The sequence below is a fragment of the Bradyrhizobium sp. WSM1253 genome, assembly GCF_000244935.1.
GTDB classification, from domain to species: Bacteria; Pseudomonadota; Alphaproteobacteria; order Rhizobiales; family Xanthobacteraceae; genus Bradyrhizobium; species Bradyrhizobium canariense.
In genome coordinates this window covers 2,281,603-2,336,500 of record NZ_JH600073.1, presented here as the reverse complement: position 1 = coordinate 2,336,500, position 54,898 = coordinate 2,281,603, and the positions used below count along the sequence as shown (strand labels likewise).

52 protein-coding genes and 2 pseudogenes (1 of these 54 cut by a window edge) are annotated in these 54,898 nt (G+C 61.8%); 39 read left to right on the top strand and 15 right to left on the bottom strand.

Annotation, left to right across the window (positions count from 1 at the left end; translation table 11 throughout):
• Together BRA1253DRAFT_RS12645 and BRA1253DRAFT_RS45860 are read left to right on the top strand one after the other, a co-directional pair.
• A pseudogene (locus BRA1253DRAFT_RS12645) lies at positions 1-826 on the top strand (IS5/IS1182 family transposase); the annotation flags it as partial.
• 13 nt (positions 827-839) lie between these two features.
• Positions 840-974: a hypothetical protein gene (locus tag BRA1253DRAFT_RS45860; RefSeq protein ID WP_256375803.1), complete on the top strand. Its 135-nt coding sequence runs from the start codon at positions 840-842 to the stop codon at positions 972-974.
• A gap of 20 nt (positions 975-994) precedes the next feature.
• Here the strand turns inward: BRA1253DRAFT_RS45860 and BRA1253DRAFT_RS12640 are convergent, their stop codons facing one another.
• Both BRA1253DRAFT_RS12640 and BRA1253DRAFT_RS12635 read right to left on the bottom strand, forming a co-directional pair.
• Complete coding sequence (locus BRA1253DRAFT_RS12640) at positions 995-2,674, bottom strand: DNA polymerase/3'-5' exonuclease PolX (protein WP_007594567.1); 1,680 nt, start codon at positions 2,672-2,674, stop codon at positions 995-997.
• Positions 2,674-2,874: a hypothetical protein gene (locus BRA1253DRAFT_RS12635; RefSeq protein ID WP_007594566.1), complete on the bottom strand. Its 201-nt coding sequence runs from the start codon at positions 2,872-2,874 to the stop codon at positions 2,674-2,676. The genes BRA1253DRAFT_RS12640 and BRA1253DRAFT_RS12635 overlap by 1 nt, the downstream gene beginning before the upstream one ends.
• A gap of 356 nt (positions 2,875-3,230) precedes the next feature.
• On the opposite strand from BRA1253DRAFT_RS12635, the gene ligD reads away from it, so the two are divergent.
• From ligD to BRA1253DRAFT_RS12620, 4 genes are all read left to right on the top strand, one after another.
• Positions 3,231-4,121, top strand: a complete 891-nt coding sequence (gene ligD, locus BRA1253DRAFT_RS12630; protein WP_157158581.1) for a non-homologous end-joining DNA ligase — start codon at positions 3,231-3,233, stop codon at positions 4,119-4,121.
• Positions 4,122-4,155: 34 nt separating this feature from the next.
• Positions 4,156-4,461, top strand: a complete 306-nt coding sequence (locus BRA1253DRAFT_RS12625; RefSeq protein ID WP_007594564.1) for a hypothetical protein — start codon at positions 4,156-4,158, stop codon at positions 4,459-4,461.
• Between the two features lie 171 nt (positions 4,462-4,632).
• On the top strand, positions 4,633-4,827 hold the full coding sequence (locus BRA1253DRAFT_RS41400) for a hypothetical protein (RefSeq protein WP_157158580.1): 195 nt from the start codon (positions 4,633-4,635) through the stop codon (positions 4,825-4,827).
• Between the two features lie 76 nt (positions 4,828-4,903).
• Entirely contained in the window at positions 4,904-5,089 is a 186-nt protein-coding gene (locus tag BRA1253DRAFT_RS12620; protein ID WP_007594560.1) for a DUF3606 domain-containing protein, read from the top strand.
• 44 nt (positions 5,090-5,133) lie between these two features.
• Here the strand turns inward: BRA1253DRAFT_RS12620 and BRA1253DRAFT_RS12615 are convergent, their stop codons facing one another.
• A complete protein-coding gene (locus BRA1253DRAFT_RS12615; protein WP_007594559.1) occupies positions 5,134-5,397 on the bottom strand; it encodes a hypothetical protein in 264 nt (87 codons plus the stop codon).
• Positions 5,398-5,662: 265 nt separating this feature from the next.
• Between BRA1253DRAFT_RS12615 and BRA1253DRAFT_RS12610 the strand changes: the two genes are divergently transcribed.
• The 8 genes from BRA1253DRAFT_RS12610 to BRA1253DRAFT_RS12575 all read left to right on the top strand — a co-directional run bounded on the left by BRA1253DRAFT_RS12610 (position 5,663) and on the right by BRA1253DRAFT_RS12575 (position 18,853).
• The gene (locus BRA1253DRAFT_RS12610; protein ID WP_007594558.1) at positions 5,663-6,706 is read left to right on the top strand and encodes an IS110 family transposase; all 1,044 of its coding nucleotides are present in this window, start codon (positions 5,663-5,665) and stop codon (positions 6,704-6,706) included.
• Between the two features lie 656 nt (positions 6,707-7,362).
• Positions 7,363-8,325, top strand: coding sequence for an ArdC family protein (locus tag BRA1253DRAFT_RS12605; protein ID WP_035995155.1), 963 nt, complete (start codon positions 7,363-7,365; stop codon positions 8,323-8,325).
• Positions 8,326-8,421: 96 nt separating this feature from the next.
• Positions 8,422-10,539 carry a ParB/RepB/Spo0J family partition protein gene (locus tag BRA1253DRAFT_RS12600; RefSeq protein WP_007594556.1) on the top strand — a complete coding sequence of 706 codons (2,118 nt, stop codon included), beginning with the start codon at positions 8,422-8,424 and terminating at the stop codon, positions 10,537-10,539.
• A 183-nt stretch (positions 10,540-10,722) separates the two neighbouring features.
• Positions 10,723-15,045: a strawberry notch-like NTP hydrolase domain-containing protein gene (locus BRA1253DRAFT_RS12595; RefSeq protein WP_198288242.1), complete on the top strand. Its 4,323-nt coding sequence runs from the start codon at positions 10,723-10,725 to the stop codon at positions 15,043-15,045.
• Positions 15,045-16,106 (top strand): toprim domain-containing protein, encoded by a 1,062-nt coding sequence (locus BRA1253DRAFT_RS12590; protein ID WP_007594554.1) that lies wholly within the window; start codon positions 15,045-15,047, stop codon positions 16,104-16,106. The genes BRA1253DRAFT_RS12595 and BRA1253DRAFT_RS12590 overlap by 1 nt, the downstream gene beginning before the upstream one ends.
• 331 nt (positions 16,107-16,437) lie before the next feature.
• Positions 16,438-17,361: an SLOG family protein gene (locus tag BRA1253DRAFT_RS12585; RefSeq protein ID WP_007594553.1), complete on the top strand. Its 924-nt coding sequence runs from the start codon at positions 16,438-16,440 to the stop codon at positions 17,359-17,361.
• A 134-nt stretch (positions 17,362-17,495) separates the two neighbouring features.
• Positions 17,496-17,978 (top strand): hypothetical protein, encoded by a 483-nt coding sequence (locus BRA1253DRAFT_RS12580; protein WP_007594551.1) that lies wholly within the window; start codon positions 17,496-17,498, stop codon positions 17,976-17,978.
• Positions 17,979-18,532: 554 nt separating this feature from the next.
• Complete coding sequence (locus tag BRA1253DRAFT_RS12575) at positions 18,533-18,853, top strand: DUF736 domain-containing protein (protein ID WP_007594548.1); 321 nt, start codon at positions 18,533-18,535, stop codon at positions 18,851-18,853.
• A 254-nt stretch (positions 18,854-19,107) separates the two neighbouring features.
• Here the strand turns inward: BRA1253DRAFT_RS12575 and BRA1253DRAFT_RS12570 are convergent, their stop codons facing one another.
• Positions 19,108-19,335, bottom strand: coding sequence for a helix-turn-helix domain-containing protein (locus BRA1253DRAFT_RS12570; RefSeq protein ID WP_007594546.1), 228 nt, complete (start codon positions 19,333-19,335; stop codon positions 19,108-19,110).
• Between the two features lie 230 nt (positions 19,336-19,565).
• Here BRA1253DRAFT_RS12570 and BRA1253DRAFT_RS41390 point away from each other — a divergent pair, with 230 nt between their 5' ends.
• From BRA1253DRAFT_RS41390 to BRA1253DRAFT_RS12505, 12 genes are all read left to right on the top strand, one after another.
• A complete protein-coding gene (locus BRA1253DRAFT_RS41390) occupies positions 19,566-19,838 on the top strand; it encodes a hypothetical protein (protein ID WP_007594544.1) in 273 nt (90 codons plus the stop codon).
• 165 nt (positions 19,839-20,003) lie between these two features.
• The gene (locus BRA1253DRAFT_RS12560; RefSeq protein WP_007594542.1) at positions 20,004-20,198 is read left to right on the top strand and encodes a transcriptional regulator domain-containing protein; all 195 of its coding nucleotides are present in this window, start codon (positions 20,004-20,006) and stop codon (positions 20,196-20,198) included.
• Between the two features lie 169 nt (positions 20,199-20,367).
• Positions 20,368-20,778, top strand: a complete 411-nt coding sequence (locus tag BRA1253DRAFT_RS12555; RefSeq protein ID WP_245285909.1) for a DUF2285 domain-containing protein — start codon at positions 20,368-20,370, stop codon at positions 20,776-20,778.
• Between the two features lie 131 nt (positions 20,779-20,909).
• Positions 20,910-21,191 carry an AlpA family transcriptional regulator gene (locus BRA1253DRAFT_RS12550; RefSeq protein ID WP_007594540.1) on the top strand — a complete coding sequence of 94 codons (282 nt, stop codon included), beginning with the start codon at positions 20,910-20,912 and terminating at the stop codon, positions 21,189-21,191.
• A gap of 21 nt (positions 21,192-21,212) precedes the next feature.
• Entirely contained in the window at positions 21,213-22,094 is an 882-nt protein-coding gene (locus BRA1253DRAFT_RS12545; RefSeq protein ID WP_007594534.1) for a replication initiator protein A, read from the top strand.
• A gap of 289 nt (positions 22,095-22,383) precedes the next feature.
• Positions 22,384-22,848 (top strand): DUF2840 domain-containing protein, encoded by a 465-nt coding sequence (locus BRA1253DRAFT_RS12540; protein ID WP_007594532.1) that lies wholly within the window; start codon positions 22,384-22,386, stop codon positions 22,846-22,848.
• Positions 22,845-23,357, top strand: coding sequence for a S26 family signal peptidase (locus BRA1253DRAFT_RS12535; protein ID WP_007594530.1), 513 nt, complete (start codon positions 22,845-22,847; stop codon positions 23,355-23,357). Before BRA1253DRAFT_RS12540 ends, BRA1253DRAFT_RS12535 begins: the two co-directional genes overlap by 4 nt.
• A gap of 152 nt (positions 23,358-23,509) precedes the next feature.
• Positions 23,510-24,190: a lytic transglycosylase domain-containing protein gene (locus BRA1253DRAFT_RS12530; protein ID WP_051058526.1), complete on the top strand. Its 681-nt coding sequence runs from the start codon at positions 23,510-23,512 to the stop codon at positions 24,188-24,190.
• Positions 24,191-24,518: 328 nt separating this feature from the next.
• Entirely contained in the window at positions 24,519-25,607 is a 1,089-nt protein-coding gene (locus BRA1253DRAFT_RS12525; protein ID WP_007594526.1) for an IS110 family transposase, read from the top strand.
• 556 nt (positions 25,608-26,163) lie between these two features.
• Entirely contained in the window at positions 26,164-27,927 is a 1,764-nt protein-coding gene (locus BRA1253DRAFT_RS12515) for a DUF3363 domain-containing protein (protein ID WP_007594524.1), read from the top strand.
• A 35-nt stretch (positions 27,928-27,962) separates the two neighbouring features.
• Positions 27,963-29,948 (top strand): conjugal transfer protein TraG, encoded by a 1,986-nt coding sequence (locus BRA1253DRAFT_RS12510; protein ID WP_007594521.1) that lies wholly within the window; start codon positions 27,963-27,965, stop codon positions 29,946-29,948.
• Positions 29,949-29,954: 6 nt separating this feature from the next.
• Positions 29,955-30,380, top strand: a complete 426-nt coding sequence (locus BRA1253DRAFT_RS12505; protein ID WP_007594519.1) for a CopG family transcriptional regulator — start codon at positions 29,955-29,957, stop codon at positions 30,378-30,380.
• 183 nt (positions 30,381-30,563) lie between these two features.
• On the opposite strand, the gene BRA1253DRAFT_RS12500 is transcribed toward BRA1253DRAFT_RS12505, so the two are convergent.
• The 7 genes from BRA1253DRAFT_RS12500 to BRA1253DRAFT_RS12470 form a co-directional block, all read right to left on the bottom strand.
• Entirely contained in the window at positions 30,564-31,370 is an 807-nt protein-coding gene (locus BRA1253DRAFT_RS12500) for an SDR family oxidoreductase (RefSeq protein WP_007594517.1), read from the bottom strand.
• A 33-nt stretch (positions 31,371-31,403) separates the two neighbouring features.
• Complete coding sequence (locus BRA1253DRAFT_RS12495; RefSeq protein ID WP_007594515.1) at positions 31,404-32,678, bottom strand: MFS transporter; 1,275 nt, start codon at positions 32,676-32,678, stop codon at positions 31,404-31,406.
• Between the two features lie 65 nt (positions 32,679-32,743).
• Entirely contained in the window at positions 32,744-32,935 is a 192-nt protein-coding gene (locus tag BRA1253DRAFT_RS46185; RefSeq protein WP_371261315.1) for a hypothetical protein, read from the bottom strand.
• 95 nt (positions 32,936-33,030) lie between these two features.
• On the bottom strand, positions 33,031-33,849 hold the full coding sequence (locus tag BRA1253DRAFT_RS12485; RefSeq protein WP_051058418.1) for a hypothetical protein: 819 nt from the start codon (positions 33,847-33,849) through the stop codon (positions 33,031-33,033).
• 143 nt (positions 33,850-33,992) lie between these two features.
• A complete protein-coding gene (locus BRA1253DRAFT_RS12480) occupies positions 33,993-36,821 on the bottom strand; it encodes a winged helix-turn-helix domain-containing protein (protein ID WP_007594509.1) in 2,829 nt (942 codons plus the stop codon).
• Positions 36,822-37,581: 760 nt separating this feature from the next.
• Complete coding sequence (locus tag BRA1253DRAFT_RS12475) at positions 37,582-38,343, bottom strand: SDR family oxidoreductase (RefSeq protein WP_007594507.1); 762 nt, start codon at positions 38,341-38,343, stop codon at positions 37,582-37,584.
• Positions 38,344-38,438: 95 nt separating this feature from the next.
• Positions 38,439-39,665, bottom strand: a complete 1,227-nt coding sequence (locus tag BRA1253DRAFT_RS12470) for an MFS transporter (RefSeq protein WP_007594505.1) — start codon at positions 39,663-39,665, stop codon at positions 38,439-38,441.
• 168 nt (positions 39,666-39,833) lie between these two features.
• Here BRA1253DRAFT_RS12470 and BRA1253DRAFT_RS12465 point away from each other — a divergent pair, with 168 nt between their 5' ends.
• The 12 genes from BRA1253DRAFT_RS12465 (at position 39,834) to BRA1253DRAFT_RS41375 (ending at position 50,791) form a co-directional block, all read left to right on the top strand.
• A complete protein-coding gene (locus BRA1253DRAFT_RS12465; RefSeq protein ID WP_007594503.1) occupies positions 39,834-40,769 on the top strand; it encodes a LysR substrate-binding domain-containing protein in 936 nt (311 codons plus the stop codon).
• Positions 40,770-41,250: 481 nt separating this feature from the next.
• A complete protein-coding gene (gene trbB, locus BRA1253DRAFT_RS12460) occupies positions 41,251-42,165 on the top strand; it encodes a P-type conjugative transfer ATPase TrbB (protein ID WP_198288240.1) in 915 nt (304 codons plus the stop codon).
• Between the two features lies 1 nt (position 42,166).
• On the top strand, positions 42,167-42,490 hold the full coding sequence (locus BRA1253DRAFT_RS12455) for a TrbC/VirB2 family protein (RefSeq protein WP_007594499.1): 324 nt from the start codon (positions 42,167-42,169) through the stop codon (positions 42,488-42,490).
• Entirely contained in the window at positions 42,490-42,753 is a 264-nt protein-coding gene (locus tag BRA1253DRAFT_RS12450; protein WP_007594498.1) for a VirB3 family type IV secretion system protein, read from the top strand. The genes BRA1253DRAFT_RS12455 and BRA1253DRAFT_RS12450 overlap by 1 nt, the downstream gene beginning before the upstream one ends.
• Before the next feature lie 10 nt (positions 42,754-42,763).
• On the top strand, positions 42,764-45,205 hold the full coding sequence (trbE, locus tag BRA1253DRAFT_RS12445) for a conjugal transfer protein TrbE (RefSeq protein ID WP_007594496.1): 2,442 nt from the start codon (positions 42,764-42,766) through the stop codon (positions 45,203-45,205).
• Positions 45,202-45,933, top strand: coding sequence for a P-type conjugative transfer protein TrbJ (trbJ, locus tag BRA1253DRAFT_RS12440; protein WP_007594494.1), 732 nt, complete (start codon positions 45,202-45,204; stop codon positions 45,931-45,933). The genes trbE and trbJ overlap by 4 nt, the downstream gene beginning before the upstream one ends.
• Positions 45,933-46,301: a putative entry exclusion protein TrbK-alt gene (gene trbK-alt, locus BRA1253DRAFT_RS41380; protein WP_007594492.1), complete on the top strand. Its 369-nt coding sequence runs from the start codon at positions 45,933-45,935 to the stop codon at positions 46,299-46,301. The genes trbJ and trbK-alt overlap by 1 nt, the downstream gene beginning before the upstream one ends.
• Positions 46,298-47,524 (top strand): P-type conjugative transfer protein TrbL, encoded by a 1,227-nt coding sequence (gene trbL / locus BRA1253DRAFT_RS12435; protein WP_007594490.1) that lies wholly within the window; start codon positions 46,298-46,300, stop codon positions 47,522-47,524. Before trbK-alt ends, trbL begins: the two co-directional genes overlap by 4 nt.
• A 98-nt stretch (positions 47,525-47,622) precedes the next feature.
• Positions 47,623-48,306 carry a conjugal transfer protein TrbF gene (gene trbF, locus BRA1253DRAFT_RS12430; protein WP_007594488.1) on the top strand — a complete coding sequence of 228 codons (684 nt, stop codon included), beginning with the start codon at positions 47,623-47,625 and terminating at the stop codon, positions 48,304-48,306.
• Positions 48,303-49,337 carry a P-type conjugative transfer protein TrbG gene (gene trbG, locus BRA1253DRAFT_RS12425; protein WP_007594486.1) on the top strand — a complete coding sequence of 345 codons (1,035 nt, stop codon included), beginning with the start codon at positions 48,303-48,305 and terminating at the stop codon, positions 49,335-49,337. Before trbF ends, trbG begins: the two co-directional genes overlap by 4 nt.
• Positions 49,334-50,542 carry a TrbI/VirB10 family protein gene (locus BRA1253DRAFT_RS12420; protein WP_007594484.1) on the top strand — a complete coding sequence of 403 codons (1,209 nt, stop codon included), beginning with the start codon at positions 49,334-49,336 and terminating at the stop codon, positions 50,540-50,542. The genes trbG and BRA1253DRAFT_RS12420 overlap by 4 nt, the downstream gene beginning before the upstream one ends.
• A 3-nt stretch (positions 50,543-50,545) precedes the next feature.
• Positions 50,546-50,791 carry a DUF2274 domain-containing protein gene (locus tag BRA1253DRAFT_RS41375; protein ID WP_007594481.1) on the top strand — a complete coding sequence of 82 codons (246 nt, stop codon included), beginning with the start codon at positions 50,546-50,548 and terminating at the stop codon, positions 50,789-50,791.
• On the opposite strand, the gene BRA1253DRAFT_RS12415 is transcribed toward BRA1253DRAFT_RS41375, so the two are convergent.
• The 3 genes from BRA1253DRAFT_RS12415 to BRA1253DRAFT_RS12405 all read right to left on the bottom strand — a co-directional run bounded on the left by BRA1253DRAFT_RS12415 (position 50,758) and on the right by BRA1253DRAFT_RS12405 (position 53,250).
• Complete coding sequence (locus tag BRA1253DRAFT_RS12415) at positions 50,758-51,717, bottom strand: LysR family transcriptional regulator (protein ID WP_007594479.1); 960 nt, start codon at positions 51,715-51,717, stop codon at positions 50,758-50,760. The two genes, BRA1253DRAFT_RS41375 and BRA1253DRAFT_RS12415, sit on opposite strands and share 34 nt — an antisense overlap.
• Positions 51,718-51,801: 84 nt before the next feature.
• Positions 51,802-52,434 carry an acyl-homoserine-lactone synthase gene (locus BRA1253DRAFT_RS12410; protein WP_007594478.1) on the bottom strand — a complete coding sequence of 211 codons (633 nt, stop codon included), beginning with the start codon at positions 52,432-52,434 and terminating at the stop codon, positions 51,802-51,804.
• Between the two features lie 87 nt (positions 52,435-52,521).
• The gene (locus BRA1253DRAFT_RS12405; protein WP_007594477.1) at positions 52,522-53,250 is read right to left on the bottom strand and encodes a LuxR family transcriptional regulator; all 729 of its coding nucleotides are present in this window, start codon (positions 53,248-53,250) and stop codon (positions 52,522-52,524) included.
• Positions 53,251-53,561: 311 nt separating this feature from the next.
• On the opposite strand from BRA1253DRAFT_RS12405, the pseudogene BRA1253DRAFT_RS45190 reads away from it, so the two are divergent.
• Positions 53,562-53,810, top strand: a pseudogene (locus BRA1253DRAFT_RS45190) (dihydrolipoyl dehydrogenase); the annotation flags it as partial.
• Positions 53,811-54,857: 1,047 nt separating this feature from the next.
• On the opposite strand, the gene BRA1253DRAFT_RS12400 reads toward BRA1253DRAFT_RS45190, so the two are convergent.
• Positions 54,858-54,898, bottom strand: the 3' end of a protein-coding gene (locus tag BRA1253DRAFT_RS12400) for an HlyD family secretion protein (protein WP_007594476.1). It continues 862 nt past the right edge of the window; 41 of the gene's 903 nt are visible here — the last part of the coding sequence; its start codon lies beyond the right edge, outside the window; its stop codon occupies positions 54,858-54,860.

Below are 54,898 nucleotides of genomic sequence, written 5' to 3'. Positions count from 1 at the left end.
CCTGGCGAGAAGGCACGCCGTCAGGCTGCGGCAATCCTATTCTCGTGTGGCCAAGACCGCCGCGATGATGGCGGGCCGCTACGCCCATGCCAAACAGTTCAGCCGGCATCAGCGGCAGTTGCGCATTCTGCGCAGCCGGCTCGGCCGCATCATCCGCGACATCCGCCGCAAGATCGAGGGCCAGCCGGCATTGGAGGAGGCATTCGCCTCCCGCTTGGCCGGGCCCGTGCAAATCCGCTCGCAGCAGCAGCGCCAACGCGGCTGGAAGCTTTATTCCTTCCATGCCCCGGAGGTGGAATGCATCGGCAAAGGCAAGGCCGCCGCGCCTTACGAGTTCGGCGTGAAGGCCTCCATCGTCACCAACAACCGCCGGGCGCCCGGTGGCCTGTTCGTACTGCACGCCAGGTCGCTGCCCGATAATCCCTACGACGGTCATACCCTGCGGGACGTCATCGACCGCACCGAGGCGCTCACTGGCTGTCCGATCGAGCGGGCCTATGTCGACAAGGGATATCGCGGCCACGACACGCAAAATCCCCGTCGCGTCTTCATTTCGGGCCAGAAGCGCGGCGTGTTCGGCGCCATCAAGCGCGAGCTCCGGCGCCGCTCCGCCATCGAGCCCATCATCGGACATCTGAAGGCCGAAGGTCACCTTGGCCGCTGCTATCTCAAAGGCCGCGCCGGCGACGCCGCCAACGTCGTGCTCTCAGCAGTCGGCCACAACTTCCGCCGTATCCTCGCCTGGCTCAGAGAACTCTTGTGCCTCTTCCTGATCCAGCTATCGCATACGCTTGCCTGTCCGCTCCCGCTCAATTCGGCTTCTTAACGGACGACTATCGGTGCCGGACGAAGGCCCCGGCGTGGGCATCGCCGTCGACACCGTGACCTTCCACCAGCACGATCCGTTCCCGTGGCGGCTTGCTGAAGTGGTGGCCGCGATCGGCGGCTACCGCAACCACCCTTCCCTCGAGTGAGAGGTCGTGCGGGTGCGACATCAGGCAGCGCGGGCAAGCGAACGCCGCTTTTGGCGCAGGTAGCGTGCGATTTCGGGAAGCGGCATCGCGTTCAGGACCCGGTCGGCGGGTACGCCGCCCTTGCGAGCCATCTCGACGCCCCAGTGCATGTGGTCGAGCTCGGGAATCGAGTGCGCGTCCGGATTGATGCTCAGCATGCAGCCGAACTCGAGCGCAGCCCGGTGCCAGCGCCAATCCAGGTCGAGGCGCCATGGATGCGCGTTGATCTCGACAACTACGTCATGCTTTGCACATGCCCGAAGCACCTTCTCGATGTCGATCTCATAGCCCGGCCGCCGCTGCAGCTGCCGCCCGGTCATGTGGCCGATGATGGTCGTGTGAGGATCGGAGATGGCCCGAAGCAGGCGCTGGGTCTGCGCCTTGCGGTCCAGCTTGAAACGGCCGTGGATGCTGGCGACGACGAAGTCGAAACGTTCAAGGACCTCGTCGTCGTAGTCGAGCGACCCGTCAGCCAGAATGTCCGACTCCATGCCCTTGAGGATCCGAAAGTCCTTACCGAAGCGCTTGTTCAGGCGGTCGGCTTCTCGGTGCTGCTGCACGATCTCTTCGAGGGAGAGACCGCCGGCGTAATGGGCGGACTTGGAATGGTCGGCGATGCCAAAATACTCGAAGCCGCGCTGACGGGTCGCCTTCGCCATGGTTTCCAGGGTCTCTGTCCCATCGGAAGCATCGGTGTGGCAGTGCAGGATTCCGCGCAGGTCCTTGTCGGTCACAAGCTTCGGCAACTTGCCCTTCAAGGCCAGCTCGACCTCGCCGCGGCCCTCCCTGAGCTCGGGATCGATGAAGGGCAGCCCGAGAGCCTGGTAGATGTCAGCCTCCTCGCCGGCGATCAGTGTGCGACCCTTGTGCAGGCCGTGAGCGTCCAACCGCATGCCCTTCTCGGCGGCCAAGGCTTGGAGCTGCTCGATGTGAGCGGCGGAGCCGGTGGCGAAGAGAAGGGCGGCGCCGAAATGTTTGCGGTCGGACACCCGGACTTGCAGTCCTTCGGACGATGGCATCGCTGTCTCGTCCGACTTGGCAGCCTCCGCAACGATGGCGAGGTCGGCGACGAGTTCGCAGCCTCGACGGAAATCGCCAGCGATCGTCACGCGCTTGAGTTCGGGGCGTGCCTTGCGAATGGATTCCTTCGCGTGCGCGAGCAAGGCGGCGGCTCGGTGCAGGTGAAGGCGGCCTTCTCCGCTTTTGGCGATTGCGAGATTTTGCAGGATCTTGGTCTGCAGCGCGGCACCGAGTCCTTTCGCCTTCTTGATGCGATCGTCCTTGGCGGCCGCCTCCAATTCCGCGAGGGAGGTGATACCGAGATCCTGGTAGAGCCGCAGCACCTTCTCCGGACGCAAACCCGGTACAGCCAGCAGCTCAAGCACGCCCCCGGGGATCTCCTTCCGCAGCTTTTCGAGGCTGGGATGATTGCCCGTCTTGTGAAGCTTGGTGATGATGTCGGCTATCGCGTCGCCGACGCCCGGGATCTCCGTAAGACGGTCTTCGGCGATGAGCACGTCCAGAGGAACGGCAAGGGTCGCCAGGCTGTCTGCGGCTCGCGAGTAGGCTTTCGCCCTGTAGGGATTGCCGCCTCGCAGGGCGGTACGCTGCGCGTACTCTCGCAGGAGACTTGCTACACCGCGAGTGTCGAGCGAAGGCATCAGCGAGCCTCCCGGTCCACGCTTTGCGGCGCCGCCGAAGTAAGGCGACCGCCGGAGCGGCCACTTGGCTGGCGATCGAGAGAGCTCTCAAGCTCCTGGGCTGCGCGGAAATCGTTCAGGTGCTGGATAATGGGGCCGTAGGCAGCTTCCTTCTTGAGGAGATTGTAAATCCGTCCTGCCACCAGCTGCAGATGCTTCATCCTGCCTCTCGGCATGGATCTCGCTTTGCAGAGAGCTCGCACCGCGTAGGCCCGAAAGTAATCGAATGCGTCTGACATGCCAGGTAAACGCCCGCTATCGACCAGAGTTCGATGCGAGAAGGATTGGCCTTTTTGGCACTGCACCAAACGCGGGCCGGGTCGCTCATATTCGAAAGCTTGAGAACCAGGAGGTCGTAGGAACTCCTCGCCACCTTCGAAGTTGCGAGACTCGTTGAGTAAGGTAGGTAAACTGCCCGCCACCGGCCCCAACCCGGCGGCGGGTTTTTTGTGAGTTGCGTAGCGTGGCGAAGCGTACAAGAGCGGCGCCTCCGGCCGAGAAGCCAGAAGCTCCTCAGATGCCGGGGTTCATCAGCCCCCAACTGGCGACTCTGAAGATGAAGGCACCTTCGGGATCCCAATGGATTCACGAAATCAAATACGATGGGTACCGCATCCAGCTCCGAATCGACGGCGACGATCGCCGGGCCTACACCCGCAACGGCTATAACTGGGTCAGCAAGTTTTCGAGAATAGCTGCCGCCTTCGATATCGAGGGGCAGGCCATTGTCGACGGCGAAGTCGTCGTCATCCATGAGGGTCGCACCAATTTCTCCGAGCTGCAGGCGGACCTCGGCAGAGGCGACCAGGACCGCCTGATCTTCTTCGCGTTCGATCTGCTGTGGCTCGATGGCAAGGATTTGCGCAAGGAGCCGCAGCTTGAGCGGAAAAGGCTGCTCAAGGAGTTGATCGAGGAGCACAGGCTCCAGGAGCCCATCTTCTTTAGTGAACACCATGAAGGGGATGGGCAGGCGCTGTTCGTTGCCGCCAGCAAGTTGAACTATGAGGGCATCATCTCAAAGCGCGTGGATGCGCCGTACCGATCGGAGCGGGTCGAAGCCTGGCAGAAGGTCAAGGTCGTTCAGAAGGGCAAGTTTCCCGTGGTCGGTTTCATCAAGGACCCATCTGGCGTGGCCGCACTCTATCTGGGCAAGAAGGAAGGCAAGGATCTCGTCTACATGGGGAAGGTCGGCACGGGATGGAGCCGGACCACTTCGGCGCATATCCGCAAGGCGCTCGATACCGTAGTCAGCCCGAAGCAGAGGCTGACGAAAACCATCAGGAAGCCGAAGGCGACGTGGGTCGAACCCAAGTTCTATGCCGACATCGAGTACCGCGACATCACCTCCGAAGGGCTCCTTCGAGCCAGCTCGTTCAAGGGACTGAGCAAAGGAACGGGCCGTTCATAGCGGCGTTTTCCCGTGAGTATGTGGAGTACCGGTCATGGATCCGGAACGGCGAGTTGCGAAGGCCCTGGAAGACGCTCAGGGCATCCTGGCCCGATATGTCGAGCCTGGCCCCAGAGATTGCGAGCAAACCATAAACCGGCTGCTGGAGGTGCTTGACGACGAGGCCGTCGTGCAGGCGCTCAAGGATTCGAAGATGGAAAAACCAACTGCAGAACAACTCGCCGAGCTCAAGAGGCTCAGCGCGACCGCTCGGGTGCCGGATGAATCGGAGATCGTCACTTCGAAGGAGGAAGCCGAGATCCGGATCCGCGACCTGAAAGACAAGGCTCGGATGGAATGATGCCTGAGAAGCCCGCGAATGGCGTGGAGCCCAACGCTCCGAGGACGACATTCAGAGCGATCAGCTGGGTCCGCGCGGCGTAACCGGCAAGGAAAGTCCGGCGAGGATGACACCTCAGCTGGAAAAGAAGACGCCCGAGGACGTCGATCCCGGACATCCGGCATGAACTCGATGGACACGTTCGATCCCGATATGACGTGTCGCGTGCACGATGGTCTCAACGACCAGATCATCGAATGGAGCCCTCATTGGGCTTCGATGTACCGCGAGCATGCGTCGAGATGGGATGACGGCGTCATTTCCTGGGACGGTCTGCTGCTCGATGGATGGGCGCCAATCGTCCATGGTCATCCTTGTGGCCACTGAGATGCGGCCTACAAGGAACGGAACCCGTGAATCCTTGCAGCGTTGCATTGCCATCACTTCTAAAGAGGAGGAGCCGATGGCCGCAGCGAAGAAGAAGACCGCGCGTGGACGCAAACAGGATCGCGCCCGGGTCGCGAAAGGGCAGGACCACGAAGTCCGGTATGAAGCACAGAAGACTGGCCGCTCGGCCTCTGCGGTGAAGAAGGCCGTCAAGAAGGTCGGTAATTCCCGCAAGCGCTTGGAGAAAAGGCTGGCCCGCTGATATGGAAAGCCGGGCTGGCATTTTTGGGTCCAGCACCAGCCCTTCTAATCTGGAGGGCACTCCGGGCAGGTGTCGCTAATCGAGTCGAGCAAGTCGCGCACCTCGGCCACCGCTGCATCGGGGGAGACGCCTGCCGGCGGGGCGCCACGGGCGATGTCAAAGGCCCGTTCCCGTGCATGGGGATCGGCGCGATCCTGCATCCAACCGTGCTCCTCGCACTCGCGGATAGCGCCCGCTTCCTGAAGCACGTGGACCGCCCACCCGCGCAGGGTGCGGATCGGCGGCCGTCTCTGCTTGGTCATCAGCATTCAAAGGTTCTCCCACGCTGAGACGAATCGTTTAGTCCCGCAGACGTTCCCCATCGCCATGGCCGGGCGCTCGGGTGGGCAAGAACGAACTGAAGAAGCCGTTTTCCCGATGCTTCAGACGTCCGAGCTCAGGTGGTCGCTCCTTGTCCGTTCTGCGCGTGCGGCTGTCGCCGCACCGGGCTCTCGTGTTGGGGTGGACGGCCCCCTTCCGCCGGTCTGCGTGGCAGGATGGGGTCGTCGATGACCTCAAACGAAGGAGCCGCCCGTGGAAACGATTGTTCGTATCGGTTTGGACACGTCAAAGAGCGTATTTCAGTTGCATGGCGTTGACGGGATGGAGCAGCCGGTCTTGCGACGCAAGTTGAGACGCGGCCAGGTTCTGGCGTTCTTCGGCCGTCTGCCGCCTACGCTTGTCGCGATGGAGGCTTGCGGAGCGTCGCACTATTGGGCGAGGGAGCTGCGTTCGCTGGGGCATGAGGTGGCGATGATCCCGCCGCAATATGTCAAACCGTACGTGCAACGTGGGAAATCCGATGCGGCGGACGCCGAGGCGATTTGCGAAGCCGCGAGTCGACCGAAATTGCAGAAGAACTTCGTGCCAATCAAAAGTCCCGAGCAGCAGGGCGCACAGATGCTGACTCGTGTACGCAACCAGTTCATTGGCAGGCGCACCCAGCTCGCCAATTCGATCCGCGGCTACGCCGCAGAGTTCGGCTTTACCGCGCCCAAGGGGCTTTCAAGGCTTCCGCAATTGCTGATCGATATTAGGGCTGATGCGACAGTCCCGGACTTGGCGATGGAGTTGATAGAGGCGTTGGCTGCAGAAATGGCGCGCGTCGATGATCAAATCGTTACGCTCGACAAGAAGCTCATGCAACTCCATCGGAGCAGCGAGATGAGCCGAAGACTTGCGACCATTCCAGGAATTGGTCCGATCGGCGCGACGCTGCTGTCAATCAAGGTCGTGGATGCGCGCGGATTCAAGTCGGCAAGAAACTTTGCCGCGTGGCTTGGCCTGACGCCAAAGAATCACTCGACGGCCGGCAAGAATCGGCTCGGGGTCATCACCCGCGCCGGCGACGGCATGTTGCGAACCGTTTTGGTAGCTGGCGCGACGGCAGTGATCGCGGATATGCGACGACGCGGGAGTCGCCCTTGGTCCTGGCTGAAAGACATGATCGCTCGCAAGCCGCCAAAGCTGGTGGCGATAGCGTTAGCAAACAAGCTGGCGCGGATTGCTTGGAAACTGATGGTCAGCGGCGAACGGTACCGGCCTGCGAGCGCCGTACCGATGCCAACGCCGACATAGACTTGAACGACAAAAAGAGCTTGGCGTCAGACGGGCAGATCTGACGCTGGGGCCGGAACTTGCAGGAAAGGAAGAGGTGGTACGTTCGGCGCGAGCCGGTCATGTGAGACACTCCGCTCGGTTTACCGGCAGCAAATGCCGCTCTCGTGTTTGGAGCTCACTGTCCGCGAAGCCCATCTTGGCCAGTGGTCGCAAGACCCGATAATAGGCCGGACATATGAGCGCAAGCGATCCGAGCATGCTGCCCGAGCCAATCCTTGCAAGTCGGGGGCCGTCCACATATGAACCGAGCCGCGCAGCGTCTCGGCCTTGCGGCTTCGATCCCTCGCGCGAGGCCTTTGGTGCTCCTCGCCGGGGGCACTCGGGAAAGGGGCGCGCCTGCGGCGATCGCTATCACTGCCCCGTTCCCGGGTGCCGCCATTGAACCGGTCTCGTCGCTGCACTCGGACCGTCGTGCCCCTTCGGGTCGCTATGCTCACGCTCTCCGGGTGCCATTTTCCGTTGAGGCGATGCGCCCTTGGGCGCACGCCTGATCGGGCCTGCGGCCTAAGGCAGATTGCGCTAGAAGCTGAGAGTAAGAGTGCAGGCTGGGTTTTTCCGTGACGGGTTACAAGCTGCGAGAGAGGCTCGCGGTGCCCGTCGCGGAGACCCCCGCGATGTCAAACCCTACTGCTCGCGCGCGCGCCGGCCAGGACCGGGCGAACCTCTATAACGAGATCACCGACAGGATCATCGCCGAGCTTGAGGCCGGACGCGTCCCTTGGGTTCAGCCTTGGGGTACGGCCGCGGCCAGAGCGCCGCTGGCCATGCCGAAAAATGCGTCGACCAACCGGCAATACAGTGGCGTTAACATCCTCATCCTCTGGGGAACCGTGATCGAACGCGGATTTACCGGGCAAAGTTGGCTCACATTTCGACAGGCGCTCTCGCTTGGCGGCCACGTTCGCAAGGGAGAGCGAGGCACCACAGTCGTCTACGCTGATCGTTTCGTGCCGGATGACGAAAAACGGCGCGCTGCGGAGACCGGCGAAGACGCGCAGGCGGTTCCGTTCCTCAAACGATTTTCCGTATTCAACACCGATCAGTGCGAAGATCTGCCCGATGGTATTGCCACCGCTGCGCCACCACCGCCGGCTGGTCTCATCGAACCCACGGTCGACACCCTGATCAAGGCCTGTGGAATTCCATTTCGGATCGGTGGAGATCGCGCATTCTATGCAACAGCCGAAGACTATGTTCAGGTCCCGCCGCCGCAGGCCTATTTCGAACCCATCAACTGGCACCGCACAGCATTGCATGAGCTCGGTCATGCGACCGGGCATCCCTCGCGGCTCAACCGCGACCAGAGCGGATCCTACGGTACCAAGAAATATGCCTTCGAAGAGCTGGTCGCCGAATTGAGTTCCGCGTTCAGCTGCGCGTCGCTCGGGATCGTCCCCACCGTGCGTCATGCCGACTATATCGGCTCCTGGCTTGAAGTCCTGCGCGAAGACAATCGCGCCATCGTGCGGGCCGCCTCGCAGGCGAGCAAGGCCGCGGACTATTTGCTCGGCTTCGTTCCCGGGGCCATTGAGCCCGCGTCGCTGGATTCGGCTGTCGCCGATCACGAGGCTGCGTGATGCTTGGCCTCGTGCGAGAGTGAGAGGAGGGAAGGCTGTTCGCGACGGGTTGGAAGCCAAGAGAGAGTCTCACGGCCCCCGTTGTGGAGAGCCAAAATGACGAAAGCCGTACAAAAGATCACGCTGTCGCCTTCCCGGGATATTCCTTTCAACAAGCTCGTGCTCAGCCAGTCGAACGTTCGCCGCGTCAAGGCCGGTGTCTCGATCGAACAGCTGGCCGAGAGCATCGCGCAGCGTACGCTTCTGCAAAGTCTGAGTGTCCGGGCCGTCGTTGATGCAGATGGGAACGAGACCGGCATGTTCGAGGTGCCGGCGGGCGGCAGGCGCTATCGCGCTCTCGAGCTCTTGGTGAAACAGAAGCGGATGTCCAAGACGCAGGCGGTGCCGTGCGTCGTTCGCGAAGGGGGCATCGCCGAGGACGATTCCGTGGCGGAGAACGACGAGCGGATCGGCCTGCATCCGCTTGATCAGTTTCGGGCCTTCCAAACTCTCCGCGATCTCGGCATGACCGAGGAAGACATCGGCGCGCGCCATTTCGTGAACCCGGCGATCGTCAAGCAGCGCCTCCGCCTGGCGTCGGTCTCGCCGAAGCTGCATGAGGTCTATGCCGAAGACGGCATGACGCTCGAACAGCTCATGGCGTTCTCGGTCACTGCCGATCACGCCCGTCAGGAGCAAGTCTGGGAGAATGTCAACCGTTCGGGTTATGACGAGCCATACCAGATCCGCCGCATGCTCACCGAGAACACCGTGCGCGGGTCCGATCGCCGGGCGCAATTTGTGGGTCTTGATGCCTATCAGCACGCTGGTGGCGGCGTTCTGCGGGATCTGTTCGAGCACGACGAGGGCGGCTGGCTTCAGGACGTCGCCTTGCTTGATCGTCTCGTCACGGAAAAGCTCAAAGCCGAAGCCGAGACGATTGCAGCCGAAGGCTGGAAGTGGATCTCAGTCGCCGTCGAATTCCCCTACGGCCACACGGACGGCCTGCGTGAGCTGGAGGGCAAACCTGTCGATTTATCCTCCGAGGAGCAGGCCACTATCGACTCCCTCAACGAAGAACAGGCCAGGCTTGAATCCGATTATCAGGACGCCGACGAGTTGCCAGATGACGTCGATCAGCGTCTCGGCGAAATCGAGACGGCGCTGATCGCGTTCGAGGACCGGCCGATGATCTACCATCCGGCCGAGATCGCCCGCGCTGGCGTCTTCGTCAGCATCGATTCCGAAGGGCGCCTCTCGGTCGATCGGGGCTACGTCCGGCCGGAGGACGATTCGTCGGAAACCGAGCCCGATGTCGGGCAGGGCGCCGATACACAGTCGGTCGAGGGGAAGGCGGCTGGCCCTTCCGTCCAGCGCGCGGTCCTCGCGGTGGCTGGCGGCGCTACTGATACGGAAGAGGATGATGAGGATGGGACGAAACCTCTGCCGGATCGGCTGATCACTGAGCTGACAGCGCATCGCACGCTGGCGTTGCGGGATGCGTTGGCAGAAAATCCTGCGATCGCGTTCCAGGCGGTGCTGCACAACTTCGTGCTGACGGCCTTTTACCGGTTCGCATCGTCCGGAAGCTGCCTTGAGATCGGCCTTCGGACCCCGACCTTTCCGGCTCAAGCGCCAGGCTTGAGGGAAAGCGTGTCCGCGAAGGCCGTTGAGGCGCGGCATGAGTCCTGGAAAGCACGATTGCCGAAGGGCGAGAACGATCTCTGGGATGCGCTCACGGCCCTCGATGGCGACGCACAGGCGTCCCTGTTCGCCCACTGTGCGTCGTTTGCGGTCAACGCTCTCTATGAGCCGGCCAACCGCTACAATCAGGGCCGCGTCTCCGCCCACGGCGTCCGCACCCGGCTCGACCAGGCCGATGTGCTGTCGCACTCCGTTGGCCTCGACATGGTTCAAGCGGGGTGGAAGCCCTCTGTCGACAACTATCTCGGCCGGGTCACCAAGCCTCGCATCCTGGAGGCGGTGCGGGAAGCAAGAGGCGAGTCTTCCGCGCAATTGATAGACCACCTGAAGAAGGCCGACATGGCCAAGGAGGCCGAGCGTCTTCTCGATGGTTCTGGCTGGTTGCCGGAGCCGCTGCGTCTCGTTGATCCCGATGCGGCGTTAGTCGAGCAGGAGGGTGAAACGGGCCCGCTGCCCGAATTCCTCGCCGATGACGAGGATCGGGACAACGCGGGCGACGACGATCCGCAACAGCTCGACGCAGCTGAGTGACATCGCAGAAGGGATGGCTCCATCCGTCCGGCGATTGATTGGGGACCGGCGTGCCGCGCCGGTTCCCATTCTTATGGGAGAGGGCTGAGAGGGAGAGTCGGGCCGGGAAGGGTTTGAGCCGTCGGGTCTTGAGGAGAGCGCCTGATGGTTCGACCCTTTCCTGCTCTCCGAAAGAACCCTGTCATGACCGAATCTCTCGCCGGCGGCGCGGCCGCCGCGCCGCTCTCGATGCGTGCCGCTGCAAGTCTCACCTCCGCCGCCATCAGAGCCACGCGACGGCTCCTGACCGATCTCGAGCGCGGCCGCCGCATCGATGCCGCTGTCCTGCGCAGCGCCATGGAAGCTGCCTTCGGCGCTTCCGACGCCACTGGCGCCTGGAACTGGAAGACCGCCTATGACGTATGCGAGGCGGCAACTGTTCTATTCCTTCGCAAGTTTGGTCCGGCCATCCGTGTCAAGGCAGGCTCGACGGCCGCGATGCTGCCGATGCTCGCGAGAATCTCGAACTGCCTGCCGACCCACACGCGGCGATCCGAGGACAGCCAGGCCCTTCAACAATTCTCCACGCCGATCCCGCTTGGGCTCGCCGCATGCACCGCGGCCGGAATCACGCCGTCCGATCGGGTTTTGGAGCCTTCTGCCGGGACCGGCTTGCTCGCCATTTTCGCCGAGCTCGCCGGCGGCGCCTTGATATTGAACGAGCTCGCCGAGCCCCGCGCTGGGTTGCTCGACCAACTGTTTCCCAACGTCAAGGTCAGCCGGTTCGACGCCGCCCAGATCGATGATCACCTCGATGCGCGTGTCGTACCGAGCATCATCTTAATGAACCCGCCATTCTCGGCGATGGCGAGCGTCGATCGACGGATGACGGATACGGCGCTTCGGCACATCGCCTCATCCTTGGCGCGTCTTTGCGACGGCGGGCGTCTGATCGCCATTACCGGCGCGAGCTTTGCGCCGGACAACCCGGCGTGGCGAGATGCCTTCGTTCACCTCCAGGAGCGCGGGCGAGTGGTGTTTTCTGCCGCTATCGATGGCGCGGTCTATGCGAAACACGGAACCCAGACCGACACACGACTGCTTGTGATCGACAAGCAACCCGCCGCAGATCCGCTACTCTTTCCGGCCTCGCTGGGCATGGCGAGCGATGTCGCAACCTTGCTCGACTGGGTAAGCCAGTATGTGCCCCCGAGGCTGCCTGTTGTCGCGCCGGTCGTAGTCGGGGTCATCAGACGTCCCGCGGCGTCGCGGCCGGCAGGTGCCTTTGCACCACGCCCATCGTCCACTTCGGCAGACACCGCGCCAGAAGGCGTCGAGCTCACCTACGAGGCGGTCGATTGGACACCTCCGGAAGGTGCTCGCCTGACCGACGCGCTTTACGAGGAATACGCGCTGCAGGCGATCCGTATTCCGGATGCGCATCCTCATCCGACCATGCTCGTGCAGTCCGCCGCGATGGCCTCGGTCGCGCCGCCGAAGCCGTCTTACCGGCCACATCTGCCAGTCCATGTCGTGGCGGATTGCGTTCTGTCCGACGCCCAGCTCGAGAGCGTCATCTATGCCGGCGAGGCGCATTCCCAGTTTCTGGCGGGCTCCTGGACGGTGGATGCGACCTTTGATGTCGTGGCGGCCGCGCGCGAGGATGCAAAAAATGCCGTCCGCTTTCGACGCGGCTGGTTCTTGGGCGACGGCACCGGTGCGGGCAAGGGGCGGCAGGTCGGTGGCATCCTTGTCGACAATTGGCTCAAGGGCCGCCGCCGCGCGGTCTGGATCAGCAAGTCCGACAAGCTGATCGAAGATGCGCAGCGCGACTGGTCCGCGCTCGGCATGGAGCGGCTGCTCGTGACGCCGCTGTCCCGTTTCCGGCAGGGCATGCCGATCCGGCTCGCGGAAGGCGTCCTTTTCACCACCTACGCCACGCTACGGATCGACGAGCGCGGCGAGAAGCTTTCGCGCGTGCGACAGATCGTCGAATGGTTGGGCTTCGACTTCGACGGAGTGATCATCTTCGACGAGAGCCACGCGATGCAGAACGCAGCAGGCCAGAAGGGCGAGCGGGGCGACCAGGCGGCCTCCCAGCAGGGGCGTGCCGGGCTCAGACTCCAGCACGCGTTGCCGAATGCCCGCGTCGTCTATGTCTCCGCGACCGGTGCCACGACGGTCCACAATCTCGCCTACGCCCAGCGGCTGGGCCTATGGGGCGGCACCGATTTCCCGTTCGCCACCCGCGCCGAGTTCGTCGAGGCGATCGAGGAGGGCGGCGTCGCGGCCATGGAGGTGCTCGCGCGCGACCTCAAGGCGCTCGGTCTCTACGCGGCCCGCTCGCTCTCTTACGAGGGTGTCGCGTACGAGCTCATTGAGCACGAGCTCACGCCTGAACAGGTTCGCATCTACGACGCCTACGCTGGCGCGTTCAGCGTCATCCATAACAATCTCGACGCCGCGATGCGGGCGGCCAACATCACCGGCGAGACCGGCACGCTGAACGGCCAGGCCAAATCGGCCGCGCGATCGGCTTTCGAGAGCGCCAAGCAGCGCTTCTTTGGTCACCTCCTGACCTCGATGAAGACGCCGTCGCTGATCCGCTCGATCGAGTGCGATCTCGACGCCGGCCATGCCGCCGTCATCCAGATCGTTTCGACCGGCGAGGCGCTGATGGAGCGCCGGCTTGCCGAGATCCCGACCGAGGAGTGGGGCGACGTCCGGGTCGACATCACCCCGCGCGAGTATGTCCTCGACTATCTCGCCCATTCCTTTCCGGTCCAGCTCTACGAGCCCTTCACGGATTCGGAGGGCAATCTCTGCTCCCGGCCAGTCTATTGCGACGGCCAACCGGTCGAAAGCCGGGACGCCGTCGCTCGCCGCGACCGCCTCATCGAGAAGCTCGCCTCGTTGCCGCCGGTACCTGGTGCGCTGGACCAGGTCGTCCAGCGCTTCGGCACCGACATGGTCGCAGAGGTGACCGGCCGCTCGCGCCGCATCATTCGCAAGGGCGACCGGCTGGTCGTCGAAAACCGGGCCGGTTCGGCCAACCTCGCCGAGACGTCGGCCTTCATGGACGACATCAAGCGGATCCTCGTGTTCTCCGACGCCGGCGGCACGGGGAGGAGCTACCATGCCGAGCTGTCGGCGCGGAATCGTCGCCTCCGCGTCCATTACCTGCTCGAGCCCGGCTGGAAGGCGGACGCCGCGATCCAGGGGCTCGGCCGCACCAACCGGACCAACCAGGCGCAGCCGCCGCTGTTTCGTCCCATCGCGACCGACGTGAAGGCCGAAAAGCGTTTCTTGAGCACCATCGCCCGCCGGCTCGACACGTTGGGCGCCATCACCCGCGGCCAGCGCCAGACCGGAGGGCAGGGCCTGTTCCGGCCCGAGGACAATCTTGAAAGCCAGTACGGGCGTGATGCGTTGCGCCAACTCTATACGCTGCTCGCACGCGGCAAGGTCGAGCGCTGCTCGCTCGAGAGGTTTGAGGATGCGACCGGCCTGAAGCTGACGGATGCCAATGGTCTCAGGGATGACCTGCCGCCGATCACGACCTTCCTGAACAGGTTGCTGGCGCTCACGATCGAGCTTCAGAACATCCTGTTCACCGTCTTCGAGCAGCTCCTGACGGCTCGGATCGAAGGCGCGGTTGCCTCGGGCACCTATGACGTCGGGCTGGAAACGCTCCGCGCCGAGAGCTTTGTCGTCACCGACCGGAAGACGATTTATGTCCATCCGGGCACTAGCGCCGAGACCCGACTTCTCACGATCACCCAGTGCCAGCGCAATCATCCTGTGAGCCTGGATGATGCCCTTGCTCGACTTTCCGATTGCCGCGCCACCTTGCTGATCAATGAACGATCGGGACGAGCCGCGGTGCAGGTCCCGGCTCCAAGCTTCATGCTTGATGATGGCGAGATCGAGCATCGCGTCCGCCTGATCCGGCCGATGGAGCAGCATAGCGTTCCCTTGAAGATGATGGCGGAGAGCCATTGGGCCGAGGCCGACCGCGAACGCTTCGCCGCGGCTTGGCTGGCGGAGCTTGCCGACGTGCCCGAATTTACGGAAAGCACGATCCACGTCGTGGCCGGCTTGCTGCTGCCGATCTGGAAACGTCTGCCGAACGAATCGACCCGCGTCTATCGGCTGCAGACCGACACGGGCGAGCGGATCGTCGGCCGCAAGGTCTCAGCGACCTGGGTCGCGAATGTCCTCGAGGCTGGCGCGCCAGCGTTGACGCCGGACGCTGCCTTTGCCGCGCTCGTGGAGGGTCGGACCGTCCTCGATCTTGCGGAAGGGCTCCAGCTCCGCCGCGTCCGGGTGATGGGCGCATACCGCATCGAACTGTCGGGCTTCAACGACACAATGCGCGATCGCTTGCGGGCTTACGGCCTCTTCGGGGAGATCATCTCCTGGAAGCTGCGCATGTTCGTGCCAACGGATGCGAGCGGCGTCGAGATCCTGTCGCAGGTGCTCGACACCTATCCGGTCGCGCGCATCGCTGAGCGGGAGGCCGCGTGATGTCCTGCGACGCTTCCGAGCTGGCACGTCGCCTCGCGCGCGAGGCCGAGGCGGTGTGCCGACATTATCTCTCCAACGGCAAGCGAGCGGGGCGCTACTGGGTGGTCGGCGACGTCCACAACACGCCAGGCCGCTCACTGTTCGTGCGGCTCCAGGAATCGCCGAAGGGGCCGCCCGGCAAGTGGACCGATGCCGCAACCGGCGAACATGGCGATCTCCTCGACGTCATCCGCGAAAGTCTGGCCTTGCGAGACTTTCGTGAGGTCGCCGAGGAGGCGAGGCGCTTTTTGAACCTGCCTCGTTCTGAGCAGAAGCCCGCCCCAAGACCTATTCCCCCAGCCGTACCGCCCGGATCGCAGGTAGCCGCCCGTCGGCTCTTTGCGATATCCAGCCCGATCGAGGGGACACTGGCTGAAACGTACCTGCAGCGCCGCGGAATAACCCGCGTCCACCATGATGGCAGCCTGCGCTTCCACCCACGTTGCTACTATCGGCCCGACGAGCATTTGCCGACTGAAACCTGGCCGGCGATGATCGCCCGCGTCACGGATTTTGATGGTCGGATCACCGGCGTGCACCGGACTTGGCTCGATCCGGATGGCTTTGATGGTGTTCGGCTCGGCAAGGCTCCGATCGACACGCCACGACGGGCCATGGGCGATCTTCTCGGCAATGCCGTTCGGTTCGGCGTGGTGAACGACGTGCTCGCTGCCGGCGAGGGTATCGAGACCATGCTTTCGCTACGCTACCTGCTGCCGACTATGCCGATGGCGGCTGCGCTTTCGGCTAATCACCTCTCGGCCATGAGGCTGCCGCCTAGCCTACGACGGCTCTACATTGCTCGCGATGCCGATGCCGCCGGTGATGCGGTGCTGGCAACTCTCAGCCAGCGCGCAGCAAACGCCGGCATTGAAGCGATCGTGCTGTCGCCCTGGCTGGGCGACTTCAACGAAGATCTGCAGCTATTCGGTCTCGAAGCCCTCCGAGCAGCGCTGCGGTTTCAGCTTGTGTCAGAGGATATCGTTCGCTTCCTCCATTCGTCGATGGTGGCCGCGGAATAGCTCCGGGTCTTCGATCGACGTTGATGGGCCGGTCATAGGCGAGGCCAATACCGGAAGAGGACGCGACCTCGGCCTTCTAGAGGGCGATCGGACGGCAGCCGGCCCGGGCCGGCAATGGCTAACGTCCGGCTATTTTCCGCCGCGCGCCAGAGATGTGAAGACACATCATGCAGTTGGCCGCGCGCTTTGCATCGCGAAGCAAAATAGCCGGCCTCTGCCATCCTCCGCTGCCGCTTCGGCCCTGTCGGGTTCTGGCCCGGCCCGCCCGCCGTCAGAGGATCGCCACGAAGGCCGCGATGGTCGCGGCCGATCCGGCAAAGGACCTCTTCCGATGACCGACCATGACGACATCGAACCGCCGCATGCCTCTTCCCCGACCGACCACATCCTCACGGAAATACAGCTCTTCGGCTATCGTCCCTTCGACGACCAACCCGATCCAAGACCGCTCCCGGAGGGCAAGATGATCGTCGGCGCCATAGCGGACATGTTTGATGCCCTGGTTGCGACCCTGAACGACACGCGACTTGAGCCGGACCTTGACAATCTGCTCTGGTCGACCGTCAACCTGTTCCATCGTGCCATCGACCGCGTCGAACGCCACCTCGATGACAACGAACAAGCGCAACATAAGAGCCAGCGCGAGCAGAACGGCTCGGAAGTGCGATCGGTCGAACTCGAGCGCCTGACGGCCGAAGGCATAACGCTGATCGAGCGCCGCAACTGCCTGGAGCTCTTCCGCGACCAGGCCATCGAACAATTTGAGGTCCACACCGGTTCAGCCTGGCGCCCACGATCGGGATCATTGGTCAATCACCGAACGCTCACCGCGGCAATGATCGACTCCCGCGACTTCATCGCCGCCAAGCGTCGTTCCGAGACTGAGGTCATGTTGCCACCAGGACCGAAAATCGCACTCACCGGTGGGCTCGACTTCAATGACCATCATCTGATCTGGGATCGGCTCGACAAGGTTCATGTCAAGCATCCCGACATGGTCCTGCTCCATGGCGGCTCGCCCAAGGGTGCCGAACTGATCGCCTCGAAATGGGCGACCAACCGCAAAGTACCGCAGATCGCCTTCAAGCCCGACTGGACGAAGCACGCCAAGGCAGCGCCGTTCAAGCGCAACGATGCCATGCTCGAACTCCTGCCGATCGGCGTCATGCATTTCCCGGGCACGGGAATTCAGGACAATCTCGCCGATAAGGCGAAGCGGCTCGGCATTCCCGTCTGGAAGTTCGGCGGCGCATGAGCGCCGTCGCCTCGAAAGACGCCAAGGTGGAGTTGCTCGCCGCAACTCCGCCTCGTTTCATTTTTACATCCAAACTGCGCCGTGGTGGTGGTGGAAGGCGCGATTGATAGATCCATGCACATGGAGCCACCACCATGCTCGCGCTTGGGCTTGTTCTCAACAGACTCGGCATTGGCTTGTTCTGCTGGGCCATCTTTGCGCTCGCGGTGTATGCGCTACCGTTCTTCGTCGCACTCAGTGTCGGGATGTTGGCATTTCGTGATGGTACGGGCGTCTTCGGCGCACTGCTTATCGGAATTTCTTCTGGCGCGCTGACGCTTGCCGCTGGTCAGGTCGCCGTCGCCGTTAGTCGGTCTTTGACCTTGCGCGTCGCGATCGCAACCGTATTCACGGTCCCCGCAGCGATCGCCGGCTATCAGGTGATTTTTGCCCTATCGCAGATCGGGGTGCCTTCATTGGCTTGGCGCGAGGCGTTCGCATGCCTAGGAGCGGTTTGCATCGGCGGCACAGCATGGACACGCTTGGCCGTTTTTGCGGGGACCCTCCCGTCGGAGTCGGCCGGGGCGGTGGTGAATGCGCCTGAACCAGTTCTCACAGCCGCCGCGCACGAGCGGTGAGGCTTCGTCGCGGTCATCGGCCGAGCAAGACGGCACAGGGCGTCACGTTGAATGAGGGATCGTCGAGCTTGAGCGAGAAGTAACCGCGTTCCCTCCTCGGGCGCTTAAGCAAGCCGTACCGGTCTCTGTCTGGCCCACATAGCTGCGGTGGAGCGGCGCGCTCCGTTCGATCATTCGTTCCGGGACGATGCCGCCCTTTGCGGCAGATTGTTTCTCTTTCTCCGCCGAACCGTACCAACCCCTTGTTCAGCAGAACCGAGATTCGCCAAATCTTCTCCGAAGATTGCGGTTCAGCACGCGGACGCACGTGGCCTCTTTGATGGCTTGATCTGGCCGAAGACCGGCTGCGCCTCGATCGTCTGAGCCGCAACGCCGTTGCTGCGACTTTCTTCCCCTGCGCTTCGCCCATTCCTCGCGAGACAAGAAAGTCGCCACAACGGCGTCCTCCGCTGCGCTCCGGCCCTGAAGCGGGTGCGTCGCCGATCGTCCTCGGCCTTTAGATCGCCATCGAGGCCGCGGTGGTCGCGGGCTCGAAACACAACAGGAGAAGTGACATGGCTAACATCGGTTCCTTCAAGAAGGTCGGCAACGATTTCCAGGGCGAGATCGTCACCCTGAGCCTGCAAGCCAGGGGCGTCCGTATCGTCGCCGAGACCAACCGCTCCAACGACAACGCTCCCAGCCACCGCATCTACGTGGGCCGAGCGGAGATCGGCGCAGCTTGGTCGAAGCGCTCCGAAGAAGGCCGCGATTACCTCTCGCTCAAGCTCGATGATCCCTCGTTCAACGCGCCGATCTATGCCAACCTGTTCGACGATGAAGGCGGCGAGGGCTACACCCTGCTCTGGTCGCGGCCGCGCAAGAGCGGCGAGTAGACGCTCCGCCAAGCCCCGTCCGGTCCGCCGGGCGGGGCTTCTCAAAATCCGACGTCGGTCGATGAGACCGGCTGTTTTTTTAGATCGTTGCATCAATTTAAGGAAAACTTCGTTTGATGGGCGCGCTCCGCGCGTCCCTGTGGGCGCCTGTTCGAGGCCTCACGCACGGCCGCCGATCCAGGCAAGCCGGATCAGCGGCGGTGACGCGTGTCCAGGTCGGGCGCTCCCGGGCTACCGGCCCGGCTCGCGGAAGTTCATGATCGAACTTTGGACACCTTCTCCTCAAGCAGATCTGCAGGCCGGACCCCTAAAGCTTGGGCAATCTGCCAGATCGTTAGCAATGTAGCGTTTTGCAGCCCTCGCTCCATGCTACTCACGAAGGCCCGGTCAACGCCCATACGTTCCGCCACGGCCTCTTGGCTCAAGCCAAGGGCCAGTCGAAATCGACGCGCGTTCGCTCCGAAAACCTTGCGGATATCCATCCGCAGGATAGGAAGCAATCGCGTATTTTGGCGCTACGTGTTATAATACGCGGAGCCGGGTGTTGAAGCTTACGGACGGAGCCTCGATTGCTGAATATGTGGGGAACGCGGCTTCTTGAACGCTCGCCCGAGCTCGTGGCATGCCATATGCTACAGAACGGAACTGTTCGAGCCGGCAAGGCTTTCGCCTCGCAGTTTTATTTTCAATCCCGCGCACATTGTAGCCTCTGATGTCGAAGCCGTCGCTAGATCCTGACGTCGCGGATGTCGCGCCGAACGAGCCGGCGCTGACAGCCTATGACGAACAGCATGTCGTCACGTACATTCGCCTTTTGCAGGCGGAGGGCGAGGGGGCGGACTGGCGGGAGGTCGCTCGAATCGTCTTGCATATCGATCCGGAGCGAGAACCGGATCGTGCGCGGGCCGCATATCAGAGTCATCTTGCGCGCGCCAAATGGGTGACGGAGCAGGGACGCCTCTTACGCGGTGCCGGCTCAAAATAGAAAGGAGTCGCCGACTACAGGCTCGCAGCCAGAATGTTTTTCTCCCGCTAACCGGTGGTTATTCTCATGCACCACGTGGTGCCAAACTAGGGGCTTCCCACAACCCCATCGTTCATAATTATTGCGCCGCAATCGTTGTGACTTAAGTGCAAGGGGGCGGAAGCAATGCCTGAATTCGACTGGCGGTCGCCGGATTCCTTTAAGAGCCTAGAGAACGCTGAGATCACTGAAATCGCCTGGGTAGGTCTTCGTATGAACGTGGACTACCAACGTGACTACGATGCGATCATCGCTAGTAGCTCAGATGGCGCGGTGACCGAGGAATTCAGGAGGAGGTGGGGCCTCTGCTTTCGCGCATGACCCGCAGAGGTCGTTCCACGAGCAGACAATCTTTTGGGCGCCCGAGGTTCTCCCGACCGTCGTCCCGGTCACTGTAACCGCTTCAACGCCTGGTCAAAGCTCAACGCCTCAGCCGCCGCTTGATCTTCCATCAGGTCAGGTGTGCCGTGCCGCTGACGGCTGGCATGCCGTGCTGCAAATCGGCTCGGTGGAGCATCGCATCTGGTCGAAACAGCCGCTGACCGCAGGCGCTCGCTATGCGGCCGAGTTGCCGTTTGATCGCGATTTGGAGGCGCGCGCGCATGCCGCCACGCGGCTGTGGCGTGCGATGAATGGACACACGCCAGGGCCTCCGTTTCATCGCGTGCCCAAACAGCGGCGCGAACGACTGTGCGCAGCCCTTCGCGCGGTCGCCGCGTATCTCGCCGGCGCGACTTATCGCAGCATCGCAGAAGCTCTGTTTGGCAAGGGGCGCATATCGGATCGCGGCTGGAAAACACACGATCTGCGCAGCCGAACCCGTCGCCTTGTACAAAGCGGCCTCGCATTTGTGCGCGGAGGCTATCGCAAGCTGCTTCGGCCCAGGCGCAGGGACGAGTAGCGCCCTTGCTGGGGGGCCGCAAATCGACCCGCCGATATTCGGCATCCCCCTCCGAGATCCCGCTTCTCCATGATGACCGCACATACGCCGGCGCCGCCATCCGCGGTGCGCTGTCATCCTGGAGTTCTCAAATGCCCGATCCGATGGCCGGTCTTCCCCCGCGCTTCCTGCGTACACCGGAGGCCGCGCGTTACCTTGGCCTCTCCGGTCGCACGCTCGAGAAGCACCGCACCTACGGCACCGGGCCGACCTATCGGAAGATCGGCGGACGTGTCGTCTACGCGGTAGACGATCTGAAAGCCTGGGCTGACCTCGGCGCCAAAACGTCGACGTCTGACCCGGGGAAGGGGACCGTGCTGCCGGCCAAGAAGCATCCGGTGCTGCGCCCATATGCGGGCCAGGAACGTCGCTGATCGCGCGTGAAAGCAGTGACCATGCGGCGCAAACACCATTCCGAGCGCGACCAGCTTGAGCTCTTTCGGGCGCTGCCCGGCGAACTCGCGCCGCGCGATGCGCAGGATCTCATGGCTTATCCGTTCTTCTCGCTCGCTAAGACCAAGCGGACCGTGCCGATTGATTTCCGTGCCGGTGCGATCGCAATTCGTGTCGAAGCGGTGCCGGAACACGGCATGGCGACCATCTGGGATGCCGACGTTCTAATCTGGGCCGCGTCCCAGATCGTCGAAGCCCGTGACGCCGGCTTGAAGACGTCGCGCCTGATGGCAGCAACGCCTTATGAGATTCTGACGTTTGTCGGCCGCGGCACCAGCGCGCGCGACTATGACCGGCTGAAGGCGGGTCTCGACAGGTTGCAGTCAACGACCGTGCTGACGTCGATCCGTCAGCCGGCAGAACGGCGGCGGCATCGCTTCTCCTGGATCAACGAATGGAAGGAGACGGCCGATGCAAACGATCGGCCGTTCGGGCTCGAGCTGATCCTGCCCGATTGGTTCTATGCGGGCGTCATCGATGACGCGCTCGTGCTGACGATTGATCGCGGCTATTTCGATCTGACGGGCGGGCTTGAGCGGTGGCTCTACCGCCTCGTGCGCAAGCATGGCGGTCGGCAGGACGGCGGCTGGAGTTTTGACCTTGTGCACCTCCATGCCAAGTCCGGCATCCTCTCGCCGCTCAAGCATTTTGCCTACGACGTACGCCAGATCGTGCGGCGTCAGACATTGCCCGGCTATCGGCTCGTGCTCACGCGCGATCCTGATGGCACCGAGCGGCTGAACTTCGTGCCGGCGCCCGTCCATCCCTTAACGGCACGCCTGCGCCGGCGCGGACTCGTTCCAAATTCGGAGGACAACCTGTGAATCAGCTCGTGCTATCGGGGACCGCAACCCTCGTGCCATCGGGGACCCGATCCTCGTGCTATCGGGGACCGGAATCGAGCTTAAGTGCTTGTTTCTCTGTGCCTTCCAGGCTCTCTAACTTTACTAACCAGAAATCCTTCGGATTTCTTCTAACGGACCAGGCCGAAAGCCGCGTCGGTGGCGCTCGGCAACGGCCGTCCGACAGGCCAGCCTGCCTTTGCAGGCCGTACACACTCTCCACCGAGCCCCAAGCTCACGGCTGCCAGCTCCAGCGTTGGGGAGCCGCCGCATGACTGATCTCACGGAAGTGGAAGTGTTGTGGCTCGAGAAGCGGATCGAAAACCGCATTCGGTTCGGTCGCGTCGTAGAGGAAAGAAAGCTCGATCGTCACCGGCGTGTCCTGTCATTTGCACCGGGCAGCATCTTTGCTTTCGTCCGTTGGACCTCCAACGACTTTGGCACGATCATTTCTCGGATCGACATCTTGCGCGCGGTCGCACCGGGACAGCGCTGTTCGACCGTACCGTATGTGACACCTGGCGGTGAGATTCTGCTGCGCCTGTCAGGTTGGCCGAAGGTCGAGCGCGTGCTGCAGATGATCGATGCCGTTGAGGCGCTCGGCATCGATCCCGCTGATGTCGCGCCTGATCATTGGCATCACGTTCATAACCGTCTGTCCGTCAATGAAAACCCGCGCCCGTATACGAAGGCGCGCCATCAGGCCTGGCTTCACCGGCAGAGGGTCATGCGATGACGGGCCGCCTCATGATGCTGGCCGTGACGATTGGGGCCGCTGCTGCGCTCGTTGCGACGATCGTCCTGGAGCCGCTTCCGCTTTACATCTGGAACGCATCCGCGAGCGTGCCGATCGGTCTCTACCGCCTCCGACCGGCTGACCAATTCCAAGTCACTGAATTGGTCGCCGTGCAGCCGCCGGAGCCGCTCGCGACCTTCCTCGACCTTAACGGCTATTTGCCCATTGGCGTCCCCATGCTGAAGCGCGTGCTCGCCCTCCCGGGGCAGAGTGTTTGCAGAAACGGCCTTACGATTTCGGTCGACGACGTCGCGGTAGGCGAGGCGAAGGATCACGACGAACGCGGCCGGCCGCTGCCGAAATGGCAGGGCTGCCGCGTCGTCGGCAACGGCGATCTGTTTCTGATGAACTGGCAGTCGGACGACTCTCTTGACGGCCGGTATTTTGGATTTCTTCCGGCATCTAGCGTGATCGGCCGTGCCATGCCGGTGTGGACCTGGGAGGAGTGATCGTGGGTATTCGACCTGTTCTCCTCGCCATTGTATTGCTCGATCGATTGCGGGATCATTCCTCCGTCTCGATCGATGTCTGCAGGGCTGGGGCGACCCCGAGCGCGTGCTTGGGTCGGTTGGGCACGCGCGTTTGTGCTGTCGTGCCCCTGATGCTTCTTCTGACCGCGTGTGGCAGTGCTGCTTTGGCCCAGAGTGGATCAGCCGCCCAGCCGGTGAGCAGTCAGACCGCTCACTCATTTGCCGGTTTCATCAACGAAGCCTCACAACGCTTTGCGATTGCGCCGAACTGGATCCGATCAGTCCAACGCATCGAGAGTGCTGGTGACGTGCACGCCAGATCGCCAAAAGGCGCAATGGGCCTGATGCAAATCATGCCGGCGACGTGGGCGGAACTTCGCCAGCGTTACAATCTCGGGAATGACCCCTACGACCCGCACGACAACATTCTGGCCGGCACGGCGTATCTGCGCGAACTGCTCGATCGGTATGGCTCGCCTGGCGTGTTTGCCGCGTACAATGCGGGACCGTCTCGCTATGAAGAGCATCTCGCAGGCGGCTCTCTGCCAGACGAGACGCGAGCATACGTCGCAAAGCTTGCAAATCTGCTTGCCATCGAACCGCCGCCGAGGTGGACCTCCAGCGGGCGGTCATCAGCAGCTGCGACGCTATTCGTCACGCGATCCGATCTCGTGAAAACGCGCGATCGGTTGCTGGCGCTCATGCCATCGAGCGGTGTCACGAGCGCAATTTCGGCGCCCGATGTTTCGCTCATGGTCCCCCGGCCAATTGGCATGTTCGTCCCTCGATTGGATTCGGGGTCATCGCAATGACCAGGTGTGCGGGTTCGCAAGCTGATGGCGTATGGGCGATGCCTTCGGCCCGCGCTCTACTCGTCGCTTCGCTCCTCACCGAGCCCCCCTTCGGGTGTCTCGGCCCTTCGGGTAACGATCGCTATCGCAAGCGCTCGGAAGCAGTGGGGGCTTCGCGAGTTGGCTGCCAAGTCGCGGCGGCTGTTTCGGGAATCGGCGACCGGGAGACCACGACGGCAGGACGGCCGCCCGTAATCGGTCTGCGCCGGGACCTGCGGCAGGCGATCAAGTGGCTTGCGGGATGAATGACGGGCACAATGCGCATCTTCAGCAACGCGGGAGGCGTGTGATGGAATTCTTCTGTGGCCTGGATGTCGGCATGGACGAGACAGCAATCTGTGTGGTGGACGCCACGGGCAAGGTGGTGCTGGAAGTGACGGTGGTGACCGATCCGGAGGCGATCAGGACGGCGCTCGCGCCGTATCTCGGCCGCTTGAGGCGGCTCGGCCACGAGGCAGGGTCGCTGTCGCCCTGGCTGCATCCGGAGCTGCTCAGGCTGGGCCTTCCGGCGGTCTGCCTCGAGACTTTGCATGTGCGCGCGGCGCTGAAGGCGCAGCGCAACAAGACCGACCGCGCCGATGCGCTTGGCATTGCCCACATCATGCGCACCGGCTGGTTCCGGCGCGCCCATATCAAGAGCGAGGCCTGCTACCGTCTGCGGCTGTTGTTGACGCACCGGCGCAATTTGAAGCGCAAGTTTTTGGACCTGGAGAACGCGATCCGGCACTCGTTAAAGGTGTTTGGCATCCGGCTGAACCGGGTCGGGCGCGGCGGTTTTGCGCAAGCCGTGCGCGATGCGGTCGCACACGATGCGCTGGTCAGCGAGCTGATCGACGCCATGCTGAATGCGCGGGCGGCGCTGTGGAAGGAGTACTGCCGGCTGCACGATCTGGTGGTGCGCCTGGTCGCCGGGCATGAGCTGTGCCGGCGCTTCATGCAGATTCCCGGTGTCGGACCGATCGCGGCGCTGAGTTTTATGACCGCGGTCGATGACCCCTCGCGGTTCAGACGCTCGCGCGACGTGGCGGCGTATTTTGGCCTGACCTCGCGGCGCTGGCAGTCCGGCTCGTCGATCGACGTCAGGGGCCGGATCAGCAAGGCGGGCGACGGTGATGTGCGGCGGGCGCTGTATGAGGCGGCCAGCGCGTTGCTGACCCGCTACAAGAAAAAAGACAAGGTCAAGGCGTGGGGACTGGCGCTGGCCAAGCGCTCCTCGCACCGCAAGGCGACGGTGGCGGTGGCGCGCAAGCTCGCCGTGATCATGCACGCGATGTGGACCAGCGGCACGTTCTACTGTGGCGATCCGGACGCCTCGAGGGCGGAGATGCGCGCCGAAACAACGGCCAAGCAGCGCAGATTGCTGGGGGCTTACGTATGAGGCGCGTGATCCTTCAACCTGGCAACGACGCGGTGATCGCCGCGATTTGAACATGGAGCTCCGCCGCCGGCGGATGAGGACTGGTGCAGCACAACGACGACGGAACGCACGTTATCTTGCCTGCGACGATGCATCTTCGGATGCCGACCGATCGCGCCGGATTGCCTGTGATGTGGCTCCGTCATGCCGATGGAAAGATGCGCCGCGACGGCGTCCGCGCTGCCTTGCTGCAGCGAGTTTGTGTCGTCGATGAGCGCGGAAGACTGCACGGCGCATCAGGACTCGTGCGCATCGCGGCGCATCGTGTCATGGCGTGGATCAGAGAGGCTTGTCGCAAGCGAGAAAGGAAGCGAGAATGGCTGAGAAGAGAGAGACGACACGACCGATTAAGACGGCGAGATAAAAGAGGCTCGCTGGTCGAACCGCAAGCCATTGGCATGGCTTGGGTTCTCCCGTGCCGGTCGGTCGGAGCGCGTGCCGCGCCCTGCATTTCAACGAACGCAATCAAGGGCGTTTACGGCACCCTGCGCGCTATTAATTGTTCGGAGGCCCTGCCGTGAGCGTGCGCGACAGCGACCTACGCATTCGGCCTGGGCGCATCCGCAGCACTCGCGCGCCGAAGCAGAGGAGCTTCATCAACCAGGTGCTGCGCGCAGCGAAGAAGGCCGGACACACCTCGGGCCAGGCGACGGCTGGCAGGCGTTCTGCTGCGCACGGGCGCTCAACATTTGGCCGGGGCCGGCTCGCTTTTAGTCGCAGCCGGTTGTTCAGCCCAGCGCGGCGCGTTGTGGTGAAGGCCCGGGTTGTCCGGCACCAGGGACGGGCCTTCCGCTCAGCACCATTGACAGCGCATCTCTCGTATCTGAAGCGCGACGGCGTGACCCGGAGTGGTGAGCGAGCCGAGATGTTCGATGCCGGCAGCGACCGCGCTGACAGCGCGGCTTTTGCAGGGCGGTGCAAGGAGGACCGGCATCATTTTAGGTTCATCGTCTCTCCAGAGGACGCCGGCGACATGACGGATCTCAAGGCCTTCACCCGCGATCTGGCCAGGCAGATGGAGACCGATCTCGGCACGCGGCTCGACTGGGTGGCCGTCGATCACTGGAACACCGACAACCCTCACGTCCATCTTCTCGTTCGCGGAGTCGATGCGGAGGGAGCGGATCTCGTGATCTCACGCGACTACATCAGCCAGGGCCTGCGCTCCCGCGCCGAGGAACTGGTCGCCATCGAATTGGGGCCAAGGCCGGAGCACGAGGTCCGCAATTCGCTGGAGAGGGAAGTCACGGCAGAGCGATGGACGCGGCTCGATCAGGAGATTCGGCTTGCAGCGGATGAAACCGGCTATATCGATCTTCGCCCCGAGAATCTCGGCAAGTCCGATCCCGAGATCCGGCGCCTGATGGTCGGACGCCTACAGCACCTGGGGAAGATGGACCTTGCCGTATCCGCCGCACCAGGGGAATGGATGGTCGGGCTCGAAGCCGAGCGCAGCTTGCGCGACCTCGGCATGCGCGGCGATATCATCAAGACCATGCACCACGCCTTCACCGAGCGGGGGGAAGCGCGCGGCATGGCCGACTTCGTCATCGAAGGTGGACAGCCGACGTCTCAGATCATCGGACGTCTGGTCGACCGTGGATTGCATGACGAATTGACGGGCGAGGCCTACGCCCTGATCGATGGAACAGACGGACGCGCGCACCACGTCCGCTTCCGAGGAATCGAGGCCTTCGACCACGCACCGCCGATCGGCGGTATCGTTGAAGTCCGGCGCTTCGGTCAAGCCGGCGACCCGCGTCCCACCTTTGTGCTCGCGACCCGCTCCGATCTCGATCTCAGTGGGCAGATCACCGCAAGAGGAGCGACCTGGCTCGACCATCGGCTGGTGGAACGCGATCCCTTGCCGCTTGCGATGGGCGGGTTCGGCCGGGAGACCCGCGACGGCATCGAAGCCCGTGCCGAGCATCTGGTTCAGCAGGGTCTGGCACGGCGGCAGGGCCAACGCATCATCCTGCCGCGCGACCTCCTGAACACGTTGCGCCGGCGCGAGCTAGACGAGGTGGCCGCAAAGGTCTCGTCCGGCACAGGCCTGCCTCACGTGAACGCCGCCGCTGGGGAGCATGTGGCCGGCACGTATCGCCAGCGGCTAACGCTCACCTCCGGGCGCTTCGCCATGATCGATAATGGGCTCGGCTTCCAGCTCGTGCCCTGGTCGCGCGAACTCGAAAAGAAACTCGGCCAACACGTCACCGGCGTCGTCAAGGACGGCGGTGGCATCGAATGGGGCTTTGGTCGCAAGCGCGACCTCGGCCTCTAGCTATCCCCCAATCAGTTGCGGAAAGGGCGTTCGGGATGTCCGGAACCAAAATCCTCTGGGGACAGGTGATCGTTGTCGGCCTGATCGTCATGCTCGCCATCTGGGGAGCGACCGAGTGGACGGCCTGGCGGCTCGCCTGGCAACCAGAACTCGGGAAGCCCTGGTTCGAGCTGTTGGGCTTCAAAATCTATTACCCGCCGGTCTTCTTCTGGTGGTGGTTCGTCTACGATGCCTATGCGCCTCAGGTCTTTGTCGAGGGAGCCTTCATCGCGGCATCAGGCACGTTCGTTTCGATCGCTGCGGCGATCGGCATGTCGGTGTGGCGGGCGCGCGAGGCTAAGAATGTCGAGACCTATGGCTCGGCGCGTTGGGCTGGCCTGGAGGAGGTGAGTGCGGCTGGACTTCTCGGTCTAGATGGCGTCGTGCTCGGCAAACTCGACGATGACTACCTACGCCATGACGGACCGGAGCACGTGCTGTGTTTTGCACCCACCCGCTCGGGCAAAGGTGTTGGCCTCGTCGTTCCCTCATTGTTGGCCTGGCACGGCTCAGCCATCGTTCACGACATCAAGGGTGAGAACTGGCAACTGACCGCTGGCTTCCGCTCGCTGCACGGCCGCGTCCTGTTGTTCGACCCGACCAATCCGAAATCATCCGCCTACAATCCATTGCTTGAGGTCCGGCGCGGGGAATGGGAGGTTCGCGACGTCCAGAACGTCGCTGATGTCCTGGTCGATCCCGAAGGCTCCCTCGACAAGCGGAACCATTGGGAGAAGACCAGCCATTCCCTCCTGGTCGGTGCCATACTCCACGTCCTCTATGCCGAGGCGGACAAGACCCTGGCCGGAGTCGCTGCTTTCCTCTCCGACCCGAAGCGGCCGATCGAGGCGACGTTGAAGGCGATGATGACCACGCCGCACCTTGGCGAGCCGGGCGCTCATCCGGTAGTCGCGTCGACCGCGCGCGAACTCCTCAACAAGTCCGAGAATGAGCGTTCGGGCGTGCTGTCCACGGCGATGTCGTTCCTCGGTCTTTACCGCGATCCTGTGGTGGCCAGGGTAACTTGCCGCTGCGACTGGCGCATCGCGGATCTGATCGCAGATAGCCGCCCGACGACGCTTTACCTGGTAGTGCCGCCTTCCGATATCTCGCGAACCAAGCCCCTGATCCGCTTGGTGCTGAACCAGATCGGCCGCCGTCTGACCGAGGATCTGCACGCCCGCGATCGCCGGCATCGAGTGCTGATGATGCTCGATGAGTTCCCGGCGCTGGGCCGGCTTGATTTCTTCGAGTCCGCGCTCGCCTTCATGGCGGGCTACGGCATCAAGAGTTTCCTGATCGCGCAGTCGCTCAATCAGATCGAGAAGGCTTATGGGCCCAACAACGCCATCCTCGACAACTGCCACGTCCGGGTCAGCTTTGCGACCAATGACGAGCGGACCGCCAGGAGGGTCTCCGATGCGCTTGGTACGGCGACCGAGATGAGGGCAATGAAAAACTATGCCGGACACAGGCTAAACCCGTGGCTCGGACATCTGATGGTCTCGCGGCAGGAGACGGCGCGTGCGCTCTTGACTCCAGGTGAAGTCATGCAACTTCCGCCGGCGGACGAGATCGTCATGGTGGCGGGTACGCCACCGATTCGAGCTCGGAAGGCTCGCTATTATGAAGATCGACGGTTTACGGAGCGGGTTTTGCCGCCGCCAGATCCAGCGGCATCCGGCCGGTCATCGCGAACGGACGGATGGTCTACATTGGGCACGCCCAAGCCGGCGTCGCTTCCAACCGTCGAGGGGCAAGGAGAAGAAGACACGGCGAACAGCGGTCTACGTCGCGAACCCGAACTCCCCGATCACGTCGCGATCGTCAAGGAGACGACCGAGCCGTCGCCAGCCGAGGAATTTGCCGTCGTTCTTGATGATGACGAGGGTGCCGTCCGTCAATCCCGGCTTCTCCGTCGGCAAATGCGCGGCGTCGCCCGTCAAGCCGCTATGGACCCGAATGACGGCATGGAACTCTGAGGCAATATGCGCGACCGCATGAATGTGTATTTCTCGCCTGAGCTTCTGAAGCAGATCTCGGATCTGGCCGATCGTCAGAAGCTCTCCCGGTCTGCGATCGTGGAAGCTGCTGTTGCTTCGTTTCTGTCACCGGATGGAGCAGACAGGCGGGAGGCCGCGTTCACCCGTCGCCTGGATCGGCTCTCGCGTCAGATGCAGAGGCTGGAGCGCGACGTCGGTTTGACGGCCGAGACTTTGGCCCTCTTCATTCGTTTCTGGCTGACGATCACGCCACCGTTGCCCAACGATGCGCAGGCGGCGGCGCAACTCAAGGGCCGGGAGCGCTTTGAAGGATTCGTCGAAGCACTCGGTCGCCGCTTGCAGAAAGGCCAGAGCTTCCTGCGCGAGATTCCAGATGATATTCGTCATCAAAACGTACCCGAGGAAAGCTAGGGCGTGAGCTCATAACATGCGATCAGCGGCAACTGCGGAGAGCGCAGGCGCCGTCAAGGCCGAGATATCGCTCAGCCTTCACGTACCCAGCGCTCTGTCTGTCCTACAAGTGCCTGAGGGGCAACAGCTCTCTGACGCAAGCAGTTCACTGCCAAGCCGCCGCCGTTCGGGGCGCGAACCCGCTCACATGAACCGGTCCGCGCCGCCCGAAGCCTCGATCGTGTCGCCTGTCACGAAGCCGTTCCGCGCTGAACCCAAGAAGGCTGCAATGGCCGCGATTTCCTCGGGCGCGCCAGCTCTGCCGACGGGGGTGAGTTCTGCCGAGATCCGAGCGAGCACTTCGTCGTCACTGAGCGAGCTCATCTCAAGACGGTTCTTTCGAACCGCGGGGAGCATGTTGTTGGCCCAATTGTCGGTCGCGACAGCTCCTATTCCGATCGCGTTGACCAGAATTCCGTCTTTCGCCACCTCGAGCGCAAGCGATTTGGTCAGATTGTTGATGGCTGCGCTGAGGACGTGCGACACGAAGAGCTTCGGATTGGGATAGATTCCTCCGATGGAGGACATGTTCACGATGCGGCCCCATCGTTTCTGCTGCATGTGTGGGATGGCCTCCTTGCAAAGCCGTCGCATGGAGGTAAGCTTGACCGCGGTCATATCGGTCCAATCATCCTCACTTGAGTTCATCAGTCCGCCGGCATGAGCTCGGCCGGCATTGTTGATAAGGATGTCGATCGAACCGAACGTCGTGAGGGCTTTGTTGACGAGTGTCCGTGCCGCGTCCGGCGCGGCGACGTCGACCTCGACGGCCGCGACCTTGGCGCCAGGCGCGCGGAGCAGAGTTTCCTCGGCCTGCTCCAGTCGCGTCCGATCACGCGCTGCGATCACAACCGATACGCCGTCCGAAATGAGTTCCTTTGCGACAGCAAACCCTATCCCGGTGCTCGCTCCGGTGACGATGGCGGCCTTGCCGTTAATTCCGAGGTCCATTTTATTCTCCGATGAAGCATGGTGATGATAAAGTCAGATCGGCAGCAGCTTGCCCTTCGTTTCGGGAAGCAGACTCAGCATGACGATTGAAACGACGTAGAGCAGGGACAGCATGAGCACGGTGGGTTGGTAGCCGCCGAACTCGGTGAACAGAAACGCGGTCAGCCAGGGCAGCGGAAATGCGACGAGCCTTGCGAGATTGAAGATCAAGCCCGACGCAGTCGACCGCACCCGCGTGTGGAAGAGCTCAGGGAGATAGATTGGCAGCCATGAGAATACACCTAGCGTGAACGTGCCGAGGACAAACACGCAGGCAAGCGAAGCGATGAGCGTCTGCGGTACGAAGTACATCAGCAATCCCGAGAGGATCGCGCCACTGAAGGAGATGTACATGTATGGCTTTCGGCCAATCGCGTCGGCCAGAAAGCCGGCGGAGATGTAGCCGACAATGGAACCGGCATTATAGACGAGCGCGCTGACGCTTGCCATCGCGGGGGCGGAGAGGCCTTGCTTGGCGGCCAGGCTGCCGATGTAGGGGCCGGTGAGCGCCGAGATGCCGTAGAAGACGGCGACGGTGATCGAGGCCATCAACAGCACCGCAAGCGTGCGCAGGACCGACCTCGGTTCATCGAACATCTCGATCACGGTCCAGCGGCGGCTTCCTTTTGATTGGTCTGCAGTGTCGCCAACCGCCTCGAGCCATAGCTTGGATTCAGGCACGCTTCGCCTGATGTAGATCAGAAAAAGGGCGGGCAGGATGCCGATCACGAACATCCATCGCCATGCATCGGGTCCTCCGATGGGCTGCAGCACAAGCCAGAGCCCGGCGGCAAGGAAGAATCCGAATCCGTAGCCGGACTGCATGATCCCCAGAGCTTTTGCCCGGGCGGAGGCAGGCCAGGTTTCAGCGACCAGCGCCGTGCCGGTGCTCCATTCCGTGCCCAGAAACATTCCTGTCAGGAACCTGAGAACGACGAGCATCGTCACTGAACTGCTCAAGGCAGTGAACGCCGTGAAGGCGCAATAGCCGGCGATCGCGATCATCAGCATCTTCTTGCGCCCGATGTAGTCTGCCATGACGCTTCCGATCGTGCCGCCGACCGCCCAGCCCATCAGCGTGCTGCTGAGAGCGGTGCCGACCGCGACACGAACCTGGTCGGCTCCGTGTTCAGGCAACAGGGAGAGGACGGCCGCGCCGCCGACGAGGATCAGCGTACTCGTCTCGAAACCGTCGAACATCCAGCCAATGAAACTGCTGAGGAGCGCCCGCCTCTGGATAGGGCCGATCGTTCCGCTCGTGCTTGTCATTATCTTTCCTCCCGGGTTCGCCGATAGCGAACGGATGCTTCATTGCTGGCGGCGTTTGATCCGCTCTATTGTTCGTGGAACGACTTGGATTGATCCTGCGAAATCGCTCGCATGCGTCCGTTGAAGACCGGAAGCGTCAGGCCGAGGACTTCGAAGCGGCACAAGATCAGCAACAGGAATGCCGATGCCCCCTCGTGATAAAGCGCTGCGACGTCGCCGTTGAGCAGTGCGTCGCGCTCGGACCGGGTGAATGGCATTGAAGAGATCGCCGTCGATGGATATCTGAGGACAAGCTCCCGAAAGTCCTTGTCGTGGAGCACTCGTCGGCAGAACTTGTTGATCAGATACCCCTTCACGACTGTGCTCCCACCGCCCATGCCGCGAAGGCATTGCCCAATTGGGGCTGGTTGATAAGGATGTCTGGCGCCGACCTGCCTACGGCTCCCAACGCGATCATCCAATTCAGGAACTCGCCGGCAACGTTGCCGGCCTCGAGCATCCGGGCTTCCGTCGCGGCTTCGATCAAGGCCTGATGGTCCTTTGACCGGACGCAGTCCAGAATCCATGTTGCCCAGTCGGGGTCGGGGACACCGAATGTCTTGCCTTCGAACGCGCGCGGTCCGCCGATTTCGAGGCTAAGCGATCCGCTGCTCACGATCGCGACGCGCGATGCCTTGTGTCGACCGCTCAGAGCGCGAATCCCTTTTGCGAGGCCGCGACCGAGGTCGTAGCAGCGTGCCGCCGGGGGCAGGGGAGGCACGACGCAATTGATGAAGATCGGGACGATCGGGAGGTCCATCTTTGGCGTCATGAAGTGGAGCGGAACGAGCGCGCCGTGATCGACTTGAAATTCCTGGGTCGAAGAAAAATCGAACCCGTCATTGACGAAGTTGCGCTGCAAGCCCGCGGCCGCTTCCGCATCCACCTCGACCTCGTACCAGGGCATACCTGGCGTCTGGTCGTTTGGCCCCGCGGTTCGGTCGGCCAAGCCAATGGCGAACGTCGGCAGATTGTCGAGAAAGAACGTGTTGAAATGATCGTTGTTGACGGTGACGATCAGGTTTGCCCGAACACTTGCTAGGTGCTGGCGGATTTCTGCGAAGAATTGCGCCGTTTCGGACCGGTCGCCGTTCTGCAGAACCTCCGCAACAAAGCTCGGCGTATGCGGCACTGCGTAAACCGCGACTAATTCTGCCATCCAAGCACCTCCCGATGTGGTTCGGTGCAGAATGGTCGGTCAGGACGTTCAGGCGCAATGACGGTGAATTTCAGAAGTCTGAAAAGGTGCGTTGGACACGCGTGGCCTGCGAAAAGTTAATGGGGGCCGCACCCGGCCATCAGGCTCCGAGCCTCCTCGCCGAGTGCCCCAGTGGCAGCAGGCAGCGCGGACAACGCGGAACCGAGGATCTCCCGGGCCTGATCGGCGCGCGCCTCACTGATCAGCAGGCGTGCCAGGTCGATCGCAATCTTGAGTTCCCAAGCGTGGGCGCCGCTGCCCTTCGCCAACGACAGTGCGCGATTTAGCGAATGCTCCGCTGCCGATCCATCACAAGAGATCGGCAGGCGGACCCGAATCCGGGCAAATTCCGGGGTTGCCCAGTTGATTTCTCCTTCGCGACCTTGAAGAAATCCAGTGTCCATTTGCGCGAGCGACGCGGCATTGGAAGCCCGGACGAGAAGGTCCCCGACAAGGCTCGAATAGCCGGGATCGAGGTCGATATCCCTGTGAAGGGAGATCAATCGTGGCAGTGCGTCGTCAGGCTGCTCCGCGCTTATGGCTTCGGCCCAGGTCCGAAAAATCTCACCATAGGCGGTCCAGAACCCGAGCCCGTATTTTGTACCGGTCTTGATTAGCATGAGCGAGCCGCTCTCCACGGCGTCCCGATCGCTTGCAAGCGCATTCACGGTGCACCATCCCTCCGCAAGCGCGCAGCACATCGTGCATGCATGATCCAACGCGCGAGCTCCCGCAATCGATGCTGAAGCGGCTTCAAAGGCCTTGGCAAAGTCGCCCTGGACCCAAAGAACGCGAGACAAGAAGGCAAGCCCTGACACCCTTTGGTCGAGCCCGAACCGAAACGGTTGGCTACAAAGTCCCTGGTCATACCAGGCGAGCGACGTTTCGATCAGCGATCGGGCTTCGCTGTGGTCACCGAGAAAATGCCGGGATACTCCCAAGATACGTTGCGAGGCGGCTAAAGCTTCGGCGTCGCCGACCGCCTGTGCCAGCGTCATCATTTCGGCCGCGTGTGCCAAGGATTGTTTGTATTCACCGCTGCGCAAAAAGAACAGCCACAGCCCGTAACGCGATTGAAGCTGTGCTTCGACATGATTCAATCGAACGGCCAGTTCGCAGGCGGACGCCCAAACGGAGCCGGTCTGGTTGACGGGTCCTTTGGCCCAACTGAGCGAGGTGCCGAGGGCGACCCGCAATGCGAGTTCTTCTTCCGGTGGAATGCTCGACGACGTTGCCAGTGCCAGGGTCAACCAACGCTGGCATTCGTCGTGCATCGAGAGCTGAATCCAATACGGGGCGGAATTCGCGAGAATCTTGAGCCCGATCCGCTTGTCGCCTTCGGGAGAAAAGGCCCAGTCGAGCGCGGCTCGCACATCGTCGATTTCACTTTGGTGCTTCTGTCGCCAAACCTCGGTCGGTGTGGTGACCCACTCCCGAGCTCCCGTCTGAACCATCACTGCAACGAAATCAGCGTGCAGCTGAGCGACCTCGGCAACGTCGCTGCTCTCAGCGAGCTTCTCAAGTGCGTAAAATCGAATCGTCTCAAGCAATCGATATCGCGGACCAGAAGTGTCAACTTCGCAGAGCAGAAGCGATTTTGTGACCAGATCGGCGAGCAGATCGGAGATCTGCCACGGCTCCATCAAATCGGGCCCGGCGACGTGACGAGCCGCGGCGGTGTCGAAATACGATGCGAAGACGGCAAGCCGGTGAAAAAAGCCGCGTTCCTCGGCATTCAAAAGGCTGTGGCTCCAGTCGACCGTGGCCCGCAGGGTCCGATGACGCGGCAAGGCCGTTCGACGCCCGGCCGTCAGGAGCTTGAACCGGTCGTCGAGGCCTGCGATCATGCCCTGAAGGCCGAGAGCCGAGACGCGTGCCGAGGCCAGCTCGAGGCTCAGCGGCAGTCCGTCAAGGCGCCGGCAGATGGCGCAGACATCCCGAAAATTGTCTTGCGTCAGCGCAAAAGACTGCGATCCTGCCGAAGCACGGTCGACAAAGAGCTGCACAGCGGCATACGAGAGCGCCTCTTCCCTGGATTCGGTGTCCAGCGGTGGAATCGACAGCGGCAAGAGCCGGTAAACATGTTCGCCTTCGGCGCCCAGCGGCTCCTGAGCGGTGACCAAAATGTGCAGTTTCCTGACAGCCCGCAACAAGACTTCCACCGCAACGGCGATGGAGTCCGTTAGATGCTCGCAATTGTCGACGACCAAGAGAAGATGCTTGTCCTTGATCTCATTCAGGACCTGCGCTGGTTGGTCGGTGTTAGGGACTTGCAGGCATCCGGCAATCGTCGGCCAAACCAAGTTGTCCTCTGTGACGCGAGCCATCTCGACCAGGTGAACCCCGTCTGGGAACGTCTGAGCGATGGACCGGCCAACCTCCAGAGCCAAACGTGTCTTCCCGATCCCACCCGGACCCGTGAGTGTGACGCATCGATGTCGTGCGATCAGCCGCCCGATTTCAGAGCACTCTTTTTCACGTCCCAACAACTGGGTGAGCGCGAACGGAAGCCGTGTTGTGGGGAGCGTTCGGTCGGCCCCACGGTGCTGCTCAGCAGTTTGGCTCAAACCCGCTAGGCGATAACCCCGACCGAAGTCGGTAGAGAGGAGGTCGCGATCGGGGCCGAGCGCCCGCCGAATTGCGGATATCTGGGCTTGCAAGCTGTTATCTTCGATCGCAGCTCCAGCCCATACTCCTTGGATAAGGAGCTCCTTGCTGACGACATCGCCACCGGCCTCGGCCAGAACCAGCAAAACGTCGAACGCTCGCCCGCCAAGGTCGATCTTGTTTCCGTTGCGGAGCAATAGTTTGAGATCTGCAAAGAGTTCGTACCGGCCGAACTTGATCGATCTGCCTGGGGCAAATTGCGCCGCGCTTCCCCGTTCAGATGCGTTCCGGCCTGTCATCCCTGGGTCCAGCAAGTTGTGCCGCCGCCCGTAAATGAACTTAGAACATGGGCTGCAGCCACGGAACGATCTTTGACGAGCGGGGAAGGCAAAGTCAATTCATGACGAAAGTGGAAAGTGGACCCCAAGTCAAGTGTGGTTTCTCCCGTTTTGCTGCTGGATATCTCTCGTATCTGTTTCGAACGATCAACGCTTTGATAGCCAGTCATCTCAGCTAGAATATCAGTCTTGGGACCACCGACCGCGGATTGTTGACGTCAGTCTATTTCCTGGTAGTCGCGTCGGCTCTGATCCTCATTGGCTGTTGTTGGACCACTTGGCGTCGCGTCCAGAGTGTTCTCTTGCTTGCGGCGGCGGGCGCCGCACTCTTAGCGGTACGGACCGGCTCCTGTCCTCTTGATCGCGCGTGCAACGGATCGGGCTTGGCGCCGCGGCGGCGCTCACAGCAGATCTAAGTGGGAGCGAACGGTGGCAATACATCCAGGAAGCATGTTCGCGCGGTGCGAATGATGCGCAGCGCGCTTGGCTCTGCCATTGCCGTCCTCATAGTGGCGGGCACGCCGCCGATCCGGGCGGAGAAGGTCCGGTATTACGAGGATCGGCGGCTCACCGAGCGGGCCGTGGCGCTGGCCCATCATCGCGAACGGACGGATGGTCAACATTTGAAACGTTCTGGCCGGCGCCGATTCCAGACGCGATGCTGAGGCAGAGTTGATCGCGTACGAGTTGTTGACCGACGAGTGGGGCCCAGTGTTGTTGATCACTTGCCGCCAGTGACATCTAGGGATGTGCCGGTAACGAACGAGGCGTCGGCGCCAGCTAACCACAGTATTGCGCGTGCCACCTCTTCCGCGTGGCCACCCCGCCCCATCGGTATCGAGTCCTTGACACGATCTACTCGGCCCGGCTCCCCGCCGCTTGCGTGCATCTCGGTGTATATGTGCCCGGGGCGAATGCAATTGACGCGGATACCCTCCCGCGCGACCTCCTTTGCGAAACCCGTCGTGAATGTCTCAAGAGCGCCCTTTGACGCGGCGTAGTCGACATACTCGCCGGGACTACCTAGACGCGCCGACGCCGAAGAGATGTTGACCACGGATCCGCCCCGCCCGTTATGACGATAGGACATCCGCTTCACGGCCTGCTGGGCGCAGAGAATGGGCCCGATCGCGTTGACGGCGAATATCCGCTGCATACGCTCGAACGCAAGATCCTCCAGCCGGGACTGCTGCGCGAGGACCGCTGCGTTGTTTACGAGCACATCGATCCGGCCGAACTCCCGGTCGATTGCCGCAAAGAGCTGTGCCACCTGATCTGGATCCGCACTATCCGCGCGTACAGCCAACGACCGGCGTCCCGCACGTCGCACATCAGCGGCTATGGCATGAGCAGCAGCTTGATTGGAAACAAAGCTGATTGCGACATCGTAGCCTTGTGCGGCAGCAAGCCGCGCAGTCGCCGCGCCGATCCCACGGCTTCCACCGGTTATGAGAATGAGCGGCGCCTGCGAGATGATATCCATTTAGCGTACCTCTTTCAGTGACAGATGATCAAGCCTGCGACCGCAGGGTTAGGACCGTGCGGGCTTTGCGTTTCGCCGCCCATACGGCGCCGCGTTCAAACGGAAGCCTTGCGCGATCCCATGGTTGAGTTGCGCAGATGGCTCCGCAGCAGCAGCACGAGTGGGACGATCAGGGCAGCGGTCGCAGCTGAGGCCAACACGCCGATCGTCCGACTGCTGTGATCGGCAATGACGCCGTACAGGATCGGTGCGAGACCTCCAGCACCGATGACGCTGGTATAGAAAATCGCGAATGCCCGCCCAGTATCGCCATCGGAAAGCTCCGGCACGGAGCCATAGAGCACTGAAGAGGTGCCGTTCAGCACGATGCCGAGCAGTGGCAGCAGGATGAGCGTTGACGTCAGTGACGTGAACAGCGTCGCCAAGATCAGCAAGGCTGTTGCGGCTTCGGTCACAATCACGGTCGCGACAACACCCAGTCGCTCGCCCAGCCAGCCACAGGTCACCTTACCGAATGCACCGCCGATGAACAGCAGGGCGAGCGCGATTCCAACGGTGGGCAGGCCCCCGACCTGCCCATGGATGAGGAAGGGCAGAAAGAGCAAATATCCCATGCGGGTCGACGTATCGAGCGCGCCGATCGTCGTGAGGATGCCGAAACCGTGGCGGCCACCGCTGGGTGTCACTTCTTCTGCGGCGCTTCTAGTGCTGGAGGCGGTCGGCGCCAGTGACGCCAGCGCGATCACCAGCACAATTCCCAGTGCGGCCATTAGGCCCAGCACCCATTGCCAGGCGACGACCGGCAGCAGCACTGCGATCAGGGCCGGCAAAACGGCTTTTCCGAGATCGCCGGAAAAGTTGTAGATGCCAAGCGGGCCTCGCGACTCCGACTCATAGCTGTCGATGACAAGCATGGAGCCGCGGGGGTGCTGGATGCTCGATCCGATTCCAGCGACGACGAGCCCGACGCATAGGCCGGTAAAACCGAACGGCAGTGCCATGATCAGCAAGCCCGCTGCCGCAGCGACAGTGGATAGGATCAGCGCTTCGCGCGCCGAAAGGCCGCAAAGAACCCGATTGGCTGGAATCTGCATACCCCCCATCGTCCCGAAATACAGCGCGCGCACGACAGCAAGTGCCGCATAGGACAGGCCGAACTGCGCCTGCCAGACCGGCAGGAAGGCATAGAGACCGTCGGTGTAGCCGTCATGAACCGCGTGGGTGAGGCAGGCGGCTAGCAGGCCGCGGGATTTTTCTGGCGCCGACGAGCATGATGCAGGTTCGCCCGGACGGCTCGCCGCTGGAACGGCTGCGTCATTCATGTCGATTCCTCCGGGGCGATGAGAGTTCCTCAAGTGATAGAAATTCTATGTACTGGTGTCCTGCACCGCATGACTGATGCGCTGATACCGCAACAAATACATCATGGGCGATTGAAGTAGCCTGCACAAATCAGTAATGATCGACCAACGAGTTAGGATTTCTATCAAATGGGCAATTCCGCACAGCGCAGGACCTTGCCACCTCTCAACGCGGTCCGCGCTTTCGAAGCGGCAGCCCGCCTCGGCAGTTTCAAGGAGGCGGCCAGCGAATTGGGCGTGACGCATGGCGCGATCAGTCAGCAAGTGCGCCTGCTTGAGGACCGGTTGGGGGCGCCGGCGCTGTTCTGGCGATCAACGCGGCGGATCACCCTCACGCCGGCAGGCACGGCGCTATTCGAAGAGATCAGCCCGGCGCTCGACCGCATTTCGTTCGCCGTCAAGAAGCATCGCGCGACCCACGGCGCAGTGCCGGCGGCCGTGCTTCGAGTCAATGCGCTGGCGACGTTCAGCATGCGCTGGCTGCTGCCACGCCTGAGCCGTTTCCGTAACGAGCGACCGGATATCGAAGTCCGCCTCACCACGTCGAACGACCCGATCGACGCGCTTGCCGACACCTTCGACGTGGTCATCCGCGGCGGTCCAGATTCTTTTCATGGCTTCAGGTCGCGGCTGTTTCTTTCGGAGCGCCGGGTCCCGGTCTGCAGCCCGGCAGTGGTCGCGAGGCTTCCTCTGGGGGACATTTCCGACCTCGCGCAGCACACATTGCTGAACGTCACGTCGATGCCGCGGCTTTGGCAAGATTGGTTGGTGAAAGCCGGACATCCCCGCCTTATCCCGACGGCGACGCTAACATTCGATCACTTCTTTCTGACCATTCAGGCGGCGATCGATGGCTTGGGCGTAGCAATGGGACCGACCGCTCTGATCGGCGATGATGTCGCGGCGGGCCGCTTAATCATTCCGTTTCCAGACGTCAGCCTTCCAGCGAGGAGCTACTTCGCGTACCTGCCCGCAGAGAGCGAAAGCGGTTCACAAACAGCGGTGTTTTGCGATTGGCTGGAAGAAGAGGGTCGGCAATCCGCTGGCGAACCAACGGCCACATGACACGGGCGAACAGGGTGGCGAGGCGGCTGGCACCTCTGCCTATTTCATAGACAACCGATCCGTGGTGTCTTCTCGTTCACGAAGTTATCGCGTCGAGTTCCTGCGGTTTGCGCGCAACGTTCTGATCCTGCCGGGACCATACATCGAGCCGGCCCATTCAAGAGCTGGATGACATCGCGTTCGCCCGGAAACGGTAATGCGTCCGTTTCGATTCTCCGGGATCTTGAACGTGCGGTCTTGCCTGCCGCTCTCAATGGAGTTGGTCCGAGTGGGCTTCGGATCAACCTGGGGGCTTTGCGCGTAGTGCTCAGACTTTCTTTTCCTACGCCAGCCTACGATCACGGAAAGCGCTTGTTGCGCTAAGTCCATTGGCACCTTTTCTAATCACACCATCTGAGGACGCTCTTTCGTCCTCATTCGGTGGGGGCGAACGGTGGCAATCCATTCCATTCAATCGGAGGCGAGTTCGCGCGGTGCGCGAATGCTGCGCAGCGCGCTTGGCTCTGCGATTGCCGGCTACCTCGACGACGAAGCGATCATCGAGGTGATGCTCAACCCGGATGGGCGGCTGTGGATCGACCGGTTGTCGAATGGCCTGATCGATACAGGCGAAACTCTGTCGGCCGCGGATGGCGAGCGCATTGTTCGCCTGGTAGCGCATCACGTAGGCGCCGAAGTGCACGCCGGTGCGCCACGTGTCTCAGCCGAACTGCCTGGAACCGGCGAGCGCTTCGAAGGTCTCTTGCCTCCGGTCGTTGCAGCACCGGCCTTTGCTATCCGCAAGCCCGCCGTCGCCGTGTTTACGCTCGACGACTACGTCGCGCAGGAAGTCATGACGTCGGAGCAGGCCAGGACCCTGAGGGACGCGGTCGCTGCTCACAAGAATATTCTCGTCGCGGGTGGGACATCGACCGGCAAGACAACATTGACCAATGCGCTCCTGGCCGAAGTGGCTAAGACCTCTGATCGGGTCGTGCTGATCGAAGATACGCGCGAACTTCAGTGCAAAGCGCCCAATCTTGTAGCGCTCCGGACCAAAGACGGCGTTGCCACGCTATCGGACCTCGTTCGGTCCTCGCTGCGCCTACGACCTGATCGCATCCCGATTGGCGAAGTCCGAGGAGCCGAGGCGCTCGATCTACTCAAGGCTTGGGGCACAGGCCATCCCGGCGGTATCGGCACCATTCATGCGGGTACCGCGCTCGGTGCGCTGCGGCGGCTCGAGCAGCTCATCCAGGAAGCCGTCATCACAGTGCCGCGCGCCCTGATCGCCGAGACCATCAACCTCGTTGCTGTGCTTGCGGGGCGCGGCGCTGACCGTCGTCTCGCCGAACTCGCCCTCGTCACAGGGCTTGGTGCCGCCGGCGACTACAGCCTTTCACCAGCAGGAGACTGACATGCGTTCGAACTCTCATTTTCTTCAAGTCGCATCACTCATTGCTTCCGGTGCGGTTCTTCTGACGATGGCGCCGGCATGGGCGGCGGGCTCGAACATGCCGTGGGAGCAGCCACTCAATCAGATTCTGCAGTCGGTGGAGGGGCCGGTCGCCAAGATCATCGCCGTCATCATCATCGTCGTGACCGGGCTCACGCTAGCCTTCGGGGACTCGTCAGGTGGTTTCCGCAGGCTGATCCAGATCGTGTTCGGTCTGTCGATCGCGTTCGCGGCCTCGAGCTTTTTTCTGTCGTTCTTCTCGTTTGGCGGCGGCATGGTGATCTGATGGATGAACCGGTAGCAGGCTTTGTCGTGCCCGTTCACCGCGCGCTCACTGAGCCGATCCTAATGGGCGGCGCGCCGCGATCGGTCGCGATTATTAACGGCACGCTTGCGGCAGCCCTTGGACTTGGACTGCGGCTCTGGATCGCCGGTCTCGTCCTCTGGTTCATCGGCCACATGGCCGCCGTCTGGGCCGCCAAGCGCGATCCCGCTTTCGTCGATGTCGTGCGCCGACACCTGCGCATTCCCGGCCATCTCAACGCCTGAGCTCTCGATCATGATGAACCTCGCCGAATACCGCCATTCCAACGCCCGTCTCGCCGATTTCCTGCCTTGGACAGCTCTCGTCGACGAGGGCATCATCCTGAACAAGGACGGTTCGTTCCAGCGGACAGCCAAGTTCCGGGGACCTGACCTCGACAGCGCAGTGCCGGCTGAGCTTGTCGCCGTCGCCGGTCGTCTGAACAACGCCTTGCGCCGTCTCGGGTCCGGCTGGGCCTTATTCGTTGAGGCGCAGCGCCATTTTGCGGGTGCTTACCCGCCGAACACCTTTCCTGATGTCGCATCCGCACTGGTCGACGCCGAGCGCAGGGCTCAGTTCGAAGAGGCCGGTGCCCATTATGAGTCCAGCTATTTTCTGACTTTCCTCTATCTGCCGCCGGAGGAGGGGGCCGCCAGGGCAGAGCGACTGCTCTATGAGGGCCGCGATCGCACCGTCGGAGCCGACGCGCGCGAGGTTCTCCGCGGGTTTGTCGACCAAACCAACCGCGTGCTTCAACTCGTTGAAGGGTTTATGCCCGAGTGTGCCTGGCTCGATGATCAGGACACGCTGACCTACCTGCACTCGACGATCTCGACCAAACGGCACCGCGTTCGAGTGCCCGAAATTCCGATGTACGTCGATGCGCTGTTGGCCGACCAGCCGCTGACCGGCGGGCTTGAGCCGATGCTGGGGTCAGCCAATGTACGAGTTCTTACGATTGTCGGCTTTCCCGGCGCGACGACGCCGGGAATTCTGGACGAACTTAATCGCCTCCCATTCTCGTATCGCTGGTCGACCCGGGCGATCATGCTCGACAAGACCGATGCCACCAAGCTGCTGACCAAAATTCGCCGGCAGTGGTTCGCCAAGCGAAAGTCCATCGGCGCCATTCTCAAGGAGGTCATGACCAACGAGGCGTCGACGCTGCTCGATACTGACGCCCACAACAAGGCAATAGACGCCGACGCGGCGCTGCAGGAATTGGGTTCTGATCAGATCGGACAGGCCTTTGTCACGGCGACCATCACCGTATGGGACGGCGATCCCAATGCTGCCGATCAAAAGCTCCGGCTGGTCGAGAAGGTCATTCAGGGCCGCGATTTCACCTGCATGATCGAGACGGTAAACGCCGTAGAAGCCTGGCTCGGCAGTCTGCCCGGGCACGTCTACGCCAATGTGCGGCAGCCTCCGGTTTCGACCCTCAACCTCGCCCATATGATCCCGATGTCGGCCGTATGGGCCGGCGAGGCGAGCGACCTGCACTTCAAGGGTCCACCCCTCCTGTTCGGCAAGACCGAGGGCTCGACACCGTTCCGATTCTCGCTCCACGTTGGCGATGTCGGCCATACTCTGGTGGTGGGACCGACGGGAGCTGGCAAATCTGTACTGCTGGCGCTGATGGCGCTGCAGTTCCGCCGTTACCCGAGCTCTCAGGTCTTTGCGTTCGATTTTGGCGGGTCGATCCGGGCAACCGCGCTTGCCATGGGCGGCGATTGGCATGACCTCGGCGGCGCATTGTCCGACGGAGGTGATGAACTCGTTGCGTTGCAACCGCTGGCCTGGATCGACGATCCTTCCGAGCGCGGATGGGCCACGGAGTGGATCGGCGCGATCCTGGCACGGGAAAAGATCGAGATCACGCCGGACGTCAAGGATCATCTGTGGTCGGCGCTGACGTCTCTCGCTTCCGCGCCGATCCAGGAACGCACCCTGACGGGACTGTCAGTCCTTCTGCAATCGAACTCCCTGAAACGCGCCCTGCAACCTTATTGCCTCGGTGGCTCGTCCGGACGCCTGCTTGATGCCGAATTCGAGCGCCTGGGCGAGTCCTCCGTTCAGGCGTTCGAGACCGAAGGCTTGATCGGAACGACCGCGGCCCCCGCCGTGCTGGCCTACCTCTTTCATCGCATCGGCGATCGTCTCGACGGCCGTCCGACGCTTCTCATTGTCGATGAGGGTTGGCTCGCCCTCGACGACGACGATTTTGCCGGCCAGCTCCGGGAATGGCTGAAGACGCTTCGCAAGAAGAATGCGTCCGTCATCTTCGCCACCCAATCGCTTTCGGACATCGACGGCTCGGCAATCGCGCCGGCGATCATCGAAAGCTGCCCAACACGCCTGTTGCTGCCGAACGAGCGGGCGATCGAACCGCAGATCACGGCCATCTACCGCCGCTTTGGCCTCAACGACCGCCAGATCGAGCTACTGAGCCGGGCTACACCGAAGCGGGACTACTATTGCCAGTCCCGCCGCGGCAACCGGATGTTCGAGCTCGGCCTCGGCGAAGTTGCGCTCACCTTTACTGCGGCGTCCTCCAAAACCGACCAAGCAGCAATCGAGCGGCTTCTCGCGGAGCACGGGCATGACGGCTTCGTGCCGGCCTGGCTTCAGCACCGCGGGGTCGCCTGGGCCATGGACCTGATCCCCAGTCTCTCCAATCTGGAGAAATCACAATGAGGCGCCTTGGTCTATTCGCCGCCGCGGGCACGATCGCCCTGACGCTTTGCGTCACGGGGCCGGCCCGAGCGCAGTGGATCGTTTTCGATCCCAACAATTACGTCCAGAACGTGCTGACCGCCGCGCGCGAACTGCAGCAGATCAGCAATCAGATCACTTCGTTGCAGAACGAAGCGCAGATGCTGATCAATCAAGCCAGGAATCTGGCAAGCCTGCCGTACTCCTCGCTCCAGCAACTGCAATCTTCGATCCAGCGGACTCAGCAACTGCTGGCGCAGGCCCAGCGCATTGCCTACGACGTCCAGCAGATCGACCACGCGTTTTCGACCAGCTATGCGCCGGCGAGCGGCAGCCAGTCCAGCCAGCTGCTGATCAACAACGCTCAATCGCGCTGGCAAAACTCAGTCGCCGCGTTGCAGGACGCGCTCCGGGTCCAGGCCGGCGTTGTTGGCAACCTCGACACCAATCGCATTCAGACATTGGCGCTCGTAACGTCGAGCCAGGGTGCCAGTGGTGCCCTGCAGGCAACACAGGCCGGCAATCAGATCCTGGCCCTCCAGGCGCAACAACTCGCCGATCTTACGGCTGCGGTGGCGGCGCAGGGCAGGGCGCAGAGCCTTGAAGCAGCTCAGCGCGCCTCGGCCCAGGATCAGGGGCGAGAACAGCTCAGGCGGTTCCTGACCCCCGGACAGGGCTATCAGTCCCAAGACGTGCGGATGTTCCACTGATGACCGATGTAAGAGCGTTCAAGGCGTTGTCGCTGCTTACGACAATCGGCGTATTCGCGGTCGCTGCATGCACGATACAGCTCCGTGGTGCAGAGGAGTCTCCTGCGCCCAAGGCAGAGCAGACGACGAGTGCAACGAGCTCAGACCTCGCACGCTGCCGCAGCGTCACTTCGGAGGACACGGCAGGGTATCAACGTTGCAAGCGGGTTTGGGACGAAAACCGGCGTCGCTTCTTTGGCAGGAAAGACAGTCCAGCGGTTCCTGGCCACGATGATTCCGTCGCAGGCTTGGCGCCCGCCCCAAAGGATCAGAGTCGGATGCCGCAAGGATATCCGCCCCTGGCGACACCTGACGCGAGCAAGCCATGACCGGCGCCGGAATCATCGACCAGTTCCTGGAAACGTTCACGCGCCATATCGACAACGGCTTCGGGCTGCTGGGTAGCGATGTCGGATATCTCGCAACGACCCTTGCGACGATCGACATCACTCTCGCCGCGTTATTCTGGAGTTGGGGGCCCGACGAGGACATCATCGCGCGCCTCGTCAAGAAGACGCTCTTTGTCGGAGTCTTTGCTTACCTCATCGGCAACTGGAATAGCCTGGCGCGCGTCGTCTTCGAGAGCTTTGCCGGTCTTGGGCTGAAAGCGTCCGGCGCAAGCCTCTCCGTGGCAGATTTCTTACGACCGGGAAAGATCGCTCAAGTCGGCCTGGATGCCGGCCGGCCGCTTCTCGACTCAATCTCGAGCCTGATGGGCTACATCAGTTTCTTCGAGAATTTCGTTCAGATCGTCGTTCTCCTGTTCGCCTGGGTCGTGGTGCTGCTCGCCTTCTTCATTCTGGCGATCCAGCTTTTCGTCACCCTGATCGAGTTCAAGCTCACGACGCTGGCCGGCTTCGTCCTCATTCCCTTTGGCTTGTTTGGCAAGACCGCCTTCGCGGCAGAGCGGGTCCTGGGCAACGTCATATCGTCCGGGATCAAGGTCTTGGTCCTGGCCGTCATCGTCGGCATTGGCTCAACCCTGTTCTCACAGTTCACGGCCGGTTTTGGCGGCGCGCAGCCAACGATTGAAGATGCGATGACCCTGGTGCTCGCGGCGCTCTCCTTGCTCGGGCTGGGTATCTTCGGTCCGGGAATCGCAAACGGCCTCGTATCAGGCGGACCGCAGCTCGGCGCCGGCGCCGCGATCGGGACCGGCCTTGCTGCCGGCGGCGTCGTTGCGGCAGGTGCCGGCCTTGCCGCCGGCGGCGCTGGTCTCGCTGGTGGTGCGATGGCAGGCGCCGCGCGTGGTGGCGGTGCCGTCTTGAGCGGCGCATCCGCCGCCTATCGAAGTGGCGGCCTTGCTGGCGTCGCGGAGGCTGGCACTTCAGCTGCCATAAGTCCCCTGCGTCGTGCGGCGGCCGCCTTCGGGGGTAGGCAAGCGGGCGAGCAGGCCGCGAGCACCTCGGCTGAAGGGCAGCCTGATTGGGCGCGCCGCATGAAGCGTGCCGAGACTATTCGGCACGGTGCGTCGGCAGTGGGCCACGCGGTCCGCTCGGGCGATCACGGTGGCGGCGGCTCTTCCGTCGATTTGTCTGAGGGAGAGCGCTGACACTTAGCCACTGCGCCTTCGCCAGCCGCTGCGCGACAGACTGAAACGCAGACACCGAACAACTCGAAACGATCACTTGATCTCAGGGGCAACTATCGATGTTCAGACGACCTTCCGTACACTACGGGCGTATGCCCGAGCCGATCACGCCCTACCAAAAGGCAGCGCAGGTTTGGGACGAACGCATTGGATCCGCCCGCGTGCAGGCCAAGAACTGGCGCTTGATGGCGTTCGGCTGCTTGATGTTATCAGCCGGTCTCGCAGGGAGCCTCGTTTGGCAATCGAGCCAAGGCTCGATCACGCCGTGGGTGGTTGAAGTGGACCATCTCGGTCAGGCCCAAAGGGTTGCGCCTGCCAACATCGATTATCAACCCACTGATGCGCAGATCGCCTACCATCTGGCGCGCTTTATCGAGGACGTCAGAGGCCTACCCGCCGACGGCATCGTTCTGCGCCAAAACTGGCTCCGGGCCTATGATTTTACGACCGATCGTGGCGCCGCAGCGCTGAATGACTATGCGCGCAGCAATGACCCCTTTGCCAAGTTGGGTAAGGCCCAAATCTCCGTCGACGTATCGAGCGTCATTCGCGCTTCGTCGGAGAGCTTTCGGGTCGCGTGGACTCAGCGCATTTACGATAGCGGCTCGTTGAGCTCGACCGAGCGCTGGACTGCGATTCTCTCGATCGTGATCGAGACGCCGCGCGATGCCGAACGCCTGCGCAAAAATCCTCTTGGCGTCTACGTCCGCGCCATCAACTGGTCGAAGGAGTTGAGCCAGTGACCAACACGACGCATGACGTTCATTCGGATCGTCCTTTCCCGCAGATCAGGGGCAACTCGGCTTGCTCCCGGTTCGTGACCTCAAGGCGAGCACTTCTGTCAGCGCTCTTGCTTTGCTCGTCGGCGCTCGGTGGGTGCGCGACCTATATCCCGCCGGAGATCGGCTATGACGCGGAAGTCCCGCCGCTGCCGGCGCCTCCAGTGCCTCTGGACGACAGATCGCGACCGCTTCACGTTCCACCGCTCTGGAAGCCGGTTCTCGGCGGCAAGTCGGGAGGGAAGGAAGATGCTGAACCCGTGACCCGGGTTGAGACGGCAAACAGCGCAGCGCGGGTCGAACCGCGCAAGCGCGGGTATTTCAACGCTGCGCAGATCTACACGTACAGTCCCGGAGCACTCTATCAGATCTACGCTGCGCCTGGACAGGTCACGGATATTGCACTCGAGGAAGGAGAACAGCTAACAGGATCAGGACCAATCGCGGCCGGAGATACCGTACGCTGGGTCGTGGGCGATACCGAAAGTGGGAGCGGCGACGCGCGGCGCGTCCATATCCTGGTCAAGCCAACGCGGGCCTCAATCGAGACGAATCTCGTCGTCAACACCGACCGCCGTACCTATCTGATCGAGCTCCGCTCCCGCGAGCGGCCGTACATGCCATCCGTTGCTTGGTACTATCCGGAGACGGTACGCCAGCGATCGCGTTCAGCTGCTCTGAAGCCCGTTCTTCCGGGTCCGGAGCAGCGTATCGCTCGTTACGCGATTGAGGGGGACAGTCCACCTTGGCGGCCGCTTGTCGCCTATGACGATGGCCGCAAGGTCTATGTCGAATTCCCGGCCGGCATCGTGCAAGGTGAAATGCCCCCGCTGTTCGTGATCGGCTCTGAAGGTAAGACCGAACTGGTTAACTATCGCGCCTATGGCAACGTGCTGATCGTCGATCGGCTCTTCGCGGCCGCCGAGCTTCGCCTTGGCGGAGAGCACCAGCAGAAGGTCAGGATTGTCAGGACCGACGGGAGGCCCTCGTCATGAACACCCTGAACGCAAATGATGAGGGACATGCGGCTCCGGCCCCACCCTTGGGCGAGCCAACCGAGCGATTTGGGCTGAGGGCTGAGCCTCCGCGCGTGACGCGCCTGTCGCGGAAGGTCCTAGCTGGCGGAACGACCTTCGCATTGCTTGTCATCAGCGGAGTCGTGTTGTGGTCGCTGCAGAGCAACCATCTCCGATCCCAGACGGCGGACGAACTCTACAGCACCGACCATCACAACGTTGCCGATGGCATCACCGCGCTGCCGAAGGACTACGCTGGCGCTGCACGGCAATCCGTCCCGCAGCTTGGTCCCCCGCTCCCTGGCGACCTTGGCCGGCCGATCCTTGCAGCTCAAGGCCAGCTGGCACCGAGCGGCGCCGATCCAGACCAACAGCGACGAGACCAGGAAACAGAAGCCGCTCGTGTCAGCCATCTGTTTGCTTCGGCCAACGGACGAGATGCGCGCCCCCCTGCCACAACGGCTGTAGGGAGCGACCGCATCATGCCAGCGGGTCCAGGCAACAGCGACGATGGATTCACCCAAAACGGCCAGGACAGGAAGCTTGCCTTTGTGAACGCTTCTGTGGACCGTCGCACGGTCAGCCCTGACCGCATCACCAGGCCGGCTTCACCGTATATCGTGCAGGCTGGGACTGTTGTTCCGGGCGCATTGCTGACGGGGATCAGATCAGATCTTCCGGGACAAATCGCGGCGCAGGTGACGGAGAACATATACGATTCTCCAACTGGCCGCTTTTTGCTCGTGCCACAAGGAGCGAAGCTAATTGGCAGTTATGACAGCCAGGTTTCGTTCGGCCAGTCCCGCGTTCTGCTGGTCTGGACGCGGCTGATCATGCCGAACGGCCGCTCAATTGTTCTGGAGCGGCAGCCTGGTGCAGACGCCTCAGGCTACGCCGGGCTCGAAGACCAGGTCGACAATCATTGGGGTGAACTGTTCAAGGCCGCGGCACTATCGACCTTCTTGGCGGTCGGGACTGAACTTGGCGCCGGTTCGGACACCAACAGCAGCGACAGCGCGATTATCCAGGCATTGCGCCACGGCGCCTCGGATTCACTGAACCAAACCGGGCAGCAGGTAGTTCGGCGCAGCCTCAACATTCAGCCTACTCTTACCGTGCGACCCGGCTTCCCAGTTCGCGTTGTCGTCAATCGTGACCTTATACTTGCGCCTTACGGAGGGTAGGAGATGCCAAAGCTTAGAATAGGAGCGCTGCCCGACGACAAACCGGTCAAGGTCACCACTGAACTTCCGGCATCAGTGCATCGGGATCTTGTCGCCTATGCGGAGGCCATGGCGCGCGAAAGCGGGCAGCGGATCGATCCGGCAAAGCTTGTCGCGCCGATGCTGGCCCGCTTCATGGCCACGGACCGCGGATTTGCAAAAGCGAGACGGGCCGGTCACGCCCCGGGTGTTGGCGGAGGCGAGGGATAGCGTTCTGCCAACAGATTGAGGAAACGCTTCAGAGCGGGATTCTGATTGTCTTCGCGCCAATGCGCATAGAAGTCCACCCGGCTTGGTCCCGTTCCGTCCTGCAACTCTCGGTACACAACGCCAGCGAAGCTTGTGCCAATATCCGATTCCATAGCCAGACTGAGCCCCATGCCCATACTCGTAAGACTCTTGATAATGCCGCGGCTTACGTCATGGCGCTCTACCTTGGGCCGATCGTCGGGTAGTACGAGCTTCGAAATCAAAAGATCCTCGAGCTCTCGTCCTGGATCATACTCACTTAGAAGGATCTTTTCGTTACGCAAATCTGTCCAATAGACGATCTCGCGTGCCGCCAAGACATGATCCTGCGGCAGCGAGATCAGGATGCGTTCGCTCCAGAGCAATAGTGATCTTGTGTCCTTTGAAGCCGGACGTCCAGGGCCAACGACAACGTCGACGGTTCCGTTACCGAGGGCAGTCATCAAACGAAAGCGTGAGCGTTCCATCGTTGCCAGTTCAAGCCCTGGTAGCAGCTTCTTGAGCTCACCTATCGTCGCTCGCAAATTGCCGGTGGACATGGATGTGAAGAAACCGACGACAAGATGGCCAGTATCGCCGCGGCCACCGGACCTTCCGGCATCAACGAGCATGTCGACCTGCTCCAGTATTAGCCGTGCAATGCGCAAAATTGCGCATCCGGTCAACGTAGGCTTGATACCCCCGCTTGAGCGCTCAAACAGTGAAGTGCCCACGAGGTGCTCGAGCTGACCGATAGCACGGCTGAACGCGGTGTGCTTGATTGAAAGCGCTTCCGCGGCTCGTCGAAAGCTACCGTAGTCACAAGCGGCGACCGCGAGTCGAAGCTGTTGCAGGTCAATAGCTCTCGCTGCGTTTCGCTGGTCGTTCCTGGTCTCAATTTCCGTCATGTTCATAGCTCGGTAAGCGAACCGCAAGATACCCGTCCCCGCTCTAGGCGGGGACGGGCATATCGTTTGTTGGCCTGGATCGTCCTATGCGGCCGCGGAGATTACTGGCGTCCAAAGGGCCGGTGCCGAAAGCCCGCCGGCTTTACGAAGGCTGGCCAGAGTATCGCGCGAAATCTCGAGGTAACCGGCCACGGCTAAGGTGTTGCCAATGGCGGAAGGATTGCCAATGCGCCGCAGGGGCCAACTGGCTCGTCGAAGGATTCGCTCAATACGGACGTCCGTGACGGTAACGATGTCAGTGAGTTGTCTTGAGAGTCCGAACTCGACCATTCCCGCAAATAGCTCGTAAGCAGCACGAGTAAGACCGTGATCTCCCTTCGGAGCATCGGCAGCAACATCGATTGCGAATCTACTACTTTCCCAAACGAGAGGAGTTGACGGCGCGGGTTGGTTTTCAAGAAGCGTAGGAAAGGTTTCGCAAAGCATGGTCGGGCCGAGTGTGGGGAGAAGGCGTACGGAACCTTGCACCTGCCCGTTGTCACATAGCTGGACTAGGTAAGCGGGATGCAGTGCATCGAAATCGTCGATCTCCATGTCGCCGCTGGTTTGAACGTCCCATGCCATGCGATGTTTGAAAACGCGATATCGTAACCGATGCATTTCGGCGAGAGTTTCGGCGAACTGGCCATACAAGGACGGTGTGATTAGCTGAATCATAGTCCCTCCAAGGGGTGTGTACATCGTCACCTTTGGAGCGGATCACGGGTCTTAAGTCATTACCTGTAGTTGTAGGGGGCTGCGCCCCTAATTTTGCCCTTTTCTTTTCACGGCGGCTAAGCGGGCTACCGCTTGCACAATCGTCCGAACACCGAGTTTTTTCTTCGCGCCTTCTAGGTAGAAGGCAACCGTGTTGCGCGAGATGCCGAGAATGCATCCAATCTCCCAAGCGCTCTTGCCCCGAGCTGCCCACTCCAAGCATTCGAACTCGCGCGGGGATAGGCATACCCCCTCTATTTCGTGTACATTTGCTAGCTTTCGGCGGGTATGAGCATGGAAATACATCGCCATAAGCTGAAGAACGCGTCCATGCGATTCAATGAACCGTTCGAATTGTGGGCGGCTCTGGTCAACGGCAAAGGTCAATGCAGCGATGGGGCCGTGGCCATCGTGAATGGGCACCGTAAAGCCAAACCGAATTCCGAATTCCGCGGCCTCTTCGAAAAGCCGATGCTGTGCTTTCGATGTGAACTTCGAGTTGAAATTAACCCCCCATCGAAAGGGCTCGGGGTTTCGAAGAGCTTCTCCGATGACGGGATCAAGCACTTGATAATTGCTTCGTAGATAGTGTGCTACCCACCGCGATGGATATGTAGAGATTAGGCGCGGTTTGCCTTTGCTTGAGTGCTGGAGAGCTAGATAGGCAAAACACGATAGGTCCAAAGCGGTCGCTGTGTCCGCCATGGCTTTGGAGAAGTCTTGGAGATCTTCTGCGGTCGCTAGGAGATCAATGAAATTTTGAAAGATGCGGTGCATCGCTGCCAAGCAAGCCGTGCATGGTGCGAGAGCAGAGATCTCGCCCAATTCGTTGATTGTGCCCACAACAAGTGACCAAAGAGCCGCGCTTCGCGGCCAGTGAAGTCAGGGCAAAACGCTCTTGTACCAAACACCACAACGTCGTGTCTCGTACAGTTTGTCTTTGCCTATTCTCATAACGACCCCGGCATTTTGTGCCGAAATCGCAGCCGTCACCCCCAAAGCGCCGAATGTGATGCGGCTATGCAACTGGCCAGGGGCCTGCATGTGCCGGGACACTGCGTTGACCGGCCAGAAAGGCCAGTTTGCCGACCAAGCTGATCATCGACCAAGAGACTCGCCGGATCATCGACGGTGTGATCGTTGGCCCGCAGGCTGGCGACATGATCGGAGAACCTGTCCGGCGATCGAGATGGGCGCCGATGCAATTGATATCAGCAAAACCATTCATCCGCATCCGACGTTCGGAGAAACAATAGGCCTTGCTGCCGAAGTACGAAGGTGTTTGCACGGATGTGTTGCCGGGAGCGAAGAGGTCGACCAAGCGCGCGAGCCACTAGAAATTCAAAACATGAGCCTGCATCAGGTGTCTCGCTGCCGATCGTTCATATGGGACCCGAATATGGCGGGAACTTCTCGGAGGGAGGTCAAGGTACCTTTGAGCGTTCAGGAGGAGGAATTTGCCGCGGCATGTCGATACGTCGTTCTGGAGAGAAGACCTGATCTAGCAGCATCCATCGTCATTGCAGACAGCCAGCTCAGGATTGGGAATGATCCGCATGTTCGGTCGCATTTGTAGAACTCGGTCTTGCCAGATTGGTGCGAGTTCTACATCTCGCAATCGAAGGCAAGGCGATGGCGCTGGAAAAAGTGCCTAGGCTCCTGTTCGACCTGTCGAGCTTCAGAAGAAAGACGCTCCGCGCGCTAGGTAGAGACGATCGAGGACAGTACCTCGGGAGATAGGCGCGATTTCGTCAGCGCGCGATTTAAAGGCATGGACACTCATCATCGCAACGCGAACCCAGGCAGTCATCCTCGGCAGAACCCTCGGCGATTGGGAGCTCTGAATTGCAAAAGCAGGTATGGCGGCGCGGGCATTGCGAGATCTGAGCCGGGCGATGAAATGAGCTGTTCTGGACGTGCGGAGCCTGGTGATCGGGACCCTTCAAGTTTCGCGCGCGCTTTTTGGTGCAGTCGAAATCGTACCTCGCGTCAAATGCCGAAAATGGCGCTGAGAGCTGCGGACTTCAGCACAAAATGCGGTCTGATGTGCACGATAGTATGCTGCCCGATGTCGTTCGTTAGATTTCCGCGATCGAATTCTGCATTCGGCGTTTGCGAAAGATATCCGATCTTTCGTTTCCTCCCTCTACTTGGCCCGGCGCGATCGGCGGGCCCTTTCTCAAGGTCTGGCTACATCTGGTGCCGCGGCGAAACGGCGCTATTTCGCGATTCTTGCTTGCGCTTACGGTAACAAACGCTAGTTGTTTCTATGCTCCGGACCAGACTACGAATCTAAGGGGCGGACGTTCGAATCGTTCCGGGCGCGCCATTCAGCTTTGCTTTCATTAGAATTTCTTGGCTCCGGCTGAACGCGTTACCGAGCGTTACCGTAGAACGTCCATGGTGTTTGGCGGTGCGTTGCGGT

Coding starts and splice junctions, on each gene's coding strand:
- BRA1253DRAFT_RS12505 (WP_007594519.1), top strand. CDS start 29,955: ATGCGCGACCGCATGAATGTGTATTTCTCGCCTGAGCTTCTGAAGCAG.
- BRA1253DRAFT_RS41400 (WP_157158580.1), top strand. CDS start 4,633: ATGGACACGTTCGATCCCGATATGACGTGTCGCGTGCACGATGGTCTC.
- BRA1253DRAFT_RS12535 (WP_007594530.1), top strand. CDS start 22,845: ATGACGGGCCGCCTCATGATGCTGGCCGTGACGATTGGGGCCGCTGCT.
- BRA1253DRAFT_RS12410 (WP_007594478.1), bottom strand. CDS start 52,434: ATGATTCAGCTAATCACACCGTCCTTGTATGGCCAGTTCGCCGAAACT.
- BRA1253DRAFT_RS12470 (WP_007594505.1), bottom strand. CDS start 39,665: ATGAATGACGCAGCCGTTCCAGCGGCGAGCCGTCCGGGCGAACCTGCA.
- BRA1253DRAFT_RS12620 (WP_007594560.1), top strand. CDS start 4,904: ATGGCCGCAGCGAAGAAGAAGACCGCGCGTGGACGCAAACAGGATCGC.
- BRA1253DRAFT_RS12640 (WP_007594567.1), bottom strand. CDS start 2,674: ATGCCTTCGCTCGACACTCGCGGTGTAGCAAGTCTCCTGCGAGAGTAC.
- BRA1253DRAFT_RS12480 (WP_007594509.1), bottom strand. CDS start 36,821: ATGACAGGCCGGAACGCATCTGAACGGGGAAGCGCGGCGCAATTTGCC.
- BRA1253DRAFT_RS12570 (WP_007594546.1), bottom strand. CDS start 19,335: ATGGATATCCGCAAGGTTTTCGGAGCGAACGCGCGTCGATTTCGACTG.
- BRA1253DRAFT_RS12455 (WP_007594499.1), top strand. CDS start 42,167: ATGCGTTCGAACTCTCATTTTCTTCAAGTCGCATCACTCATTGCTTCC.
- BRA1253DRAFT_RS12405 (WP_007594477.1), bottom strand. CDS start 53,250: ATGCACCGCATCTTTCAAAATTTCATTGATCTCCTAGCGACCGCAGAA.
- BRA1253DRAFT_RS12615 (WP_007594559.1), bottom strand. CDS start 5,397: ATGCTGATGACCAAGCAGAGACGGCCGCCGATCCGCACCCTGCGCGGG.
- trbL (WP_007594490.1), top strand. CDS start 46,298: ATGACCGGCGCCGGAATCATCGACCAGTTCCTGGAAACGTTCACGCGC.
- BRA1253DRAFT_RS12530 (WP_051058526.1), top strand. CDS start 23,510: ATGCTTCTTCTGACCGCGTGTGGCAGTGCTGCTTTGGCCCAGAGTGGA.
- BRA1253DRAFT_RS12550 (WP_007594540.1), top strand. CDS start 20,910: ATGCCCGATCCGATGGCCGGTCTTCCCCCGCGCTTCCTGCGTACACCG.
- ligD (WP_157158581.1), top strand. CDS start 3,231: ATGCCGGGGTTCATCAGCCCCCAACTGGCGACTCTGAAGATGAAGGCA.
- trbK-alt (WP_007594492.1), top strand. CDS start 45,933: ATGACCGATGTAAGAGCGTTCAAGGCGTTGTCGCTGCTTACGACAATC.
- BRA1253DRAFT_RS12635 (WP_007594566.1), bottom strand. CDS start 2,874: ATGAAGCATCTGCAGCTGGTGGCAGGACGGATTTACAATCTCCTCAAG.
- trbJ (WP_007594494.1), top strand. CDS start 45,202: ATGAGGCGCCTTGGTCTATTCGCCGCCGCGGGCACGATCGCCCTGACG.
- trbE (WP_007594496.1), top strand. CDS start 42,764: ATGATGAACCTCGCCGAATACCGCCATTCCAACGCCCGTCTCGCCGAT.
- trbF (WP_007594488.1), top strand. CDS start 47,623: ATGTTCAGACGACCTTCCGTACACTACGGGCGTATGCCCGAGCCGATC.
- BRA1253DRAFT_RS41375 (WP_007594481.1), top strand. CDS start 50,546: ATGCCAAAGCTTAGAATAGGAGCGCTGCCCGACGACAAACCGGTCAAG.
- BRA1253DRAFT_RS12415 (WP_007594479.1), bottom strand. CDS start 51,717: ATGACGGAAATTGAGACCAGGAACGACCAGCGAAACGCAGCGAGAGCT.
- BRA1253DRAFT_RS12590 (WP_007594554.1), top strand. CDS start 15,045: ATGTCCTGCGACGCTTCCGAGCTGGCACGTCGCCTCGCGCGCGAGGCC.
- BRA1253DRAFT_RS12495 (WP_007594515.1), bottom strand. CDS start 32,678: ATGACAAGCACGAGCGGAACGATCGGCCCTATCCAGAGGCGGGCGCTC.
- BRA1253DRAFT_RS12510 (WP_007594521.1), top strand. CDS start 27,963: ATGTCCGGAACCAAAATCCTCTGGGGACAGGTGATCGTTGTCGGCCTG.
- BRA1253DRAFT_RS12475 (WP_007594507.1), bottom strand. CDS start 38,343: ATGGATATCATCTCGCAGGCGCCGCTCATTCTCATAACCGGTGGAAGC.
- BRA1253DRAFT_RS12600 (WP_007594556.1), top strand. CDS start 8,422: ATGACGAAAGCCGTACAAAAGATCACGCTGTCGCCTTCCCGGGATATT.
- BRA1253DRAFT_RS12500 (WP_007594517.1), bottom strand. CDS start 31,370: ATGGACCTCGGAATTAACGGCAAGGCCGCCATCGTCACCGGAGCGAGC.
- BRA1253DRAFT_RS12545 (WP_007594534.1), top strand. CDS start 21,213: ATGCGGCGCAAACACCATTCCGAGCGCGACCAGCTTGAGCTCTTTCGG.
- BRA1253DRAFT_RS46185 (WP_371261315.1), bottom strand. CDS start 32,935: ATGCCATTCACCCGGTCCGAGCGCGACGCACTGCTCAACGGCGACGTC.
- BRA1253DRAFT_RS12450 (WP_007594498.1), top strand. CDS start 42,490: ATGGATGAACCGGTAGCAGGCTTTGTCGTGCCCGTTCACCGCGCGCTC.
- BRA1253DRAFT_RS12575 (WP_007594548.1), top strand. CDS start 18,533: ATGGCTAACATCGGTTCCTTCAAGAAGGTCGGCAACGATTTCCAGGGC.
- BRA1253DRAFT_RS41390 (WP_007594544.1), top strand. CDS start 19,566: ATGTCGAAGCCGTCGCTAGATCCTGACGTCGCGGATGTCGCGCCGAAC.
- BRA1253DRAFT_RS12625 (WP_007594564.1), top strand. CDS start 4,156: ATGGATCCGGAACGGCGAGTTGCGAAGGCCCTGGAAGACGCTCAGGGC.
- BRA1253DRAFT_RS12525 (WP_007594526.1), top strand. CDS start 24,519: ATGGAATTCTTCTGTGGCCTGGATGTCGGCATGGACGAGACAGCAATC.
- BRA1253DRAFT_RS12465 (WP_007594503.1), top strand. CDS start 39,834: ATGGGCAATTCCGCACAGCGCAGGACCTTGCCACCTCTCAACGCGGTC.
- BRA1253DRAFT_RS12595 (WP_198288242.1), top strand. CDS start 10,723: ATGACCGAATCTCTCGCCGGCGGCGCGGCCGCCGCGCCGCTCTCGATG.
- trbB (WP_198288240.1), top strand. CDS start 41,251: ATGCTGCGCAGCGCGCTTGGCTCTGCGATTGCCGGCTACCTCGACGAC.
- BRA1253DRAFT_RS12540 (WP_007594532.1), top strand. CDS start 22,384: ATGACTGATCTCACGGAAGTGGAAGTGTTGTGGCTCGAGAAGCGGATC.
- BRA1253DRAFT_RS12580 (WP_007594551.1), top strand. CDS start 17,496: ATGCTCGCGCTTGGGCTTGTTCTCAACAGACTCGGCATTGGCTTGTTC.
- BRA1253DRAFT_RS12605 (WP_035995155.1), top strand. CDS start 7,363: ATGTCAAACCCTACTGCTCGCGCGCGCGCCGGCCAGGACCGGGCGAAC.
- BRA1253DRAFT_RS12560 (WP_007594542.1), top strand. CDS start 20,004: ATGCCTGAATTCGACTGGCGGTCGCCGGATTCCTTTAAGAGCCTAGAG.
- BRA1253DRAFT_RS12420 (WP_007594484.1), top strand. CDS start 49,334: ATGAACACCCTGAACGCAAATGATGAGGGACATGCGGCTCCGGCCCCA.
- BRA1253DRAFT_RS12585 (WP_007594553.1), top strand. CDS start 16,438: ATGACCGACCATGACGACATCGAACCGCCGCATGCCTCTTCCCCGACC.